General features: G+C 34.1%; 51 protein-coding genes, 1 tRNA gene, 1 other RNA gene, 1 pseudogene and 1 riboswitch (2 of these 55 running past the window's edge). Of the genes and pseudogenes, 34 read left to right on the forward strand and 20 right to left on the reverse strand.

Annotation, left to right across the window (positions count from 1 at the left end; all coding sequences use genetic code 11):
- Positions 1-261: the 5' end (the start) of an outer membrane lipoprotein carrier protein LolA gene (locus RT037_RS03320; RefSeq protein WP_313028142.1), read on the reverse strand. 384 nt of this gene lie to the left of the window's left edge; the window shows 261 of its 645 coding nt (coding positions 1-261); its start codon is at positions 259-261; its stop codon lies beyond the left edge, outside the window.
- A 108-nt stretch (positions 262-369) separates the two neighbouring features.
- Positions 370-1,194, reverse strand: a complete 825-nt coding sequence (locus RT037_RS03325) for a GIN domain-containing protein (RefSeq protein WP_313028143.1) — start codon at positions 1,192-1,194, stop codon at positions 370-372.
- A 134-nt stretch (positions 1,195-1,328) separates the two neighbouring features.
- Here RT037_RS03325 and RT037_RS03330 point away from each other — a divergent pair, with 134 nt between their 5' ends.
- A complete protein-coding gene (locus RT037_RS03330) occupies positions 1,329-3,419 on the forward strand; it encodes an LTA synthase family protein (protein WP_313028144.1) in 2,091 nt (696 codons plus the stop codon).
- 33 nt (positions 3,420-3,452) lie between these two features.
- Entirely contained in the window at positions 3,453-3,941 is a 489-nt protein-coding gene (locus tag RT037_RS03335; protein WP_313028145.1) for a DUF4920 domain-containing protein, read from the forward strand.
- Positions 3,942-4,214: 273 nt separating this feature from the next.
- Here RT037_RS03335 and RT037_RS03340 read toward each other — a convergent pair whose 3' ends face one another.
- Positions 4,215-4,613, reverse strand: coding sequence for a hypothetical protein (locus tag RT037_RS03340; protein WP_312321732.1), 399 nt, complete (start codon positions 4,611-4,613; stop codon positions 4,215-4,217).
- A gap of 166 nt (positions 4,614-4,779) precedes the next feature.
- Between RT037_RS03340 and RT037_RS03345 the strand changes: the two genes are divergently transcribed.
- The 4 genes from RT037_RS03345 to RT037_RS03360 all read left to right on the forward strand — a co-directional run bounded on the left by RT037_RS03345 (position 4,780) and on the right by RT037_RS03360 (position 7,789).
- The gene (locus RT037_RS03345) at positions 4,780-5,616 is read left to right on the forward strand and encodes a 1,4-dihydroxy-2-naphthoyl-CoA synthase (RefSeq protein ID WP_079668032.1); all 837 of its coding nucleotides are present in this window, start codon (positions 4,780-4,782) and stop codon (positions 5,614-5,616) included.
- An 82-nt stretch (positions 5,617-5,698) separates the two neighbouring features.
- Positions 5,699-6,625 carry a 1,4-dihydroxy-2-naphthoate octaprenyltransferase gene (gene menA, locus RT037_RS03350; RefSeq protein WP_313028147.1) on the forward strand — a complete coding sequence of 309 codons (927 nt, stop codon included), beginning with the start codon at positions 5,699-5,701 and terminating at the stop codon, positions 6,623-6,625.
- A 10-nt stretch (positions 6,626-6,635) separates the two neighbouring features.
- Positions 6,636-7,082 carry an SRPBCC family protein gene (locus RT037_RS03355; RefSeq protein ID WP_313028150.1) on the forward strand — a complete coding sequence of 149 codons (447 nt, stop codon included), beginning with the start codon at positions 6,636-6,638 and terminating at the stop codon, positions 7,080-7,082.
- A gap of 26 nt (positions 7,083-7,108) precedes the next feature.
- On the forward strand, positions 7,109-7,789 hold the full coding sequence (locus tag RT037_RS03360) for a metal-dependent hydrolase (protein ID WP_313028151.1): 681 nt from the start codon (positions 7,109-7,111) through the stop codon (positions 7,787-7,789).
- Between the two features lie 141 nt (positions 7,790-7,930).
- Here the strand turns inward: RT037_RS03360 and ffs are convergent.
- Positions 7,931-8,028: signal recognition particle sRNA small type (gene ffs / locus RT037_RS03365), an RNA gene on the reverse strand.
- Positions 8,029-8,235: 207 nt separating this feature from the next.
- Between ffs and RT037_RS03370 the strand changes: the two genes are divergently transcribed.
- The 10 genes and pseudogenes from RT037_RS03370 (at position 8,236) to RT037_RS03415 (ending at position 17,370) form a co-directional block, all read left to right on the forward strand.
- Entirely contained in the window at positions 8,236-8,823 is a 588-nt protein-coding gene (locus RT037_RS03370; protein ID WP_313028154.1) for a DUF4199 domain-containing protein, read from the forward strand.
- A 25-nt stretch (positions 8,824-8,848) separates the two neighbouring features.
- Complete coding sequence (locus RT037_RS03375) at positions 8,849-9,799, forward strand: glycosyltransferase family 2 protein (RefSeq protein WP_313028156.1); 951 nt, start codon at positions 8,849-8,851, stop codon at positions 9,797-9,799.
- Positions 9,800-10,243: 444 nt separating this feature from the next.
- The gene (locus RT037_RS03380) at positions 10,244-11,161 is read left to right on the forward strand and encodes a hypothetical protein (protein WP_313028158.1); all 918 of its coding nucleotides are present in this window, start codon (positions 10,244-10,246) and stop codon (positions 11,159-11,161) included.
- A gap of 135 nt (positions 11,162-11,296) precedes the next feature.
- Entirely contained in the window at positions 11,297-11,998 is a 702-nt protein-coding gene (locus tag RT037_RS03385; protein WP_313028160.1) for a GIN domain-containing protein, read from the forward strand.
- Positions 11,999-12,016: 18 nt separating this feature from the next.
- The gene (locus tag RT037_RS03390) at positions 12,017-13,732 is read left to right on the forward strand and encodes a phospho-sugar mutase (protein WP_313028161.1); all 1,716 of its coding nucleotides are present in this window, start codon (positions 12,017-12,019) and stop codon (positions 13,730-13,732) included.
- A gap of 125 nt (positions 13,733-13,857) precedes the next feature.
- Positions 13,858-15,111 carry an aminotransferase class I/II-fold pyridoxal phosphate-dependent enzyme gene (locus RT037_RS03395; RefSeq protein ID WP_313028162.1) on the forward strand — a complete coding sequence of 418 codons (1,254 nt, stop codon included), beginning with the start codon at positions 13,858-13,860 and terminating at the stop codon, positions 15,109-15,111.
- A gap of 19 nt (positions 15,112-15,130) precedes the next feature.
- A pseudogene (locus RT037_RS03400) lies at positions 15,131-15,493 on the forward strand (four helix bundle protein).
- A 44-nt stretch (positions 15,494-15,537) separates the two neighbouring features.
- Positions 15,538-16,269 carry a 3-deoxy-manno-octulosonate cytidylyltransferase gene (kdsB, locus tag RT037_RS03405; RefSeq protein ID WP_313028163.1) on the forward strand — a complete coding sequence of 244 codons (732 nt, stop codon included), beginning with the start codon at positions 15,538-15,540 and terminating at the stop codon, positions 16,267-16,269.
- 68 nt (positions 16,270-16,337) lie between these two features.
- Complete coding sequence (locus tag RT037_RS03410) at positions 16,338-17,000, forward strand: histidine kinase (protein WP_312322026.1); 663 nt, start codon at positions 16,338-16,340, stop codon at positions 16,998-17,000.
- A 16-nt stretch (positions 17,001-17,016) separates the two neighbouring features.
- A complete protein-coding gene (locus RT037_RS03415; RefSeq protein WP_313028166.1) occupies positions 17,017-17,370 on the forward strand; it encodes an arsenate reductase family protein in 354 nt (117 codons plus the stop codon).
- A gap of 58 nt (positions 17,371-17,428) precedes the next feature.
- On the opposite strand, the gene RT037_RS03420 is transcribed toward RT037_RS03415, so the two are convergent.
- The gene (locus RT037_RS03420; protein ID WP_313028167.1) at positions 17,429-19,921 is read right to left on the reverse strand and encodes a DNA translocase FtsK; all 2,493 of its coding nucleotides are present in this window, start codon (positions 19,919-19,921) and stop codon (positions 17,429-17,431) included.
- Between the two features lie 450 nt (positions 19,922-20,371).
- On the opposite strand from RT037_RS03420, the gene ccsA reads away from it, so the two are divergent.
- The 4 genes from ccsA (at position 20,372) to RT037_RS03440 (ending at position 26,275) form a co-directional block, all read left to right on the forward strand.
- A complete protein-coding gene (ccsA, locus tag RT037_RS03425; protein WP_313028170.1) occupies positions 20,372-23,620 on the forward strand; it encodes a cytochrome c biogenesis protein CcsA in 3,249 nt (1,082 codons plus the stop codon).
- A gap of 83 nt (positions 23,621-23,703) precedes the next feature.
- Positions 23,704-23,891: riboswitch (cobalamin riboswitch) on the forward strand.
- Between the two features lie 96 nt (positions 23,892-23,987).
- On the forward strand, positions 23,988-25,097 hold the full coding sequence (locus RT037_RS03430) for a T9SS type A sorting domain-containing protein (protein WP_313028172.1): 1,110 nt from the start codon (positions 23,988-23,990) through the stop codon (positions 25,095-25,097).
- A gap of 95 nt (positions 25,098-25,192) precedes the next feature.
- Positions 25,193-26,059, forward strand: coding sequence for an SPFH domain-containing protein (locus RT037_RS03435; protein WP_313028173.1), 867 nt, complete (start codon positions 25,193-25,195; stop codon positions 26,057-26,059).
- Positions 26,060-26,095: 36 nt separating this feature from the next.
- The gene (locus RT037_RS03440; protein ID WP_312322019.1) at positions 26,096-26,275 is read left to right on the forward strand and encodes an Arc family DNA binding domain-containing protein; all 180 of its coding nucleotides are present in this window, start codon (positions 26,096-26,098) and stop codon (positions 26,273-26,275) included.
- Between the two features lie 40 nt (positions 26,276-26,315).
- Here the strand turns inward: RT037_RS03440 and RT037_RS03445 are convergent, their stop codons facing one another.
- From RT037_RS03445 to RT037_RS03480, 8 genes are all read right to left on the reverse strand, one after another.
- Positions 26,316-26,684 carry a VOC family protein gene (locus RT037_RS03445; protein ID WP_313028177.1) on the reverse strand — a complete coding sequence of 123 codons (369 nt, stop codon included), beginning with the start codon at positions 26,682-26,684 and terminating at the stop codon, positions 26,316-26,318.
- A gap of 49 nt (positions 26,685-26,733) precedes the next feature.
- Positions 26,734-27,435, reverse strand: coding sequence for a CoA transferase subunit A (locus RT037_RS03450; RefSeq protein ID WP_313028179.1), 702 nt, complete (start codon positions 27,433-27,435; stop codon positions 26,734-26,736).
- A 104-nt stretch (positions 27,436-27,539) separates the two neighbouring features.
- On the reverse strand, positions 27,540-28,859 hold the full coding sequence (mgtE, locus tag RT037_RS03455; RefSeq protein WP_313028181.1) for a magnesium transporter: 1,320 nt from the start codon (positions 28,857-28,859) through the stop codon (positions 27,540-27,542).
- Between the two features lie 75 nt (positions 28,860-28,934).
- Positions 28,935-29,432, reverse strand: a complete 498-nt coding sequence (locus tag RT037_RS03460) for a pyruvate decarboxylase (RefSeq protein ID WP_313028182.1) — start codon at positions 29,430-29,432, stop codon at positions 28,935-28,937.
- Between the two features lie 262 nt (positions 29,433-29,694).
- Positions 29,695-31,443, reverse strand: a complete 1,749-nt coding sequence (locus RT037_RS03465; protein ID WP_312322812.1) for a sensor histidine kinase — start codon at positions 31,441-31,443, stop codon at positions 29,695-29,697.
- Between the two features lie 5 nt (positions 31,444-31,448).
- Positions 31,449-32,096, reverse strand: a complete 648-nt coding sequence (locus RT037_RS03470; protein ID WP_312322814.1) for a response regulator transcription factor — start codon at positions 32,094-32,096, stop codon at positions 31,449-31,451.
- Positions 32,097-32,257: 161 nt separating this feature from the next.
- Complete coding sequence (locus tag RT037_RS03475) at positions 32,258-33,169, reverse strand: T9SS type A sorting domain-containing protein (RefSeq protein ID WP_313028186.1); 912 nt, start codon at positions 33,167-33,169, stop codon at positions 32,258-32,260.
- A gap of 73 nt (positions 33,170-33,242) precedes the next feature.
- Positions 33,243-34,727 (reverse strand): SUMF1/EgtB/PvdO family nonheme iron enzyme, encoded by a 1,485-nt coding sequence (locus tag RT037_RS03480; protein WP_312322816.1) that lies wholly within the window; start codon positions 34,725-34,727, stop codon positions 33,243-33,245.
- 123 nt (positions 34,728-34,850) lie between these two features.
- Here RT037_RS03480 and polA point away from each other — a divergent pair, with 123 nt between their 5' ends.
- The 3 genes from polA (at position 34,851) to RT037_RS03495 (ending at position 39,568) form a co-directional block, all read left to right on the forward strand.
- Positions 34,851-37,664 carry a DNA polymerase I gene (gene polA, locus RT037_RS03485; protein ID WP_313028188.1) on the forward strand — a complete coding sequence of 938 codons (2,814 nt, stop codon included), beginning with the start codon at positions 34,851-34,853 and terminating at the stop codon, positions 37,662-37,664.
- 30 nt (positions 37,665-37,694) lie between these two features.
- Positions 37,695-38,738, forward strand: a complete 1,044-nt coding sequence (locus tag RT037_RS03490) for a M28 family metallopeptidase (RefSeq protein ID WP_313028189.1) — start codon at positions 37,695-37,697, stop codon at positions 38,736-38,738.
- 89 nt (positions 38,739-38,827) lie between these two features.
- The gene (locus tag RT037_RS03495) at positions 38,828-39,568 is read left to right on the forward strand and encodes a dienelactone hydrolase family protein (protein WP_313028191.1); all 741 of its coding nucleotides are present in this window, start codon (positions 38,828-38,830) and stop codon (positions 39,566-39,568) included.
- Positions 39,569-39,599: 31 nt separating this feature from the next.
- Here RT037_RS03495 and RT037_RS03500 read toward each other — a convergent pair whose 3' ends face one another.
- The gene (locus tag RT037_RS03500; RefSeq protein WP_313028193.1) at positions 39,600-40,649 is read right to left on the reverse strand and encodes an alpha/beta hydrolase; all 1,050 of its coding nucleotides are present in this window, start codon (positions 40,647-40,649) and stop codon (positions 39,600-39,602) included.
- Positions 40,650-40,685: 36 nt separating this feature from the next.
- A complete protein-coding gene (locus tag RT037_RS03505; RefSeq protein ID WP_313028196.1) occupies positions 40,686-41,189 on the reverse strand; it encodes a helix-turn-helix transcriptional regulator in 504 nt (167 codons plus the stop codon).
- Between the two features lie 594 nt (positions 41,190-41,783).
- Here RT037_RS03505 and RT037_RS03510 point away from each other — a divergent pair.
- On the forward strand, positions 41,784-42,890 hold the full coding sequence (locus RT037_RS03510; protein ID WP_312324252.1) for a M14 family zinc carboxypeptidase: 1,107 nt from the start codon (positions 41,784-41,786) through the stop codon (positions 42,888-42,890).
- Between the two features lie 97 nt (positions 42,891-42,987).
- Here RT037_RS03510 and RT037_RS03515 read toward each other — a convergent pair whose 3' ends face one another.
- Positions 42,988-43,527, reverse strand: coding sequence for an AraC family transcriptional regulator (locus RT037_RS03515; RefSeq protein ID WP_313028199.1), 540 nt, complete (start codon positions 43,525-43,527; stop codon positions 42,988-42,990).
- Positions 43,528-43,688: 161 nt separating this feature from the next.
- Between RT037_RS03515 and rpsO the strand changes: the two genes are divergently transcribed.
- From rpsO to RT037_RS03540, 5 genes are all read left to right on the forward strand, one after another.
- Positions 43,689-43,958 carry a 30S ribosomal protein S15 gene (gene rpsO / locus RT037_RS03520; protein ID WP_079667866.1) on the forward strand — a complete coding sequence of 90 codons (270 nt, stop codon included), beginning with the start codon at positions 43,689-43,691 and terminating at the stop codon, positions 43,956-43,958.
- Between the two features lie 105 nt (positions 43,959-44,063).
- Positions 44,064-44,663: a DUF1003 domain-containing protein gene (locus RT037_RS03525; RefSeq protein ID WP_313028202.1), complete on the forward strand. Its 600-nt coding sequence runs from the start codon at positions 44,064-44,066 to the stop codon at positions 44,661-44,663.
- A gap of 190 nt (positions 44,664-44,853) precedes the next feature.
- Positions 44,854-47,043 carry a polyribonucleotide nucleotidyltransferase gene (locus RT037_RS03530; protein WP_313028204.1) on the forward strand — a complete coding sequence of 730 codons (2,190 nt, stop codon included), beginning with the start codon at positions 44,854-44,856 and terminating at the stop codon, positions 47,041-47,043.
- A gap of 92 nt (positions 47,044-47,135) precedes the next feature.
- The gene (locus RT037_RS03535) at positions 47,136-47,804 is read left to right on the forward strand and encodes an ankyrin repeat domain-containing protein (RefSeq protein ID WP_313028206.1); all 669 of its coding nucleotides are present in this window, start codon (positions 47,136-47,138) and stop codon (positions 47,802-47,804) included.
- Positions 47,805-47,824: 20 nt separating this feature from the next.
- Positions 47,825-48,169 carry a TfoX/Sxy family protein gene (locus RT037_RS03540; protein WP_312324424.1) on the forward strand — a complete coding sequence of 115 codons (345 nt, stop codon included), beginning with the start codon at positions 47,825-47,827 and terminating at the stop codon, positions 48,167-48,169.
- A 51-nt stretch (positions 48,170-48,220) separates the two neighbouring features.
- Here RT037_RS03540 and RT037_RS03545 read toward each other — a convergent pair whose 3' ends face one another.
- Both RT037_RS03545 and RT037_RS03550 read right to left on the reverse strand, forming a co-directional pair.
- Positions 48,221-49,609, reverse strand: a complete 1,389-nt coding sequence (locus RT037_RS03545) for a TROVE domain-containing protein (protein ID WP_312324421.1) — start codon at positions 49,607-49,609, stop codon at positions 48,221-48,223.
- A 103-nt stretch (positions 49,610-49,712) separates the two neighbouring features.
- A tRNA-OTHER gene (locus RT037_RS03550) sits at positions 49,713-49,842 on the reverse strand.
- A gap of 671 nt (positions 49,843-50,513) precedes the next feature.
- Between RT037_RS03550 and RT037_RS03555 the strand changes: the two genes are divergently transcribed.
- The 3 genes from RT037_RS03555 to RT037_RS03565 all read left to right on the forward strand — a co-directional run bounded on the left by RT037_RS03555 (position 50,514) and on the right by RT037_RS03565 (position 52,604).
- A complete protein-coding gene (locus RT037_RS03555) occupies positions 50,514-50,948 on the forward strand; it encodes a cold shock domain-containing protein (RefSeq protein WP_079667966.1) in 435 nt (144 codons plus the stop codon).
- A 134-nt stretch (positions 50,949-51,082) separates the two neighbouring features.
- A complete protein-coding gene (locus RT037_RS03560; RefSeq protein ID WP_313028208.1) occupies positions 51,083-51,565 on the forward strand; it encodes a hypothetical protein in 483 nt (160 codons plus the stop codon).
- 10 nt (positions 51,566-51,575) lie between these two features.
- Positions 51,576-52,604, forward strand: a complete 1,029-nt coding sequence (locus RT037_RS03565; RefSeq protein ID WP_313028210.1) for a WYL domain-containing protein — start codon at positions 51,576-51,578, stop codon at positions 52,602-52,604.
- 36 nt (positions 52,605-52,640) lie between these two features.
- Here RT037_RS03565 and RT037_RS03570 read toward each other — a convergent pair whose 3' ends face one another.
- The gene (locus RT037_RS03570) at positions 52,641-55,124 is read right to left on the reverse strand and encodes a hypothetical protein (RefSeq protein WP_313028213.1); all 2,484 of its coding nucleotides are present in this window, start codon (positions 55,122-55,124) and stop codon (positions 52,641-52,643) included.
- 25 nt (positions 55,125-55,149) lie between these two features.
- Entirely contained in the window at positions 55,150-55,584 is a 435-nt protein-coding gene (locus RT037_RS03575) for a type I restriction enzyme HsdR N-terminal domain-containing protein (RefSeq protein ID WP_313028214.1), read from the reverse strand.
- An 8-nt stretch (positions 55,585-55,592) separates the two neighbouring features.
- Between RT037_RS03575 and holA the strand changes: the two genes are divergently transcribed.
- Positions 55,593-56,627, forward strand: a complete 1,035-nt coding sequence (gene holA / locus RT037_RS03580; RefSeq protein WP_313028217.1) for a DNA polymerase III subunit delta — start codon at positions 55,593-55,595, stop codon at positions 56,625-56,627.
- 189 nt (positions 56,628-56,816) lie between these two features.
- A protein-coding gene (gene trxB, locus RT037_RS03585) for a thioredoxin-disulfide reductase (RefSeq protein WP_313028219.1) crosses the window boundary here: on the forward strand, positions 56,817-57,671 show its 5' portion. 114 nt of this gene lie beyond the right edge of the window; the window shows 855 of its 969 coding nt (coding positions 1-855); its start codon is at positions 56,817-56,819; its stop codon lies beyond the right edge, outside the window.

The following is a 57,671-nucleotide window of genomic DNA, read 5'->3' on the forward strand; positions in this document are numbered from 1 at the left end:
ATCAAAAATCTGTTCTATTCCCATGATTTTTAACTTGTATTTATCATTGCTAGAATAGAAGATCCCAGTTTCGGCTTTGGTTACTTTTCCAGAACCTGAACCATAAGTGAATTTGAAGTACGTGTTTTTTTTGCTCTTATAATTAGATGTTACAGCATCCAAAATGCTTTGTGATTTTTGGTCAATTTTTTGCGCAAAAGACAATCCAAATGTGAATAATGAAAGCCCCACCAAAGTTGTCTTTTCTAATAATTTTTTCATTTTTATTCTTTTCTAGTTCGTATAGTTTAGATGCTTCTAGTTTTTAGAAGTTAAAGTCTAAACATACAATTGTATGCCAAACGGTACAAATAGGACAAAAAATTAGTTTTATTTAATAGTGACAGAACCCGAGCTGCTTTCTTTTATATTTTTACTTTCTAGATTCCCTCGTTTTAGGACAACAATATCAGCGCTAGAAGATGCACTTCCCGATACCGAATTTCTAACGCCTATTTTTATTCCACCTGATGATGAGGCTTGTAACATGGCCGAATCTGCTGTAAATTCTGCACCTTCCACATCTCCTGATGATGAAGCCTGAGCATTAATACTTTCCGAACGACCTTTTAGGCTTATAGTTCCCGAGGAAGAAACTTGTGCAATAATATCTTTTGACATAATATTTGCCACAATATCTGCGCTGCTATTTGCTTGGATATTGATAGAAGGTGCATCGAAAGTCCCTTTAATAGTTGACGAGCTAGATGCATTTAGGAGAAATCCATTCGATTTAAAATCGTCTGCTACGGTAATTGTCGAACTTGACGAAGCTGATAATTTGTTAAAATCTTTAGCATAGACTTTCACCTTAACGCGATTGGTAGAAACATTTCTAACGCCTCTCGCAATACGAATAACTGCAGCTGAGCCTTGTTGTACAACTTCGATTTGGTCGATAATATCCGATGGTGCGTTAACAACAATTTTTTCGGTGTTAGATTTTACCACTTCAACGTCCAAAGCATTAGAAGATTTTATTTCATCAAAATCAAAAGTATAAGTTTTGTCAGTCAAAGCGCCTTTGCCTTCATTACTTCCCATGTTAAAACCTCCAATTGTAAATTCGGTTTCGCCATTAGATTTTGAGTAACTGCAAGCGCTTAATGTAAGGCTTAAACCTAATAAGATAGCACAGATTTTATTTGTTTTCATAGTGATATAATTTGTAATGTTATAATAGTTAGACAATCGAAACGGCAAGTTTGTTACATTTTAGTTTAAATATTTTTAATAATTTATAAAATCTTAACTTGCGGGCGCAAAAAATAGCAACTATAAACCGAATTATGGACTTCAAAAAACTAAAAGCCTATTTTTATTTAGGCGGCTTTTACTTGCTAATTTCATTTTTGTTGAGATTGGTTTTCTTTTTTCATCCAATAACAACCAGTAGTTTTGGCTTTTTCGAAAGCTTGGGGATTTTGTTAGTTGGCGCAATTAGCGATATTTTTATTTTTAGTATTGCGTCGGTATTTTTGGTGATTTACTTTTTGTTTTTATCCAATTCGAAATACAACAAACCTTGGGGTTACATTATTTTCGGATTGTTATTGGCTTTTGCATTGTATATCGCCTTTGTCCCAAATAATATTTTTAAACAATATGGCGGTTCTGTCGCAGAGATTGCGTTAATTTTTGTTGGTTTAAAAACGAGTCTGTTCGGATTGTTGTTATTTGTTCCGAATCAAAGACAAAGATTTAGAAATATTTTATATTTCATTACGCTGTTTTTATATGTGTTTTTAATCATTCAAAATGCGGTGAGCGAATATTTTTTCTGGAATGAATTTGGGGTTCGTTACAACTTTATCGCGGTTGATTATTTAATCTATACCAACGAAGTTATCGGTAATATTATGGAATCTTATCCAGTTGTTCCGTTGTTTTCGGTGATTATTGCAATTGCAATTGGCGTTACGATTTTCATTTATAAAAAAACAAAATCAGAGCTGCTAACACTTCCAAATTTTATACAAAAAATAATCTTTGTTATAGCTTATGTAGTGTTATTTGGATTGAGTTTGTTTGCGATTGGGCAGCTTAAAAAAATACATTATCAAAATACTTTTTCGGAAGAAATTAAAAGCAATGGTTTGGAGAAATTCTATACTGCATTTAATACCAAAGAGTTGGATTTTGTTAAATTCTATCCAAGCTTAGGAATAGAACAAGCGGAAAAACAATTTTTAAGTCAATATCAACCATCAGAATTGCGTCGTCCAGTTGCGGGTGATTCGGCGGAAATTCGTAAAAATGTGGTTCTAATTTCCATTGAAAGTCTTTCTGCAGATTTCTTAAAACATTACGGAAACGAGCAAAATATCACACCGTTTTTGGATAGTTTAGCAACCAAAAGTATGATGTTTACCAATCTTTATGCAACAGGAAATCGTACTGTTCGCGGTTTGGAAGCTTTAACGCTTTGTATTCCGCCAACTGCTGGAGAAAGTGTTGTTAAACGTGAAGATAACAAGAATAAATTTACGACGGGATCGGTTTTCAAATCGAAAGGTTATCAAGTTAAATACTTGTACGGCGGCGATTCTTATTTTGATAATATGAAAGATTTCTTTGGCGGAAATGGTTATGATATTGTTGACAGAGCAGCTTTTAAACCTGAAGAAATTACTTTTGCTAACATATGGGGCGTTAGTGATGAGGATATGGCGAAAAAAGCGATCGAAACGATGAATGCCGAAGCTAAAACTGGAAAACCCTTCTTTAACCATTGGATGACAGTTAGTAACCATCGACCTTTTACCTATCCAGATGGACGAATCGACATTCCTGGAAATGCAAAATCGCGTGAAGGTGGCGTTAAATACACCGATTACTCGATTAAGAAGTTTTTCGAAATGGCGAAAAAACAAGATTGGTATAAGAATACAATTTTTGTAATCGTGTCCGATCATTGTGCATCGTCTGCTGGTAAAACCGAATTGCCGATGGATAAATACAGAATCCCAGCACTTATTTTTTCCGAAGGTCTTGTACAGCCAAAAGAGGTGAGCACTTTGATGTCGCAGATTGATGTGATGCCGACTTTGTTTGGTTTGATGAATTTCAATTATGAAAGTCAGTTTTTAGGTCAAGATATTTTTAAAACCAATTATCAGCCGCGTGCTTATATTGCGACTTATCAAGATTTAGGTTTAATAAAAGATAATATTTTGACGATTATTTCACCAACAAAAAAGGTGAAACAATATGATCTAAAACCTCAAAAAAATAACATCTCAGCAATCTATAATCCGTATTTTGATGAAGTTCCGAGAACGACAATTGACGAGCAATTAAAGAATGAAACTGTGGCTACATACGAGGCGACGTCTTATTGGTTGAAAAATAAAAAGCTGGATAAGTCTGTTTCAAAATAATTTTTATTACATTTACAAAAATTTAACATTAGCATGAAAAACTTGTTATTTTTATTAGGATTAGGGATTGGTGTTATCACTTTCGCACAATCTGGTCCACCAGCTGGTGAAGCAAAAGTTGGTGAGTATTACGGAAAAGACGTAGAAATGACTGTGGCGAAAAAAGCAATTACAGTTAAAGATTTAAATAAAAAATTAACGAAAGAAGCAAAAGTTGAAAACGTTGCTGTTAAAGGTACAGTTACCGAAGTTTGTCCTAAAAAAGGATGTTGGGTAAAACTAAAAACGGATGATGGTAAAGATTTCTTTGTTAAAATGAAAGATTATGGTTTCTTTGTACCGATGGCTTTAGTTGGGAAAAATGTTGTGCTAGAAGGCAATGCAGAAAGCAAAACAACTTCCGTTAACGAGCTGAAACATTACGCTGAAGATGCTAAAAAACCACAATCGGAGATTGATGCTATCAAAGATCCAAAAACAGAAACACGCTTTTTAGCAAGTGCTATTAAAGTCGTGAAATAATCAACACCGACCAATCACAATTATTATATTGTAAAGCGCCTTTCGACATCTGTTGAAGGCGCTTAATTTTTTTTTGAAAATTTATTCCAACATCTTTTTTATTCGTAAGCTATCTACAGGAAAAGGAATTTCTTTTAACTTCCAACCATTTCTAGGAGAAGGAAACTTAAAATCTGTAATGTTAATTTGTAACAATATTGCAAAGTTCGGATTTAGAGAATCATATACTGCTAGATATTTGTAACCTGTCCAAAAGTTTCTCTTTCTTCATAATTACTTATAATTTTTCACATATTTTTGTATTAATACAGTGTCTATTTTAAATGGAACTTCATTGTACTTCCAGCCATTACTTGCGGGTTCATAATCTTTTTCAATAGGATAGATTAGCAGTAAAGCACAGTTTTTAGGATTTAGAGAATCATAAACAACAAGATATTTTTCTCCAATTTCTACTTTGTTAGAACTAACTGCATTGGTATACTTAATTCCATTAATGCTGTAATTATAATCAAAAGTAGTTAACCTACGTGCTAAATATTCATTAACAAGAATTGCAGTAGTATATTTTGGATGTTTATTAATTTTTCCACTTGTAAAATATGAATTAATAAGACTAAAAATAATCACCAAAACGATTGGCGCTGCGTACAAAATATTTTTCTTTTTCATAAAATTCATTTCGAACTAAAGCAGGATTGGTGTTTTGTTAATCTATATCTCAATAATCCTGATTTTAACTTCTAAAAATAGAAATAAAATTGTTTTCGAGAATTAATAATTTTAAGATTTTAATAATTGTCATTATAGCCTTATCTTTACGCCAAATTTTATTAAAATGATAGACTGGAAAACAGTTAAAGAATACGACGATATCACGTACAAAAAATGTGGTGGCGTTGCGAGAATCGCCTTTAATAGACCAGAAGTTAGAAATGCTTTTCGTCCCAAAACAACTTCAGAATTATATGATGCTTTTTTTGATGCTTCGGAAGATCCATCGATAGGCGTTGTGTTGTTGTCTGGCGAAGGTCCAAGTTCTAAAGATGGCGGTTGGGCATTTTGTAGTGGTGGCGACCAAAAAGCGCGTGGTCAAAAAGGTTATGTTGGGGAAGACGGAAGACATCGTCTTAATATTTTGGAAGTTCAGCGTTTGATTCGTTTTATGCCAAAAGTGGTTATTGCAGTTGTTCCTGGTTGGGCTGTTGGTGGCGGACATTCACTTCATGTGGTTTGTGACTTGACGTTGGCAAGTAAAGAGCACGCGATTTTTAAACAGACGGATGCTGATGTAACAAGTTTTGATGGTGGTTATGGTTCTGCTTATTTAGCAAAAATGGTGGGGCAGAAAAAAGCGCGAGAAATTTTCTTTTTGGGAAGAAATTATTCTGCGCAAGAAGCTTTCGAAATGGGAATGGTTAATGCCGTTATTCCACACGCAGAACTTGAAGATACCGCTTACGAATGGGCGCAAGAGATTCTTGGAAAATCACCAATGTCAATCAGAATGTTGAAGTTCGCTATGAATTTAACAGACGATGGCATGGTAGGACAACAGGTTTTTGCAGGTGAAGCAACGCGTTTGGCTTATATGACCGACGAAGCCATCGAAGGCCGTAATGCTTTCTTAGAAAAGAGAAAACCAAACTTTGGCGACGACCAATGGATTTCGTAAAGTAGAAATTAGAAATCAAAATTTAGAAATAATCTAAACATTAAATCTAAAATTTGAAATCTAAAATCTAAAATCAAAAAGAATGATTGACTGGATACAAGCAGCGCGTCTGCGAACTTTACCACTTTCTTTGAGTGGAATTATCATGGGATCTTTTATTGCTAAATGGCGATTGAAGGAAGATGGTGGTTTTTGGGATTGGAAGATTTTTGCATTGGCGCTTTTGGTGACGTTGCTGTATCAAATTCTTTCTAACTACGCTAACGATTATGGTGATGGCGTAAAAGGAACTGATAAATTGAGAATCAACGAAGCGGAGGCTAGAGCAGTGGCTTCGGGGAAGATAACAGCCAAACAAATGAAAAACGCCGTTATTCTGCTTTCAATTTTGTCATTTGTTGCGACCTTTGCCTTGTTGTATGTGGCATTTATCCCAAATTATATGAATGAATTTTATATTTTCATTGGTTTGGGCGTAGCCTGTATTTTGGCAGCGATTGGTTATACAGTTGGCAAGAAACCTTACGGATACATGGGCTTGGGCGATATCTTCGTGTTTGTCTTTTTCGGTTTGGTGTCGGTTTGCGGAAGTTATTTTTTGTTTGCTAAAACTTTTAGTTGGGATGTTTTGCTTCCTGCTGCGGCCGTTGGTCTTTTGAGTGCAGCGGTGCTTAATCTTAACAACATGCGCGATATGCAAAACGACGAAGCTTCTGGCAAAAAAACTTTGGCTCTGAAACTTGGTTACAAAAATGCTATGATCTACGAAATGGTGTTGTTACAACTTCCTATTTTGTTGGTTTTGACTTTTTTAATGATTAACCAATTACAAGCGCAAGGCAAATATTACGCATTTATTGTAATGATTTTGTTGTTTCCATTTGCTGGACTTCGACGCAAGATTATGCAAATTAAAGAAAACCGCGAGTTGGATCCTTTTCTGAAACAAGTTGGGATTTTAACCTTTATGATGGCGGTTTTAACCGCTGCAGGACTTAATCTTTTTTAAAACAAGATATATGGAACATCCAATTTTTGTACAATGTCAAATGTTAATCAGAAAGCCTATTGCTGAGGTTTTTGAAGCATTTGTAAATCCTGAAATAACAACCAAGTTTTGGTTTACAAAATCGAGTGGAAAGCTGGAAGAAGGGACTACGACAACTTGGACTTGGGAAATGTATAATGTGTCATCAGAAGTACAAACTTTGAAGATTGTTCCAAATCAAAAAATCGAAACTTTGTGGGGAAATCCTGCAACCAATGTCGATTACGAGTTTCAAGAGATGAAAAACGGAACTTTAGTAATCATCAAAAGTTATGATTATCCGCAAACTGGCGATGACTTAGCTAAAGTCGTTAATGATAATACGGGCGGTTTTACAACGGTTTTGGATGGTTGTAAAGCTTGGTTAGAACATGGGATTAAATTAAATCTTATCGAAGATAAATTCCCAGCTGAATAAGTATAATTAAATTTTAAAATTAAAAAATGAAAATAAAATTCTTAGGACAAAATTGCTTTTTGTTCATCCATAACGGAAAAACGATTTTGAGTGATCCTTTTTACAACTTTCAAAAGGATAAAACAGGATTCGATATTACAGCGCAAAAAATTGATTATGTGTTGATTACGCATGCACACGGCGATCATACGGCAGATGTCGCGGAGGTATTGGCAAACTATCCAGATGCGACCGTTATTGGGCAACCAGAAATTTGTGGCTACTTCAAACATGCGAACAATATTGACATCAATTTCGGTGGTTCTGCAAAAATTGACGATCTTAAAATTTCCATGGTGCCAGCAAGCCATACAAGCTCTTTTCCGGACGGAACTTACGGGGGTGAAGCGGCAGGATATATTTTCCGTTTGCCAGGTAAAAATCTTTATTTAGCAGGTGATACGGGCGTTTCTGCAGAGATGGCTATTTTCCCAAAAGTTTTTGGAAAGCTAGATGTTTCGATTCTTCCCATTGGTCGTCATTATACGATGTGTCCTCGCAAAGCAGCTTTTGCGGCGAAAGAATTATTGTTGACGCCAAAAGTTATCGGTTGTCATTTTGATACGTTTGAGCCAATCAAAATTAATCATGATAATGCAAAGAAACATTTTGCAGACGCAGGCATCGAATTCAGTTTACCAGAATTAGGTGAGGAATTTGAATTTTAATTAAAATAAATTGAAGCTTTAAGTTTTGAAAAATTCAGCTAATAGTTTGATTTTAAATAAAGTAAAATTAGAATATTCAGAGATTTTGGAGGATTTAATGCTTCAGTTTTTAAATAAAATTACGAAACATATAGACACAAAAAATGGCAAGCTACCTACATCACACCGCTACAACCGATTACCTTTGCTGCGTTCCCACCCTGGAGGATTCTCAGGAGCTGGTTGTGTAGGACTTGCCAGTGCAAATATAGAAATTATTTATGAATTTGGAAGAGTCTTCTCAAGAAAATGAGAATTTATAGGCGTTAATTAGTCTAATAGCTTGATTTTTAATTTGAAAAAATCTTGAAAATTTTAAAAATTTTGTCATTTAATAAAAAAAATCGGTTTTTAAAATGACAAAAATGAAGTTTGATAGAGATAATCTTCCCACATTTTAGAAAATTATGACGAAAAATCCAGTAGTTATTGGTCTTGGTTTATACGGAGTAACGATGTTGTTATTCTTTGGTGTTTATTATTTTTTTGCTGGTCCTAATTATTGGGATATTAGTATGAAAATCAATGCGTTTGGTTTAACTTTTCTTTACGGTATCGCCGCTTTCTTATCAACATATTGGTTGCGAAAAGGAACTCAAATTACTTATCCTCAAGCTTTTAAGCAATCGTTTTTAACGCTTTTTGTTGGCGGGTTTTTATCGATGGTGACAATGTTCGGATTCCTAAATTATGTGGATAAAAATGCACGTGATTTACTAAATTATCAATACGTACAAACTGAGCTTACTAATCTTGAAGAAGCTTATCAAAAACAAAAAATTGATGCAGCTAACCACAAAGATGCCAATGTCGTTGTTGAGTTAGAAAAGAATTATAAAGAAGCGAAAGAAGCGCGCGAAATAGCTTTAAAGGAAAAACGTAACTATTTCTCTTTCGAATTTTTAGGAAAACTTTTTGCCGGCATTTTATTATTTTATTTACTTTTGTCGATTATTATTGCTGCCTTTTTGAAAAACAAAAAACGCTACGAATAATCTTATTTTTACCTAAATTTAATTAATGAATCTTTCTATAATTATTCCACTTCTCAACGAAGAAGAATCCATCGAAGAGCTTTTTAACCGTATTGATGCTGTGTGTAAGCAACATCAATTAAGTTATGATGTTTGGTTTGTCGATGATGGTAGTACGGATCTTTCTTGGAGCATTATAGAAAATCTAAAAGTGCAACATCCGCAAGTACATGGGATTAAATTTTCCAAAAACTATGGAAAATCTCAAGCTTTGCATGCGGCTTTCGAGAAAGCGCAAGGCGATGTTGTGATAACGATGGATGCGGACTTACAAGATTTTCCAGAAGAAATTCCTGAGTTGTATGACATGGTTACCAAAGAAGATTACGACATCGTATCGGGTTGGAAGAAAAAGCGTTTTGACAACGTTATGACGAAAAATCTTCCATCAAAACTCTTTAATGGTGCGGCTCGTAAGTTGTCTGGTGTTCATCTTCACGATTTTAATTGTGGATTGAAAGCCTATAAAAAACGTGTAGTAAAATCTATTGATGTGTACGGCGATATGCACCGTTATATTCCAGTGTTGGCTGCCAATGCGGGTTTCAAGAGAATTACAGAAAAACCTGTACAACATCAAGCGCGTCCTTACGGAACTTCAAAATTCGGGACCGAAAGATTTATTCGTGGTTTCCTAGATTTAGTAACCTTGTGGTTTGTAAGTCGATTTGGTGGACGTCCAATGCACTTTTTTGGCGCTGCAGGAACTTTAATGTTCATCATCGGATTTTTGTCGGCACTTTGGTTAGGAATCTCCAAATTAATTGATGTTTCCAAAGGTGTATATGGTCATTTGATTGCGTTAAATCCTTGGTTTTACATCGCTTTGACAATGATGATTTTAGGAACTTTATTATTTGTTTCAGGATTTTTGGGCGAGATGATTGTCCGTTCCAAAAGAGACCACAAAAATTATAATGTGGAAGAAGTAATTTAACTCGATTAATAATACAAAAACGGAAGATAAAGTTTTCGGACAAATAGCATTGTACTTTGTTTTACTAGTATTTATTAACGCAGTTAGTTACCAATTTCTTTTCAAATATTTAGAGCTAGGTCGTACATCAGTGTTTTATTTTAACCCGATTATGACCTTGTTCTTTTTCTTGATTTTATGGTTGTTGACGATGAAGTCAGATCTTGTTTACTCCAATTTTTTTAAAAAAGCTTTTAAGTTTTCGGCGATATTTTTCGTGTTTTACTTTTTAGTAACCCAATTTTTAATTGGTTTAGGAAGTGGGAATAAATAAGAATAATGTTTAGGAATCGTGTCAATATAGTCAATCTGGGACTATTTCTAATATTAGTCGGTTTTTGTGTGGCGTTTTTTATTCAATTAAAAAAGGATAAATACTTTGATAAAAAAGTTTGGTATTGATATTTGACAACAGAAGATGCTCATCAACATTACAAAATTATAGAATATCAACTTATTTATGGTGACAACGAATATGATGGAATTTGGCAAGCAGAATATCAAATTCTTAATCCAAAAAATGCTACCAATTTTAATAATTTAGGAGATGTATTTAGTCCAAGTTTATATTCTCGATCATCGACAAAACCATATCCTCATTCTATAAGATTAAAATGGTTTTTTTACGAAGACGAAACTTTTTATGAAGCTGAAAATAAATTACCATCACAAAAAATTAAAGAATTAACTAAAAATCTTAAATCAGATCCTTGCTTCGTAGCTAAAATTCTTCCAAACGGAAAACTAGGATTTGGAATGACAGAATCAGTAGGAAACTTCAAATCCGATAGTCGTTTTGAGAAGGATAGTAAAATAAACACACTTCCTCTCGGTACTTTTCAAGGGAAGAAAATACCCGAAAATCTTAATTTATTAAGGAGTGATGGAGATCGATTCGAGGATGTAAAAATTTTAGAAGATTATATGTTTGTCTATATAACTCAAGCCAATTGGGGAATAATAGTTGACTATGTTAAAAATCTAAATGCTAAGATTGTCTTTGCAACAGATTTTCTACAGAATGATTTTAAGTTTACAGATTTCAAAAATAATACAACAAGCTTAGAAACTAATTTGTTTTCACAAAAACTTCAGTTGCAATATTATGAGGATGAATCAGGTTTTCGCTATGATTTTTTACATGATCGTATGCAGGTGATGGAGTTTTATAACACTTTATTACAAAAATCTAAGTCTAAAGATTTTTATTTTGTTTTTAAATTAAATAAAACCGATAATCTTTTTGATGTTTATCTAGAGAATTCTGGTTCTGAGGTTAAACTTAAGAATGTTGTTTCAATTAATAAAATTCAAGAAAATTAATTTTTTTTCTGTTTTAAATTGAAAATTTCGTAAAAATCGTCGTGATTTTTCTTTGTATTTCTAAATGATATTTTTTTGAAAAAATTTGCCCTTATTTCTAGGAAAAAAGCTAACTTGAAACTTCAAATTTTAAGAATGAAAAACCTAGTTTATTTATTGCTGATAACGACTTTATTTTCTTGTGGAAATATTAGTCCAAAAGGCGATATCGAAGCTAAAGATGTGGAACTTGCAGAGTTTTCAAAACTCGATGCAAAGGGGAAATTTCGACTTTTTTATGTAGAAAGTCCGCATAATTTTGTGGCGGTTGAGACAACACCCAATTTGTTTAATAATTTAGAAATCGGTGTTGAAAATAAAATTTTAACCATTAAAGAAAAAAGACCAACCGAAAAAGCAGGTTTTTATAACTTAACAATATACGGAAAACATCCTTTTGATGATGTTAAATTGGCGGATTCTGTAGAATTAAATATCTCTAGTCAGATGAAAGTCAATGACTTTAAGTTGACGCTTAAAGATCAATCCAAATTTATAGGTGGCATTATTTCTACCAAAACTTGGTTAAATATGACGCAAAAAAGTCGTGCTAATCTTCTAGGGAAAACCGATCAAGCTTATGTTAAAATTTCGGATACTGCGAGTATCATTTCGCCATATTGGTTTATCAACAGTCTAGAATTGGATTCTAAAAACGGAAACTATACCGAGGTCAATGTGGATGAAGAAATTAAAGGAACTATCACCAATACAGGCAAATTAGTCTACTACGGGAATCCTTCAAAGAAGATAAAAGTTGAGGAAAAAGCAACGATGCAGCAAAAGAATTTAAACTAAAAACACACATAACTTTTTATGACAACATTAGAAAAAGCTCAATTGTGGCTTACGGATACATTTGATACTGAAACTAAAGAAAAAGTACAACAACTTATCGACAGCAATTCACCAGATTTAGAAGATTCTTTTTATAGAGAATTGGAGTTCGGGACTGGCGGAATGCGTGGTATAATGGGCGTTGGGACTAATCGTCTTAATAAATATACACTGGGACAAGCTACGCAAGGTTTGGCGAATTATCTTCATCAATCATTTCCAAATCAAGAGATTAAAGTTGCGATTGCGTACGACGTTCGTAACAATTCTAAAGAATTTGGAAAATTGGTTGCTGATGTTTTGACAGCAAACGGAATTAAAGTTTTGTTGTTCAAAAATCACCGTCCAACGCCAGAATTGTCATTTACAGTTCGTGATAAAAAATGTAACGCAGGAATTGTGTTGACAGCATCACACAATCCGCCAGAATATAACGGTTACAAGGTTTATTGGAATGATGGAGCGCAAGTGGTTCCACCAGATGACGAAAATATTATCAAAGAAGTTTATGCAACTAAATTTGATGCTATAAAATTTGATGGAAATGATGATTTAATAGAGTGGATAGGCGAGGAGCAAGATGATGTGTACATCGATGCTTGTATGGAAAACTCTTTGTATCAAAATGTTGGAAGAGATAATTTGAATATTGTTTTCACTTCAATTCACGGTACGACTTACACAACTATTCCTAAAGCTTTGAAAAAAGCGGGTTTCACAAAAGTTGATTTGGTAACAGAACAGATGATTCCGAGCGGGAATTTCCCGACAGTAGAATCTCCGAATCCTGAAGAGCCAGCAGCTTTGGAAATGGCAATGGATTTAGCGAAAATCACCAATGGTGATATCGTTATTGGGACTGATCCAGACGGCGATAGATTAGGAATCGCCGTTCGAAATTTAAATGGAAATATAGAATTGTTAAATGGTAACCAAACCAACACAATTTTAACTTATTATATCCTTGACCAATGGAAAAAACAAGGAAAAATTACGGGTAAAGAATTTATTGGTTCTACGATTGTAACTTCTGATGTTTTCTTTGATGTTGCTGAGAAATTCGGTGTTGATTGCAAAGTTGGATTAACGGGCTTCAAATGGATTGGTAAAATGATTCGCGATTTTGAAGGTCAAGAAAAATTTGTTTGTGGTGGTGAAGAAAGTTTCGGATTTATGACGGGAGATTTCGTTAGAGATAAAGATTCTTGCGGTTCTATCTTGTTGGCGTGCGAAATTGCGGCTTGGTGCAAAGCCAATGGTAAAACGATGTATCAGTACATGATTGACATTTATAAAGAAGTCGGAATGTACTACGAAGGCTTGATAAATGTTGTTAAAAAAGGTCGTGAAGGCGCAGAAGAAATTCAGGAAATGATGAAGAATTTCCGTGAAAATCCACCAAAAGAAATCGCTGGTTCGCCAGTTGCAGAAGTTAAAGATTTTAAAGAGCAAACTTGCTTAATGGTTGCAAGCAACGAGAAAAAAGTAATGGATGATATTCCAAAATCCAATGTCTTGATTTATTACACAGAAGATGGAACTAAAGTTTGCGTGCGTCCATCGGGAACAGAACCAAAAATTAAATTTTATGTTTCTGTGAAAGATAGTATCAATTCGGAAGCTGATTTTGTTGCAAAACTTCCGATTTTAGAAAAGAAAATTGAAGCCATAAAAGAGAGTCTTAATCTCAATTAATATCTAAATTCGGGATGAATAAATCCCGAATTTTTTGTTTAAAAATAAATTTATACGGAAATAAATAGTCTTTTATTTTTCGTTTAATAAAAGAAAAAATCTAAATAAAATCTATAAAAAAGAAAATGAAAGTTTCAAAATTAGCAGCCAATCTTATCGGTTCCGAAATCGTAAAAATCGGAAATGAAGTAAACGATATGAAGGCTAACGGAGCGCAAATTGCCAACCTTACCATCGGTGATTTGAATTCTCATTTGTACCCAATTCCTGCTTTGCTAGAAGAGGAAATCGAAAAAGCATACAAAAATCATCAAACTAATTATCCACCAGCAAACGGAATTTTGTCGTTGAGAAAAGCGGTTTCTGAGGATTTAAAAAGCCGTTGGAATCTGGAGTATTCGCCAGCAGATATTTTGATTACAGCTGGTGCAAGACCTTTGATTTATGCTATTTACAAAACGATCGTGGATGAAGGCGACAAGGTGATTTATCCCGTTCCATCATGGAATAACAACCATTACACCTATTTAACTTCCGCACAAGGAATTGAAGTGGAAACCAAGCCAGAAAACAACTTTTTACCAACTGCAGAAGAAATTGCACCTCATGTTTCGGATGCAGTTCTTATTTCGTTGTGTTCGCCGCTTAACCCAACTGGGACGATGTTTACAAAAGACCAACTTTACGGAATTTGTGAATTAATTTTAGAAGAAAATAAAAAACGTTCGGCAGACCAAAAGCCTTTGTATTTGTTGTACGATCAAATTTATTCTAATTTGACTTTTGGTGAAGAGCATTTTAATCCAGTTTCTTTGTTTCCAGAATTAAAAGAATATACGATTTTCGTTGATGGAATTTCAAAAAGCCTTGCTGCAACTGGCGTTAGAGTAGGTTGGAGTTTCGGACCTTCAGAAATTATCGAAAAAATGAAAGCTCTCAATACGCATATCGGAGCTTGGGCACCAAAACCAGAGCAGGAAGCAACAGCAAATTATTATCAAAATACCGTAGAATTAAATCGTTTTGTAAATCATTTTAAAGGTGAATTGGAAAATAGTTTGAAGGTTTTGCATGATGGAATTCAAGATTTAAAATCAAAAGGATTGAATGTTGACAGCATTCAACCGATGGGTGCGATGTATTTAACCATCAAAATGGATTATATCGGTAAGAAAATGTCAAATGGCGATGTTGTTGAGAAAACTTCGGATTTGGTTTTCTATTTAATTCGTGAAGGAGGCGTTGCATTTGTACCTTTCTCAGCATTTGGATGTTCAGTTACTGACCCTTGGTTCCGTGCTTCAGTTGGCGGGCTTTCAGTTGATGAAATCAAAGAAATGCTTCCAAAATTAGAAAAAGCTTTAAACTTATTAAATTAATAATGATGAATTATGAGTTATGAATGAAAGCATTGTTGTTAAAAAGAGTTTTGATTTTGCAGTCAAGCTTGTAAATTTCTACAAAATATTTTCAACTGAGAAAAAAGAATATGTTTTATCAAAACAATTTTTACGCTCAGAAACCTCGATTGGGGCAAATGTAAGAGAAGCTCAGAATGCACAAAGTAAAATGCATTTCATTCATAAATTGTAAATCTCACAAAAAGAATGTGACGAAACATTATATTGGTTTCAATTATTAAAAGAAACTAATTTTATTAGTTCTGATGAAGCAGATTATTTAATAAATGATGCAACCGAATTGTTGAAAATTATTGGAAGCATTATTGTAACAACAAAAAAGAATCTCAGTTCAAAATAATTCATAACTCATAACTCATAATTTATAACTCATAACTAAAATAAATGAAAATCATTGCAGTTATTCCCGCACGTTATAATTCGACTAGATTTCCCGCGAAATTAATGGAGATTTTGGGTGACAAAACCATTATTACAACCACTTATCAAAACGTTTTGGCGACAGGACTTTTCGATGATGTTTTTGTGGCAACAGATTCCGAAATTATTTTCAAAGAAATCGAAAAAAATGGTGGGAAAGCTGTTATGACAGGAGAACACGAAACGGGAAGCGACAGAATTGCAGAAGCTGTTCAGGGCATCGATTGTGATATTGTTATTAATGTTCAGGGTGACGAACCTTTTCTTAAATTGGAGCCTTTGCAACAGTTGATAGACGTTTTTAAAACCGATAACAATAAAGAAATATCTTTAGCATCTTTAAAGATTGAGCTTAAAGAAAAGTCGGAAATCGAAAATCCCAATAATGTAAAAGTAATTACGGATAACAATGGATTTGCACTGTATTTTAGTCGTTCGGTTATTCCATTTCATCGTGAAATAAGCTTTAATGTTCAGTATTTTAAACATATTGGTGTTTATGCATTTAGAAAAGAAGCTTTGTTGCAGTTTTCAAAATTAGAAATGAAACCTTTAGAAATTTCAGAGAAAATAGAGTGTATTCGCTATTTGGAATATGGCATGAAAATCAAGTTGATAGAAACCCATTTCGTGGGCGTTGGCATCGATACACCTGAAGATTTGGAAAAGGCAAAGTTGATTATTGGTCAGAATTAACATCTTTTATAATTTTTAAAAGAAAAAAGCGTTTTAAAAAACTTATATTTGGAGCTTAATTGCAATTAATGAAGAGATTACTATTAGTATTTGGTGTGGTTCTATCGTGTTTTATTCAAGCACAAACAGCAAAAGAAATTATCGACAAAAATATTGAACTTTCGGGTGGTTTAACCAACTGGAAGCTTCTAAACTCTGTCTTATTACAAGGTCGCGTGACATTGGGAGTTAATGACGAATATCCTTTTAAAATCTATCAAAAACGTCCTAATTTGACAAAAACCGTGATTATGATTAATCAAAAGGAAACGACGGTTGAAGGTTATGATGGTAAAAAAGGCTATGCGATGAATTACGCTCAAAACAAAATTCAAGAATATCCGAGTTATGTCCCTGAAAGTTTTGATAACGATTTTATCGATTGGGAAAATAAAGGTTTTGAAGCCAATTTACTAGGTAAAGAACAAATCGGAAATAATAGTTATTTTAAGGTTGAATTGACCAAAAATGTTAACAAAACGATTTATTATTTCGATGTTAAAACTTATATGTTGTACAGAGAAGTAAAGAAAGATGAGACCTTAACTTATGATGAATACAAGAAAGTTGGAAATCTTGTGATGGCGCATCGCATCGAATCTTCTTCGCCTAAAAAAGATGGAGATTATGTTCTTTCTATTTTTAAAATTGAAGTAAATAAAGAATTCCCTGCAAATACTTTTAAGTTTTAATTAAATATAATTGATTATGAAAAAAGTATTTTATCTTAAAACTTGTGGAACTTGCAAAAAAATAATGGCGGAATTTGATTTGTCAGATTGGGATCTTCGTGAAATAAAATCAGCGCCAATTACAAAAGAAGAGTTGGCGGAAATGTATAATTTGACGAAATCTTATGAAGCTTTGTTTAGTAAAAAGTCAACGCAAATTAAGGCACGAGAAATTGATGTAAAGATCTTGGGAGAAAAAGATTTCAAAGATTTGATTCTCGATCATTACAGTTTTTTGAAACGTCCAGTATTTATCACTGATAAAGAAATTTTTGCTGGTAGTGATAAAAAGAATTTAGAAAATCTACGAGCTTTTTTTGAAGCGAAATAGAAGAAAGTTTTAGTATAAACAAATAAAAACTCGGCATTCAATTCTGAATGCCGAGTTTTTATTTTCTTAAGTTATCTAAAAACTGTTCGAGACTATGTAAATCGGAAATTAAAACTTCTCTTGCTTTGGCGCCATTAAAGCCACCAACAACGCCCGAAGCTTCCAACTGATCCATAATTCTACCAGCGCGATTATAACCTAGTTTTAACTGACGTTGCAACATCGAAGTCGAACCTTGTTGCGTCGAAACGATGATTCTTGCAGCTTCTTCAAACAATTGATCTTTCTCGTTCGGATCAAAACTTCCGACATTAGAAGAAGTCTCTTCACCGCTGTATTCAGGCAAGATATAGGCATCCGAATATCCTTTTTGCTCACCAATAAACTCTGCTAATTTTTCAACTTCTGGCGTATCAACAAAAGCACATTGCAGACGTGTAATTTCATTACCATTAAAGTAAAGCATATCACCTTTTCCAATTAATTGCTCTGCGCCTGGCGAGTCCAAAATCGTACGCGAATCGGTATTTTGAATAACACGGAAAGCCACACGAGCAGGGAAGTTGGCTTTAATCATACCCGTAATAACGTTAACAGATGGACGTTGCGTCGCCACAATCAAGTGGATACCAATCGCTCTGGCAAGCTGTGCAAGACGTGCAATCGGGACTTCAACTTCTTTACCAGCTGTCATAATCAAATCCGCAAATTCGTCCACAACCAAAACAATGTAAGGTAAATAACGATGTCCGTTTTCAGGGTTTAACTTTCGTTCTGTGAATTTTTTATTGTATTCTTTTAAGTTTTTACAGAATGCATTTTTAAGCAATTCGTAACGGTTATCCATCTCTATACAAAGTGAATTAAGTGTGTTAATTACCTTGTTATTGTCCGTGATAATCGCATCTTCCGCATCTGGAAGTTTTGCTAAATAATGTCTTTCAATTTTAGAATAAAGTGACAATTCTACTTTTTTCGGGTCAACCATTACAAACTTAAGTTCACTTGGATGCTTTTTATAGAGTAAGGAAGTCAAGATGGCGTTGATACCAACAGACTTACCTTGACCAGTTGCCCCGGCCATTAGTAAGTGTGGCATTTTTGCTAAATCCGCCATGAAAATTTCGTTGGAAATGGTCTTACCAAATACCACAGGAAGATCCATATCCGAGGTTTGGAATTTATTGGAAGTAATCACCGAGCGCATCGAGACCATCGTAGGATTTTTTCTCGGAACTTCGATTCCTATGGTTCCTTTTCCTGGCATTGGTGCAATAATACGGATTCCTAAAGCCGAAAGATTAAGCGCAATATCGTCTTGTAGTTTTTTAATTTGTGCAACACGGATTCCCGCTTCTGGGACAATTTCGTAAAGTGTAACGGTTGGACCAATCGTTGCTTTAATTTCAGAAATTCCAACATTAAAATTCTTAAGAAGTCCAACAATTTTATTTTTATTTTCTTCTAATTCGTCTTTGTTAATCGTAATTTCTTCGCTTCCGTAATCTTTTAGTAAATCAAAACTAGGCATTTGGAATTTTGCTAAATCCAATCTGTGGTCGTACAAACCGTGTTCTTTCACCAATTCTTGTGATTTTGCTTCATTTGGATCAAGTTGCTCCTCTTTTTTAACTTCGATATTAAAAGCAATATCTTCAGCATTTGATGCGATGTTTTGCTGCGTTGTAATTGGTTTTTCTACAACTGGAGTTTTGCTGAAATCATTATCTAATTTAATAGAAACCGCTTCTAAATCTTTCTGAGGTGTTACAGGTGGCGTTTCAACACTTTCAAAAGTAGTTTTGTTAGGTGTTGCAATCGGTTGGATGTCTTCTGTAACTTTTATTTTTGGAAGTTCCGTTGGGATTTCTTCTTTCTCTATAATATTTTCCTTTTCAAGATCCTCTTTTTGTTCCAGTTCGTCATCAGCTTCGAAGTTTTCCTCCGATTTTGGCATCATTTCTTTTAGTTTTCCAATGGTATTGTCATTAATCTCATTGAATTTATTCCTGATACTACTTGGTCTTAAATTAAATTCTAAAACAAAATAAAGCAATATGCTTACTAATATGATAAGCCACAGTCCAACCGATCCGACATAGGCTTTAAGATAATCCATGATTTGATATCCGTAAACGCCACTCCATACACCATCGCCTTTAGTTACTATCCCAAGAAAAATAGGCAACCAACAAATGAAAAATAAACTGTGCGAAATGGTTTTCCAAGGTTTGAAGTAGTTTTTCTTAAGGATAATAAATCCGAAAACCATCAACAAAAACGGAATAATAAAAGCAGCAACGCCTATACTATCGAAGATGAAAAGATTACCCAGCCAATCGCCTATTTTTCCTAAAACATTAGAAGATTTGATGTGTCTATCGCCCATTGTACCAGCTTGCGACTGGTCTGCTTTCCAGTTCATAAGGTAGGAGACGAAAGCGATGCTCATCATCCCAGCGATACAAAATAGTAAAATACCTGTAACGATGCGGGATTTGGGAAGGATTTTTGTTTGGTCGTTTGTGTTCGTTGTTTTGCTTTTTTCCATTGATAAATTCGGTCAATTCCGTGCAAATTTAATCTTTTTTAAATGAATTTTGAAGTTAAATATAGGGCTTTCTTGTCGATTCTGGTGTAAATAATTGAGGCTTTGATAGATTTAGATTTGAAAATAATTTTGAAGCGTAATGTTATTTAGATTTAATAAAAATTAAAATTTAAAAAATGAATTTATATCTGATTTTTAAGATTGAATAACATAAAAAAGTGAGTAAATATTTAATAACAATTCGGAAAGTGAATTTTAGTCCTAAATTATTACTTTAACTAATCAAATTTTAGCCAATTAATAGTCAAAATCGATTATGAGAATTGTCATTAATGCCTGATTTTATATATTTAATCTAAATAACATCACTATTTTTGCATTCGACTGAATCTAGGCTATTTTTAAGTGTGTTTTTACTGGATTTAGGATCATCGTTTATATAGAATTACTATGAAAAAAATTCAGGATATTCTGATTTCGACGCGTACAATGGCGACTTTGCTACTTTTATACGCTATCGCAATGGCTGTCGCTACTTTTGTAGAAAATGACTACGGAACGCCAACTGCAAAGGCTTTAATCTATGAGGCCAAATGGTTTGAAGCGATTATGTTTTTACTGATTCTTAATTTTATTGGGAATATTGGTAGATATCGACTTCTGAGAAGAGAAAAGTGGCCAGTTCTAATGTTTCACTTGGCATTTATTTTAATTTTTATTGGTGGTGCTATTACGCGATACATCAGTTTCGAAGGGGTGATGCACATCCGCGAAGGTGAAACCAACAACGAGATTGTTACAGATAAAACCTTTCTAAAAGTAAAGGTTGAAGAAAAAGGAGAAGAGCTGCATTATCCTGATATTCCGTATCTTATGTCGCCGCTTCATTACAAAATGAATGCAAAATATAACTTCCACGAAAAACAATTGGAAGTGAAAGCGGTTAACTACATGCAACGCAAAATGGATAGCATGGTCGTTAACCCGAATGGTAAAGAGTATCTACACCTTGTTTCTACCAATGAAAAAGGCGGAAGACAAAATATCTACTTGGCGCCAGGCGATGTTCAAAATATTAATGGGACTTTGGTGAGTTTTAACAGAACTTCTATTGAAGGTGCAGTAGAATTTCGACAAGAAAAAGATTCATTATTTATTAAAACGCCCGTTGATGCGCAGTTTATGACGATGGCAACGCAAGCAACTGGGACAACGACTAAAGATAAATTTCAACCTTTGGTTTTGAGAAGTCTTTACTCTATTAATGATCTAAAATTGGTTGTGCCAGAAGGTCTTAAAAAAGGAAGTTTGAAAGCTTACGAAGGTGATAAACAAAAAGATAAAGATGTACCAGATCAATTAACTGTCGAGGTTAAAGGTCCAAAATCTAAAATGATGGTTGATCTTTCTGTTGAGAAAGGGAACCCTAACGCATACAAACAAATCCAATTGGACGGTATGAATGTGATGATTGGCTTCGGTCCAAAAGTTTATAACACGCCTTTTGCTTTAAAACTTGATAAATTCGTGATGGAAACTTATCCAGGAAGTTCGTCGCCATCAGCGTACGAATCTCATGTACAAATTATTGATGAAGGCAAACAAACACCTTATAAAATCTATATGAACCACGTTCTTAATCATAAAGGTTACAGATTTTTCCAAGCGAGTTTTGACCCAGATAGAAAAGGGAGTATTTTGTCTGTTAACCACGATTATTGGGGGACTTTAATCTCGTATATCGGTTATGGATTTTTGTTCGTAGGGATGTTTGTCACAATGTTCTGGAAAGGTTCTAGATTCTGGAATCTTAACAAAATGCTGAAAGATGTCAGCAAGAAAAAAGCTAAAGTAGCTGGTGCTTTATTATTGTTTTTAAGTTTAGGACTTAATGCACAAAAAATTGAAACCCATTCGACATCGGATGGTAGCAAAGATAATGTGTCAGCGCCTAAAACTAATAATCCTGCGCCAACTTCTAAAATGAATACCATTTCTGCAGATGATTTGGTGAAGAATATTCAAATTGATAAAGAGCACGCGGAGAAGTTTGGGCATATGTTGGTGCAAAGTTATGAAGGTCGTATACAACCTGCTAACACGCAGGCAATCGACATTTTACATAAATTGACTAGTCGCGATCACTTCCAACATTTGGATGCTAACCAATGGTTTTTGGCAGCGACAATCGATCCAATGTTTTGGGCTCAGGTTAATATTATTAAAATCGAAACTCGAGGAAAAGTTGGTAGAGATTTAGCAAAAATTACTAAAGCTAATGATGATAGTTTTACAAGTTTAGTAAAATTATTCCCAGCTGATAAGAACGGAAATCTTCGTTTTGTTTTGGAAGACGAATATAATGCGGCATTCCGTAAAAAGCCTGTTGAAAAGACAAAATTCGATGAAGCAGTTATTAAACTAAACGATAAAGTTCAGGTTCTTAATGCGTTAATGTCTTATCAATATTTCCGTGCAGTTCCGGTTCAGAATGACGCTAACCACACTTGGAATTCGGTGATGACAGCGGATTTCGAAATGGATAAAAACGCCCAAGATGTTCTTGGTCCATATCTGTCAAGTGTTCTTCTTGCAACACAAAACGGAAATTGGAAAAAAGCAGACGAAGAGTTAGCAAAAGTTGAAGCTTATCAACACAAATGGGGAAAACAAGTGATTCCGCCAGATTCAAAAATAGAATTAGAAGTTCTTTTAAATAAATTAGATATCAACTTTAAGTTGTTGATTTTCTATACAATTTTAGGTAGCGTCTTGTTGATTTTTGCTTTTATTGAATTGTTTAGACCAAGCAAGGTTTTAAACAAAATCGTTAAAGGATTAATCTATTTAGGAGCAGTTGGTTACTTCTTCCACTTCTTAGGGTTAATTGCAAGATGGTACATCTCTGGTCATGCCCCTTGGAGTAATGGTTACGAAGCGATTATCTTTATTTCGTGGGTAGGTATTTCGGCTGGTTTTGCCCTGTACCGAAATTCAAATGCATTAATTCCTGCAGCAGGATTCTTGGTTGCGGTTGTTATGATGGGATTTGCGCATGGTGGTGCAGCTTTAGATCCTCAGATTACGCCACTTGTACCAGTTCTTAAATCGTATTGGTTGATTGTACACGTTGCGATTATTGCATCGAGTTATGGTTTCTTCTCCTTATCGATGTTGATTGCCGTAATATCTTTGATTTTCTACATTATTGCATCGACAAGAGTTTTCAAAAAACATAATGATACAACTTTAAAAGAGTTAGCTATCGTTAGCGAAATGTCTTTAAGTATTGGTCTAGTTGCGCTTACAGTTGGTAACTTTATGGGTGGTATTTGGGCTAACGAAAGTTGGGGACGTTATTGGAGCTGGGACCCGAAAGAAACTTGGGCTTTCATCTCAATTATGGTTTATGCCTTTGTATTGCACATGAGATTGGTACCTGGACTTCGTGGAAGACATATTTTCCATGTAATGACAATGATTGCATTCTGTTCTATGGTAATGACTTATTTTGGTGTTAATTACTATCTGACAGGACTTCACTCTTATGCAAAAGGAGATCCAATTCCGGTTCCGCTTTGGGTATATTTAGGATTGTTATTTATGGCGACTTTGTCATTTGTCTCTTACTTTAGATATAAAAGCTTACACAAAAGTCTTTTAATTAAAAAAGAGGAACGTACGCAAGATCAACCTTAATTTTGATTAATAAAATAATAAAGGCATATCGTTAATGATGTGCCTTTTTTTGTTTTAAAACTTCTGAAAAAGCTTTATTTATACTATCTTTGCGGCAATTAGGTTAAGATGTTTTTGTCTTATTAAAAGGGAATTAGGTGTAATACCTAAGCTGTACCCGCAACTGTAAACTACAAAACTTGATGTCAAATAGTTGTCCACTGAAGTCATATTTGGGAAGGACGATGTCAAGATGTGAGCCAGGAGACCTGCCTAATGTTGATACTTTCGGGGACAAAGGTGATGGACATTCTGTCTTTTCATAACCACTCTTTATGAGTATAATCCCCAATAGTTTCGGGAGTTAAACTAATTTAATTTTATACTTATGAAGCGGTTTTTTACCACGTTCAGCCTATTAATTATGGGCGCAAGTGCGGCTAATGCACAAAACATCAACTTTCCAGATGCTAATTTCAAAGCAGCTATTATTAAAGCTTATCCAGCGGTGGATGCTAACAAAGATGGACAAATTTCGGAGACTGAAGCTTTGACTTTGACGGCGATTCGTAATCTTTCCAATTATCCTAATATCTATGATGCAACGGGAATTGAGTATTTTACAAATTTGACAGAGCTTAATTTGGGAGATCTTATTAATCTTAACAAAATTGATGTCTCAAAAAATACGAAAGTTACGACGCTTAATCTTCGTAATAATAAACTAACAGGCGTTTTGGATGTTTCGGCACTTGATAAAATGACGAATATCGAACTTAATAAAAATCAGTTGACTGGTATTATTTTTCCTCAAAACTCGAAGTTAAAAATCGTCTACATCAATGAGAATGCCCTGGCATCGATTGATTTGTCCGAGCTTAAAGATTTGCAACGTTTATTTTTGGTTAACAACAAATTGACGAGTTTGAATGTTTTACAAAATACTAACCTAGAAAGAATTCATATCAACAACAACCAGTTGACGACTTTGGATTTGTCTGGACTTACGAAACTTAATTGGTTTTCGGCTGAATCTAATCAATTAACGAATATTGCATTCAAAAATAATCCGTTGTTAAAAACGATTTTAGCGAAGAATAATCAATTAACTTCTTTTGATTTTATGGACGGAACGCTGAACAATGTGACGCTAATTAACGTTGAAGGAAATTCTAATTTTAATTTGATTAAAAAAGATTGTGAGGATCAAATTGTAAGTGTTCAAAATATAACGGTTGAGACTAATTGCGCTATGTCGGTTGATAATCAAACTGCGAATGGGATTAAAATTTATCCAACTTTAGTGAAAGATTTTATTAATGTTGAAGGAGATTTTAAAAATCCTAGTTTCCAAATTTTCAATATGAGCGGGCAGTTGCTGCAATCGGGAGTTTTAAATGCTTCAAAAATTGATGTTTCTAAACTTTCTAAAGCAACATATATTTTTGTTTTAAAAACCAACGACAAGCTCATTAAACAAAGCTTTATCAAACAATAAAAATTTAAAACGCTTTTTTAGGCGTTTTTTTTATGTTTTGTATTTTAAAAATATATATCTTTATGATATCAAATTAATATCAAAATTTCAAACACATGGAAAAAGTTTTAAAACCAATGTCTGGTTACCTTGCTTTATTAATAAGCGTAATCCTGTTTTTTGCAGGCATAGGATTGTTTATATATTCTATCGATTATAGCGTAGGATTGGCAGTTGTAGCGATTTTGATGGTGTTATTATCATTCTTTTTTATGAAAGGTTTAATGATCATCCAGCCCAATCACTCGCGTGTTCTTAACTTCTTCGGAAAATATGTCGGTTCTGTTAAAGAGAATGGTTTGTTTTTTATCAACCCGTTTTATTCATCACAAAGAATGAGTCTTCGTTCCGAAAACTTACAAGGTCAAACCCTTAAGGTTAATGATAAAATGGGAAATCCCATCGAGATTGGAGCAGTTATTGTTTGGAAAGTTGGCGATACTTACAAAGCAGCTTTCGATGTAGAGCGTTATTTGGAATATGTGAGAACGCAAAGTGAGGCGGCTGTTCGTCACTTGGCGGTTAGTTTTCCTTATGATAATTTGGAGGACGAAAATGCGCCAATTACCTTGAGAGGCGGTGGGGAAGATGTTAACCATATTTTGGAAAGAGAGTTGACAGAACGTCTTGCTCCTGCAGGAATTATCGTACAAGAAGCCAGAATTTCGCACTTAGCGTACGCATCCGAAATTGCAGGTGCAATGTTACAAAGACAACAAGCGACGGCAATAGTTGCGGCAAGAACCAAAATCGTTGAAGGTGCAGTTGGGATGGTAGATTTAGCATTAAAAAAATTATCGGAAGAGAATATTGTAGAATTGGATGACGAGCGCAAAGCAGCGATGGTAAGCAATCTTATGGTAGTGTTATGTGGTGAAAAAGCCGCACAACCAATCCTGAATACAGGAACTCTTTATAATTAATGTAAACGAAGCTTTTGAGCTTTTAAATGAAACGAAATGAGCAAGAAAAGTTTTGTTTTAAGGATTGATGAAGAAACGTATAAATTGATTGAGAAATGGGCAATCGATGAGTTCCGTAGTGTGAATGGGCAAATCGAATTTCTCATTCATCAAAGTCTTACCAATGCTGGTCGAAAGAAAAAGGAAACAAAAGAAAAGGAAACAGATAAATCTTAATAAAAAAGCTCAGAATTTTCTGAGCTTTTTGTTTTTAATATTATTGATGTTGATCAATTAATATCATATTACCATCTGGATCCTGCAGAGTCAAGCTTCCTGGACCAGATTCGTTATCGATTTGTACATTGGCTTTAATGCCATTTTCTTCAAGATGTTTAGCAATTTCGCGGACATCGTTCCAATCTTTCAATGCTTGTGCATTTTGGTCCCATCCAGGGTTAAAAGTCAAGAGATTCCCTTCGAACATTGCTTCAAAAAGACCAATAAGACTGTCGCCATTTTTCATGATTAAATATTTTTGAGCTAATGCGCCAGCAAAAACCTCAAATCCAAGTGTTTCATAAAAATTTTTAGAAACTTCTAAATTTTTGACACTCAAGCTTATAGAAAATGCACCTAATTTCATTTGATAAAATTTAATTTAAAAAAAAGCTCCAAAAATCTGGAGCCTCATATTAGTTAGCCTTACGAACAGTTCTTTGTTCAATTCTTTTTTCGTATTTCTCACCTTGGAAGATCCGTTGCACGTATATTCCCGGTGTGTGGATTTGGTCAGGATTCAATTCACCAACTTCAACCAATTCTTCAACTTCGGCAATTGTTACTTTACCAGCCATCGCCATCAAAGGATTAAAATTTCGTGACGTCGAACGGAAAATCAAATTACCCGCTGTATCGCCTTTCCAAGCTTTTACAATCGCAAAATCTGCATCAAAAGCATATTCTAACAAATAATCTTTCCCGTTGAAATTTCGCGTTTCTTTGCCTTCCGCAACTTCGGTCCCAACACCAGCAGGCGTGTAGATTGCTGGCATACCGTAACCAGCAGCCATACAACGTGTCGCCAAAGTCCCTTGTGGGATTAGGTCAACTTCTAATTCGCCACTTAACAATTGACGTTCAAATTCAGCATTTTCGCCAACATAAGACGAAATCATTTTTTTGATTTGTTTTTGGTGAAGTAATAATCCAAGTCCAAAATCGTCAACACCAGCATTATTAGAAATACAAGTTAAATTTTTGACGTTCTTTTTTACCAATTCGGCAATACTATTTTCTGGAATTCCGCAAAGACCAAAACCGCCTAGCATAATGGTAGCGCCATCTTGGATGTCATGGCAAGCTTCTTCAACGTTTTTTACCGTTTTATTAATCATAATGAGATTCTGTTTCTGTGGTTTAAAAATACTAAAAATTACAGAATTCTACGACCTAATATTGATAAACAAATAAAAAAAAAGTGATTGTCGAGTGGGGAAGTTTACAATAATCTGCCTGTTAAGAATAATCCCGCCACTGTAAAGTAAATAATTAATCCTGTGACATCCACTAAAGTTGCCACAAAAGGAGCAGATGATGTTGCGGGGTCAAGGTTTAATCTCTTTAAAACAAACGGTATCATTGATCCAGAAAGCGTTCCCCAAAGTACAATGGCAATTAAGGATACCGAAACACTTAATCCTACGTAAACCCAATATTCTCCGTAGTTAAAAAGTCCCAACTCTTGCCACATCATAATTCTTAAAAATCCAATGGCACCAAGAATTAAACCAAGCATTATACCCGATACAATTTCTTTTTTCATGACGTACCACCAATCTTTAAGACTAAGCTCTTGTAGCGCCATTGCACGGATAATTAAGGTTGCCGCCTGAGAACCCGAATTACCGCCACTCGAAATAATTAACGGAACAAATAATGCTAAAACAACTGCTTTTTCAATTTCTTTATCAAAATAGCCCATTGCACTGGCAGTCAACATTTCGGACACGAAAAGAATAATAAGCCAAGTAGCTCTTTTCTTAATCATTTCTGTCCAAGGTGTTTGCGTATAAGGCAAATCTAAAGCCTCTAAACCCCCAAATTTCTGAATATCCTCGGTGTTTTGTTGTTCAATTTGGTCAAGGATATCATCAATCGTTACAATCCCAACCAAAACGCCCGCTTCAGTGATAATCGGCATTGCACTTCGGTCATATTTTTCAAAATAAGGGACTGCATCTTCTTTGGAAGTTGTCGTTGTAATCGCTACAAAATGATTGTCACAAAGTTCAGAAACCAATTGATCTTCGTCTGCTAACAACAAAGTACCAATTGTAATATCATCGATTAATCGATTTTTTTCGTCCACCACAAATAGATAATTCATGGTTTCTACTTTAGCACCAACTTTTTTAATCTGTTGAAAACAACGTTTAACAGTCCATTCTTTGCGAATTTGGATATAATAAGGGGTCATCAATCTAGCAATAGAGTCCGAGTGATAACCCAAAAGTTTTAGGGCAACACGACGTTCTTGCGGATTAAGTAGATTGATGGAATATTTAATAAGCTCATCTGGGAAATCCTCAAACAATTGCGTACGGTCATCGGGCGTCATTTCGTTAAGGATGTACGCTACTTCATTACTACCAATACTTCGTATAGTTTCTTCTTGGAAATCGGGATCGAGATGGGCAAAAACTTCCGCTTTATCGGATTTCGGAACTTTCAAAAACGCCAAAAGCCTATCTTTAGCGGGAAGTCCACTTAGAGATTCGGCAATATCAGCTGGGTTCTTTATAAGTTCCGTGTTTTCCAAAGCTTTTTTGTTTAAAGTGCAAAAGTATTAAAAAGTCTATGAATAAAGAAATCTAGCGAAGTCCTTATAAAAATGTTAAGTAGATTTAATAAAGAAAATTTGATTGTTTTGTAATTCTTTATTCATGTTTTGAAGTGCACCTTTTGTTCCGATTTTTACAGAATTGGCAGCGGAACCTAGCATACGACCACCAGCTTTGAAGGTGTCATAACTGGTTTCTAACATAAAGTTACCTTCTGCGTCGAAAAGTTTAAGACTAACTTCGACTTGGTTAGAAAATACATATTTTCCTAATCCAACTTTAAAGTATTTAACACGAGGTACAACAGCAACGTCCGCATCGTTGTTTTTACAAAACTCTCGAAGCATATCAACATTAACGCTGTCATATTCTACAGGAATATCAATTCTTAAATAATCGCGAGTACCAAGAGACATCATTTTGTCGCTGGCAGCTGTAAAAAATACGTCGTAGGTTGGTTGTTTTATTTCCTCAATATCAGGAATAACTTCAGGTATGAAATAAAGAATCCTTTTGATATCATTTTTCTTTGCTAATTGCGCAACAGCCATTTGGCTTTTTCCAGCAGTGGAACAGCTTATTACAAGTAAAAAAACGGCAAAAATGCCAATGCCAAAAAGTAGTTTTTTATTCATCGCGATTACAATGCAAAAATACTACCATTTTTTTTCTTAAATGACTTTTTTTTAAGAAAATTTAACAAATATTTGTTTTTGAATAATATTTCTCGTTAACAAATAAGTATTTAGTATAGTTATGATGTTTTTGTTGGATATTATTAAGACTTAAAATAATGTATTTACAATTTAATATTTACAATTTTTTAATTGAGAAATTGATTGTTGTTCCTGAACCTTTTTCAGAATAAATATCGAAATTTTCAGCAATATCTTTGGCTCTCCTTTCCATATTTCTCAAACCATTTCCAAAGTTGATTTCATTAGGGTTAAATCCTTTGCCATCATCGTTTATTGAGAAAATAATTTGATTCTTAGAAGTTGTTATCGAGATATCTATATTTTTTGCATTGCTATGTTTAACGGCGTTATTTATGGCTTCTTGTATTATTCTAAAAATGTTTAATCCTTCATTTGAGCTAAGTTTTCTCGATTGAAGTTGTTCTTCAATATTAAATGTAAAATTGATGTTTTCATAAGAGTATTGTGCTTTGCTAATAAAATTTAAAACTCTTAAATGGATTTCTTCAAAATTAACGTTATCATAATTCATAGCCCAAATCGTGTCTCTAAGCTCTGTAATTGTTTCTCGAGTGAAGTTACTAATTGATGAAAGTTTTTTGCTTAAAATAGTTTGGTCTATTTTGGGGATATTCTTAAGGTTATCAATAGATGAAATTATAAGGGTTAATTGTGACCCAATGTTATCATGCAAATCTCTAGATATGGACTGTCGTTGCTCGCTTAGTTTATTTTGTGATTCAATTTTTTCAAATGCAGTTTTCAGTTCAAATTCTTTTTTTTGATTTAGATTTCTAAGATTTAATTGTCGATTGATTAAGAATGCTGTTAGTAAAAGGAAAGCTATTATTATGATTAAAATTTTTATCGTATTGTTTCTTTTTTTCTCAATGGCTTGCTGTTGTAATATTTGGTTTTCTTTGGAGAATGTATCAAATTTAATTTGCAACTCGGACATTTTATCATAAGTTTCCTTATTAATAATACTATCTTTAATTGTTTGACTTTTTTTATAATATGACAAAGCATTTTGATAGTCATTTTGTGCTTCATAGGCTTGTGAAATCATATTAAGATTATGTCGAATTAAATTTGTTATTTCATAATTTGTCGCAATATTTAATGATTTTTTATAGTTATCAATTGCATGGTTATATTTCTTCATTTCAAAGTACATATCGCCATAATAAGCATATGTGTCAGAAATCCCGTAATGATCTTTGAGTGCAATTCTGTAGCTCATGGCTCTGTCAAAATATTTTTTGGCCAATCCAAATTTTTTACTTTTCGTATATGAGTAGCCAATATTAACTAAACTGTAGGGGATACCAACACTATCATTAACTTTTTCTTTAATTGAAAGTCCCTTTTTATAGTAAATCATTGCACTATCTTCTTGTTTTTTTAAGGATTTGACTTCACCATATTGATTATAAATACTTAATAATGGCGTTGAAAAATTTTTATTTTCTGCAATTTTCATTGCTTTTAGAAGATATTTTTCGGAATCCACTATATTGGTAGCCTTTAGGCGGTAGCCCAATTCGCTATATTCTTTTGATACATTTTCCCAATCTCCAATTTTTTCGAATAAGTTAATAGCTTTAGTTAAGTAAAAAATATTTTGATCATAATCACCATGAAAATACATTGCTAATGCTAATAGTGCATAGGTTTTTGCTTCAGCTTTTGTATTGCCGATTTTGTTTGCATCATCTGCATTTCTTTCAAGTATAGGTATTGCTGTTTTTAGATTTGCTTGCAAATAGGTTAAAGGCATATTGCTTACTGAGTCTACTTTTTTTGAATTTTGCGCAAAACAAAAACTAATGCTGGTGATAAAAAATAAAAGGAAAGATTTCATAACTATCAGATTAACCTTTCTTTTTTTGCTTTCTCAATAGCTTCAATCTTTGAGCAGACATGCAACTTCTTATAGATATTCTCTATATGTTTGCGAATAGTGAATGGAGAAAGGATAAGATTGGTAGCAATTTTATTATAGCTAAGCCCCTTACTTAACTGTTGTAAAACTTCAATTTCGCGCTTACTAAGTTTGATATCTTCAGTTTTTTCGATAGAGTCTATATATAGAAAATTTTGCAAAAATTTTAATGTTCTTAATGCTATTGCTGGCGTCATTGCCGCACCACCTTCTAAGGTATCCATAATGCTTTTATATAAATTCTCTGATGTAACTTCTTTTAGTAAATAGCCATCAGCACCTGCTTTTATTGCGTTGTAGATATTTTCATCATTATCCATCACAGTCAAAATTAAAATCTTAATTTGAGGATATTTTTTTTTGATATATTCGGTCGCTTGGATGCCATTCATTATTGGCATTTCAATGTCCATCAAGATAAGATTGATTTGTGAATTCTCTTCCATCTTTTTGAGCAACTCTGCGCCGTTTTCTGCGGTGAATTTTATTTTTATATTATCATAAAATTCGATTTTCTCTTGTATTGCTTTAGATAAAAGAAAATTATCTTCCACAATGGCGATACGTATCATGTATAATTAGTTTAGGTTAGAGTTTTTAGCTATGTTTTTGATAAAGTTAATTTTTTTTTTATGTAATTACTTGATTTATAATTTTTTTTTAATATAGTGAAAGTTGTAATAAAAAAAACCGCTCCAGTAGAGCGATTTTTTATAAAGTAAATGTTTTGTTATTAATCTTTTTTGATGACCTTTACTGTTTCTACACCTGAAATAGATTTTATTTTTAGGATGTAAACACCTGCATTAAGTTTTTCAAGATTAATTTGAACTTGCTTGTTATTTGGTACAATGGAAGTTACTTTCTTACCACTCATGTCGTACACATCAATAGTTTTAATCTCGCTTTGAGATTTTAGGTTAAGAATTCCTCTTGTAGGATTTGGATAAATTTCAATATTTTTCTTACTGATATTGCCTAATCCTAAACTACTACAATCTTCCACAACGTTGATGTAATCAACTTTTATCTTGGTGTCTGTGCCATTGTAATTTGCAGCCACCAATTTAACTTGATATAATCCAGGAGTATTGTATGTAACTGTCACCGTTTTGGTAGTAGCAGTGCTAGGTTGTCCACCTTCAAAAGTCCAATTCCAACCAGTTGGCATATTCGTCGATGTATCAGTAAATTGTACTGATTGCATTGTACAAACATCTGTTTTATCTGCAATAAAATCGGCCACTGGTGGATTAATAGGGCAAACATTAGTAGTACTGTTCGAGCCATAACCATCGGCTTCACCACCAAAGTACGCGTACTGATGATATGGCGTTGCACATGATGAGCTTTCAATAGTCATAGTTGTGGCGCCATCGGCTTCTCCTCCAAAATATGCGTAATGATGAAATGGAGTTGAACAAGATGCATTTTCTAATGTCATTAGTGCCGATCCGTCTCCTTCTCCTCCAAAATAAGCATAATGATGGATTGGAGTCGCGCAAGTATTGTTGACGATTGTCTCTGTTGTGAAACCATCTGCAATACCACCACGATATGCATATACTTCATCTTGAGCAAATACCTTCAGATGGAATAGCAAGATGAGACAGACCACCGAAATTTTGGTAATATAAGTTTTCATCTTCTAATTTGATTTATTTGTTAGTTATTGTTTATTTATTAGAGTGTTTTCCACTCAGTCAAATTAGAAGTAATTATCTTACACCGCGACCACCATAACCTTGATAACGTGTAGTACCTACTGCACCTCCATTTCTGTCGGATGTACGAACAAGGGAAGCACCATTGTAATTCCAAGTTTCGCTACCTCCTAGGCTGCCTCCTCTCATAATTGTACCAGTTGTATCAGGCCATTCTGTAATATCTGCATCTCCTGCTGTTGCTGCAAGTTCTGATAGGTTACCATCACCTGTTTTGTTGATAAAATTGGCTGCAGTTGCTTTAGCTGTAATTGTCATCTCAGTGACATTTCCTCCCATTTCCATAACACCATAGTATGATGCTGATGCAGAAGCTCTACCAGATGAGTTAGTTGCTGTAAAGCCAACTTTTGTAGGTTTTGTGTATGAGGTTGGGTAAACACCATAATTTGCTCTACCATCTGCAACAGAATTGTATCCTTCATTTCCCGTTCCTGCATTAATGACACCACTTGCAATAACATTATTAATTGTTGTTGTTCCCCATACATATTCTCCAGCAACAGGATCTAGTGGTCCTCGACATATTTTTTCAAATTCTATTTCGGTCATTGGTCGTAAGGCAGACCAGTCTAGATAGGCTTTTACATCTTCCCAGTTTAACCAATTCATGGCATTGTTTTGTCCATCATTTAAATCATCAAAGTCTCCCGTCACAAGGTCGCAACCATATACGGCTGGGATAGATGCATTATTACCAGGTGTTTTTATTTTCACACCATTACCATAAGTACTATTAAATGCAAAAGTATTAGCTGCAGAATCTGGACTAGCAATTGATCGTCTCGCTTGTTGCTTATATGTTAATGTGTTTAAAAATTCTACATATTGCTCTTGAGTAATTTCGTATTTCATAGAATAAAAACTCTTATAACCTTTCGGAAAATTACTTCCGGCTGTATTACCTGTTCCGATAGAGCCTGCTGCTAGATTAGAATTTTCACTTGTCACTTGGTAGGTGTATGCAGGAGTACTGCTGCTTACACCAAATCCAATATTTGTAGTGTCACCTATCCAAAATGAACCTTGAGGAATATTCACCATTTCAATTCCCGAAACCTTAAAGTTATAATTTTCATAGTTGGCTGAAGCAACATTCATTTTTAAGGTAATACTTGTTGATGGTATATTACCACCACCATTTGCATTTCTGTAGATGAATACACCTTTACCATCGGTTACCGCATCTATTTTTAATAAAGATGTGGTCGAATGATCTGATGACGTTGAACTTAGGTTAGCATGTTTCCAAAGTTTATCAGAACAATCTTGATACTTAATGAATACCCAAACAGCGTCGTAATTACTTGGTGCTATATTAGTTTTCCAACTGTTGTCCCATTGTATATTAAAGGTAACAGTTCCTGCACTGGAATCAATTGTTGTTCCTGTGATTTTCAAATTGTTTGCATAAGATGATGAAGCAAACAAACTCATTGCAACAAATGCAATTTTTCTAAAGTAAATTTTTGTTTTCATGTAAATTAATTTTGTATTATTTATTAGCAAATCTATTTTAAACATGATTATTGTGAAATAAGACATTTGCCGTATTTTTAATAATCGTTGTTTGAATTTTCAATTTTCATTACTTTTGTTGCTATGACAACAGACAAAAGACTTTTCTTAATCGATGCTTATGCGATGATTTTTCGTGGTTATTATGCATTTATAAAGAATCCGAGACTTTCCACAAAAGGTTTGGATACATCAGCTATTTTCGGATTTACCAACTCTTTGATAGAGCTTATTAAAAGAGAGCGTCCTAGCCATCTAGCGGTGGTTTTTGACGTTGGAAGAACTAATGTTCGACACGATGATTATAGCGATTACAAAGCCAACAGAGCCGAAACACCAGAAGCGATTATTCTTGCAAAACCTTATATTCATCAGATTCTTGAAGCGATGCACATTCCGATTTTGGGAGTGGAAGGTTATGAAGCGGATGATGTGATCGGGACTTTGTCGTGTAAAGCTTCGGACAAAGGTTATAATGTTTTTATGGTAACACCAGATAAGGATTTTGCGCAGTTGGTGACGGATAAGGTTAAAATTTATAAACCAGGATTAAAAGGTGGCGATGTTGAGATTTTAGGTGTTGAAGAAGTTAAAACTAAATATGAAGTTGACGATCCCAAACAGATTATAGATTATCTTGGGATGATGGGCGATGCCGTTGATAATATTCCTGGCTTGGAAGGTGTTGGCGAAAAGACCGCTAAGAAATTCATTAAAGAATATGGTTCTATGGAGAATCTTTTGGCGCACACCAACGAGTTAAAAGGTAAATTAAAAGAAAAAGTTGAAGCTAGTGCCGAGCGAGGCTTGTTGTCAAAAAAGCTTGCGACGATTCTTTGTGATGCCCCGATTGATTTTAAAGAAGAAGATTACGACCTCGAAACACCTGATTTTGAGAAGGTTAAAGAGATTTTTGAAGAATTAGAATTCCGTCGCTTGTACGAGAATCTTTACAGAAGTTTCTCAACAGAAACTGTTGCTCCTGCAGAAGTTTCTGAGGTTAAAACTTCGACTTCAGCAAAACCCCAAACTACACAACTTGATCTTTTCGCCAATTTTGAAGAGTTAAATGAAGCCACGTCTTCCAAATCGAATATTAAAGAAAAAGATCATCTTTATCAATTTGTAGATCAGCCGAAAGCGATGCGAATTTTGCTTAACAATTTGTTAGCGCAGTCTGCGGTTTGTTTTGATACAGAAGCAACGTCGCTTAACGAGTTAGAGGCGCAACTTATTGGGATAAGTTTCTCATACAAAGCTGGATTGGCGTATTATATTCCGATTCCTGAAGATCAAGAAAAAGCACAAGAAATTGTTGAAATTTTCCGACCATTTTTTGAAGATGAAAAAGTTCTAAAAATTGCTCATAATCTTAAATACGATTTTAAAGTATTAAAAAATTACAATATCGAAGTCAAAGGTCCGATGTACGATACGATGATTGCGCATTATTTGCTGAATCCTGATGGTCGACATGGTATGGATTATTTATCCGAAATGTACCTTAATTATACACCAATTCCGATCGAAATTTTAATTGGTAAAAAAGGTAAAAATCAGTTGACTTTACGAGGTGTTAGTTTGGAGGAACAAACCGCCTACGCTGCGGAAGATGCCGATATTACTTTCCAATTGTATCAACTTTTTGCTCCGCAATTAATTAAAGAAAACTTAGAAGAGGTTTTTAATAATATTGAAATGCCTTTGATGTTGGTTCTTGCAAAAATGGAATTAATTGGTGTTAAACTCGATTCTGAATGGCTTAAAAAAGAAAGTGGCGATCTAGAAAACGACCTTCGAAATCTGGAAACCAAAATCTTTGAATTGTCTGAGGAAGAATTTAATATGAATTCTCCTAAACAATTGGGAGAGATTTTATTTGAAAAATTAAAACTTGATCCAAAAGCTAAAAAAACTAAGACTGGACAATACGCAACATCGGAAGATGTGTTACAAAAGTTGGCTTCAAAACACGAAATTATTGCTTTAATCCTCGATTATCGTCAGCTTCAAAAACTGAAGTCAACGTATGTAGACGCACTTCCTAACCAGATTGATCCAATTGACGATCGTGTGCATACGACTTACGCACAAACGGTGGCAGCGACTGGACGTTTGGCGAGTGTTAATCCTAACTTACAGAATATTCCGATTCGTACGCTTCGTGGACAGCAAATTCGTGGGGCTTTTGTGGCAGATGAAGGTTGCAAAATTATTTCTGCCGATTATTCGCAAATAGAATTGCGCCTTATTGCAGAGATTTCGGAAGAGCTTAATATGATTGAAGCGTTCCAAAATGGAGAAGATATTCACGCGGCAACAGCTGCAAAATTGTTTAAAATTTCGATTGAAGAAGTTAGCAAAACGCAACGTTCTCAAGCGAAAAGTGTCAACTTCGGAATTATATATGGTCAAGGTGCGTTTGGACTTGCCGAGCAAACAGGAATGTCGAGATCAGACGCTAAAGCAATGATTGATGCCTATTTCCAAACTTATCCGAGACTTAAAGAATATATGTCCGAACAAGTCGAAAATGCAAGAAAAAACGGTTACGTTGTAACAATGTTGGGAAGAAAACGACATCTTAAAGACATTAATTCTAGTAATTTTGTAGTGAAAGGTCATGCGGAACGTAATGCCGTTAACGCACCAATCCAAGGAAGTGCAGCTGATATTATTAAATTAGCAATGATTAAAATTGATAACATTTTGACCGAAAAACAATTGAAAACCAAGATGTTACTTCAGGTCCATGACGAATTAATTTTCGAAGCGCCATTGGATGAGGTTGATGAGGTTTCGACAATTATTAAAGATGCGATGGAGTCGGCTTATTCAACAAAAGTACCTTTGACAGTGGAGGTTGGTGTTGGTGACAATTGGCTAGAAGCGCATTAAAAAATTTTAAAAAAGCAAAAAATAAACTATATGAAGAATTTAAAGTATTTAGGACTTGTCGCAGTTGCTGCTTTTGTGCAAAGTTGTGGCACAAGTTCTAATGTCACTGGTAGCAAGAATTACGCGGTGAATGGTGATGGATTCAAAAAAGCCTATAACAGCATCACGGTTGAGGATCTTAAAAAGAATCTTTACATCATTGCATCGGACGAGATGGAAGGTCGTGACACGGGAACTAAAGGTCAAAAGAAAGCTGGCGAATACATGATTAGCCAATACAAAAGTTATGGCGTTTCGTTTCCAAAAGCTTTAGGTTCTTATTATCAAACAGTGCCGTCGGAGTTTATGAAAACGCGTAACGGTCAACTTCCAGAGTCAGAAAATATTCTTGCTTATATTGAAGGTAGCGAAAAACCAGAGGAGCTTATCGTGATCTCTGCACATTACGATCATATCGGTACTAAAAACGGTGTTGTATACAATGGCGCAGATGATGACGGTAGCGGAACGGTAGCTGTTATGGAAATTGCAGAGGCTTTTCAAAAAGCTAAAAAAGCGGGTTACGGTCCAAAACGTTCTATTTTGTTTTTACACGTAACAGGTGAGGAGCACGGACTTTGGGGTTCTGATTTTTATTCTAAAAACCCAGTTTTCCCATTAGAAAATACTGTTGCTAACCTTAATATTGATATGATTGGTCGCGATGATGCCGAAAATAGAGGTAAGCAATATGTGTACGTTATCGGTTCTGAAATGTTAAGTACAGAATTAAAAAAAATTAACGAACAAGCTAACAAAGACACTCATAACTTAATCCTGAATTATAAATACGATGATCCTAACGATCCGGACAGATTGTATTACAGGTCAGATCATTATAATTTTGCAAAGCATAATGTGCCAATTGCATTTTTCTTTGATGGCATCCACGAGGATTATCACAAACCAACAGATACGCCGGACAGAATCGACTATCCGTTGTTGCATAAGAGAACACAATTGGTTTTCACAACGGCTTGGGAGTTGGCGAATCGTCCAGAACGAATCAAAGTTGACGGAAAAAATACAAGATAAATTATTAAAACAGTTTCAGATTTGGAATTGTTTTTTTTGTTTAATTATTTTAAAAATGATTAATTTTAAAAACACCTAAAATTTTGAATATGAAAAAGATAATTGCAATTTTGAGTTTAGTTATGATGACAAATATTTCTGCACAAACACTCAAAAATGTTGCTTATAAAGATGGCTCACAAAAGTTAAATGCTTTGGTAACGGATAATACCAACCAAAAACGTCCAGCAGTTCTTATTTTACCTGCTTGGAAAGGTATTGATAACGAAGCAAAACAAGCGGCGCTTGATCTTCAAAAAGAAGGTTACATTGCTTTAATCGCCGACATTTATGGAGAAGGTTACATCCCGAAGACCAACGAAGAAGCGTCAAAAATCGCAACGTCGTATAAAACGGATTACAAAGCTTACCAAAATCGCATCAATTTGGCGTTAGAAGCCTTAATCAAACAAAATGCTGATCCTAAAAAGATTGCTGTTATTGGCTATTGTTTTGGTGGAACTGGTGCTTTAGAACTGGCGAGAGCTGGCTTTCCTGTTGAAGGTGTTGTGAGTATTCACGGTGATTTGGCGAAAGATAAATCGCGTCCAAATTCTTTGATTAAAACAAAAATTCTAGTCGAAAATCCTGCTGATGATAAAAGTGTGACTAAAGATGATTATGATAATTTAATTAAAGAAATGAATGAAGGAAAAGCGGATTGGCAAATTATTACTTATGCAAATTCTGGGCACACATTTACAAATCCAGAATCGCCTGACTATAACGAAATTATGGCAAAACGTGCTTGGAAACATACTTTGATTTTTTTAGCGGAAATTCTTAAATAACAAAAAAGCCTTGAAAATCTCAAGGCTTTTTTTATTTCGCAATATTGAATTCTTTTAAAATAACTTTGAACTTCGGATTCCGAATATAAACATCAAAATTATGTGATTTTTGACCGCTAAAATCCGTTTTCTCTAAGAAGTCATAATGTTCCTTCAAAGCATCAAAAGCGTCTGATTTATAGCCCAAATCGGTCGGTTTTAGTTTGTCCGATAAAAAGCCTAAAAACTTCTTCAAAGTAGGATCTGTATTATTAATTGTAATATGCACTTTTTTCAGTTGCGGACTGAATTCGCGGTAGCTGTCCTCGCCCGATTTTAGATCTTCCGATTTGAAATCTTTTGTCCCAATCGCTGGCGCCAACATGATACAATAGATACTGTTGTTTTTCTCTTGCAATATTTTGGAATCGTTGTCGATATCAACATTGTGGTCGTCTTTTCGATCCTCGATTTCACGTTTACTAAAAGGTGGATTGCTTAAAGAACTAAGAACAACCGATGCACCACGACTGTGCGAAATAATATAAATGTCTTTGTTTTGATAAGAATTAAGAAGTCGTCTAAGTCCAAATTCTCCAGCCATTTGACTGTTGTTAGTGGCGTTAAACCAAATTTTACCTGCCCCAAACATCGACTGCGCCACCAATCCGTCCCAGTAGAAATTGATAATTTGATCTTTGTTTGTTGTATTAAGTTGCGATTTTATCGCTCTATAACTCTTCGTAACTTCCTCCGAACTTGCATTAAAACCATGAACAAAAACGAAAATTCGATTCTTGTTTTTTCCACTATTGGCGACTTGTGCGATTTTGGTTTTTTCAGAAGCCGAAAGTTCTATTTCTTTGCCTTTTTCACTCGCTAATTTTTTTAAAGAAAACTCTTTGCTTTTCGCATTTTTAGGAGGTTTTCCATATTGCGAACTCCAATTATCTGGATAGAAATTTCCGTTTTGATCCACGAAGGAATAAGCCATGCTAGAGCTTTCGATTTTATTGGGCGTTTGCGATTTTGGAGTATTATGTATAGCGCCACACGAGCTTAGTGCGAAGAGGATAATGAGAAAATAAAATGAGTTTTTCATGACATTCTCTTTTTCAAAATTCATGCCTAACAAAAATTAATTTTCAAAAGCTTCAAAAGTTCCGTCTTCAAAAAAAAGAATAACGCGCTTTACTTTTTTTGTTGTTTTTCCTTGCGGAATTGGAAAATTCTCTAATGGCTGAGAATCGATTATTTTTTTTTCTTCTTTAATAGGAGCAGAAACAATCGGTTCTGAACGATTAGTCTTTTTGAGCAATTTGTTTTCGGAATTTTCTTGACCAAAACTTTCATCTTCTATAATAGAGAAGAGGTCGGGTAGGGGAAGCTTCTTGGCTTCGGGTTTTTCCTCAACAATTTCGATTTTTGGTTTTATCATAGGTCCATTACTATTGATCAACCAATCCCATTCTATGTCTGGGAAGGCGTTTTTGACTTTAGTGATAAATTCCAAAGATGGTTTGTTACGTCCCGAAGTGATGTGCGAAATGCTCGAACGTTGCACATCGACTTTTTCTGCAAACTCCGAAGGTGTTATATTAAAATGCTCCATAATGATGGAGATTCTCTCATTTATTTCCATGTTACAAATGTAATAAATGTTTTAGAACTGTAAAAGCGTTCAAATTAACAAAAGTATATCGCAAAAATGTACAAATGTAAATTAATGTTAATAATATTGTTAATCAGTTATTTATAATGTTAGTAAGCTCTTTTTGTGAATTATATGTTATGAAAATTTCAGTTTACATTATTAAATTATAATATTAGATAATATCTAGAAACTATTACAGATTAAATTAAATAGTTTATTGATATATAGTTATGGCTATTTTAAAGTCAACTTATGACATTTCCATTAAAATTCTAGTAGTTTACTAATGTATATTTATTTAATTAACAATACATTATCCACATTGTCATTGTTTGGTAAATTCTTCCTTAATTGGGGATAAATCTAAATTTAAATACTTAAAGTAGGTTTATAATTTAACTTTATATAAATGTTATTACAATGTGATTTTGAAATAATTATGATTATATATTATAATAAATGTAATCAACATTAAAATTAACAGACAAAATGGCATGTGTAAATGTTTAATGAAATTACATTTGTAAACAGGTAAGTTTTCATTTGAAATCATTATTTTTGACAAACTTAAATTGTTAATAAATGGCTGGAGTCTTTCAATACGTTAAAAACCAAAATTTCTCAGAACGATATGTTTCCCCTGAAAAATTATTTTCTTACCTACAGGACAATCTCAGCGATTACATTTCTGAAATCGGAAAATCATCTTTAGGGAAACCAATTTATAAACTGAGTTTAGGAAATGGACCTGTAAAGGTTGCTGCTTGGTCGCAAATGCATGGTAACGAATCAACTGCTACATTGGCGATGTTGGATCTTTTAGAATTCTTTAAAGAGAATGATCAGGTTAAGCAAAAGTTGTTTTCGGCTTTAACTTTAGATTTTATCTTCATGCTAAATCCTGATGGTTCCGAAATCTGGACGCGTCGCAATGCATTTGATATCGATATCAATCGTGATTTTTTGAAAGAATCGAGTATAGAGCTTCGTCTTCTTAAAGACTTTATCAAGGCTAAGAAGTATGATTATGCGCTTAATCTTCATGATCAACGCACCATATTTTCGGCAAGTGATGATATGCCTGCCACCTTATCTTTCCTTGCGCCATCAGAAGATATTGACAGAAGTTTGACAGAGAATCGTAAAAAAAGTATGGCAATTATTGCTGGAATATTTATCCAAATGCAAAACTTTTTGCCTAAACAAATAGCGCGTTATAATGATGAGTTTTATCCAACATCCGCGGGAGATAATCTTATGAAATCAGGCATTCCGACTATTTTATTTGAAGGTGGATTTTATCCAGACGATTATGGTCGCGAAAAAACACGAAAATTCTATACCTATGCTTTGTTTTACGCTCTAAAAGCGATGGCAGTTTTGCGAGGCGATTCTATTGGTTATGAAACTTATTTTAGCATTCCTGAGAATAAAGAAAGTCATTTTGACATTATTTATCGCAATGTAAAGCTTAATACCAATTTTGACTGCGTGTTAGATGTTGCGGTACAATATAAAGAAATTTTCGATGAAGAAATCAAAAATATAAAGCTTGTGCCTTATGTTGTTGAAATCGGAGATTTGGGTCGTAAAAAAGGTTGGAAAGAAATAGATTGTACTGGGAAAAATTTCGTTTCGGACTATAAATTTCCAAAGTTAGATGCAGAGATTAATTTTAGGATGGAATAAACGAATAATTTGATGAAATTTTTGGAGAATAAAATCAATAGTAAATTTAGTTTTTTACGAACCCAATTGGTGTTTGAAATCTAATACCAGTAATTGATTATAATTCATCCAACGCTATACGATTATGGTCTTTGGCTTTTTTAAGCTCGGTTGGTGTGAAACCTGTATTGTTTTTAAACTGTGTCGAAAGATGTTGAACACTTTTGTAACCTAGCTTTCCTGCGATTTCCGTTAATGTTAATTCGTTGTAGAGGAGGAGTTCTTTTACTTTTTCAATTTTTTGAAGGATAAAATATTGTTCTAAAGTAAAATTTTCATTTTGAGAAAAATTCTTAGAAAGTGCAGAATAATCTTTATGTAAATTATTGCTTAAAAATTCAGAAAGGACAAAGTTTTCGCTAATATCCAAATCCGATATTTTTTGAATTATAAAAGTCTTTATTTTATCGTTCAATTGATGTGCAGAATCTCTAATTCTTTCAAACCCAAGATCTTTTAAATTGGTTTCCAAAAGTGATAATTCCTCATCCGAAATAGAATTTTTCGTATTTACTTCACCTAATTTAATATCATCTATGGAAATTTCTAATTGATTAAAAATTCCTTCAACCGCCGATATACAGCGATTACAAACCATATTTTTGATGAAGACTTGCATGAGCTTTCTTATATTATTGTGATGGTAAAGTTAGTCAATAGAATCTTATTTTTTAAATAAATTAAAACTAATGTCGTCAAAACTAAAATAAGTTGTATATTTGCACCCGAATTACATAATAATCATTAAACAATATTGGAATGTATTTAACAGCAGAAAAAAAAGCGGAAATTTTCGCAAAGCATGGTAAGTCAGCTACAGATACTGGTAGCGCAGAAGGACAAATTGCATTGTTCACTTACAGAATTAATCATTTATCTCAACACCTTAAAGCTAATCACAAAGATTACAACACAGAGCGTTCTCTAGTGATGTTGGTAGGTAAGAGAAAAAGATTATTAGATTATCTTAAGAAAGTTGAGATCGCAAGATATAGAGCGATTATCGCTGAACTTGGAATTAGAAAATAATTTCTTGCTAAGAAAAAACATAAAGCAACTCCCAAAGAGTTGCTTTTTTGTTGATACATAGTTTTAATAAGAATCTTTAAATTTGCAAATAGAAAAATAAGAAGCATGAAATTAACGGATGAAAATCAAGAAAAACTAAGCGCTTTAGAGAAGATTGCTAATGGCATTATGTGGTGGATTGGATCGATACCATCTTTGGTTGTGCATACTATTTTCTTTATTGTATGTTTCGCATTACCGATAATTGGTCTTGTAGATTGGGATCACATGTTGTTGGTATTAACAACTTTATTGTCTTTAGAAGCGATTTATTTAGCGATTTTTATTCAGATGTCTGTTAATAAAAGTAGTGAACATATTGAGGTTCTGAGAGAAGATGTTGAAGAAATTCAGGAAGATATCGACGAAATCCAAGAAGATATTGAAGAGATTAGTGAAGATATCGAGGAAATTAGCGAAGATATAGAAGATATCAGTGAAGACATCGAGGAGATTAATGAAGATATCGACGAAATCCAAGAAGATATTGAGGAAATTAATGAAGATGAAGAAGATGAAGATCACGGCGAACGTGCTAGAACTGTCATGTTAAAAAGCAAAGTCTCATCTAATCGTTACGAAATAAAACAATTAAGAGATAAAATTTCGGAACTTGAAAGTCTCATCGACAGAATTAAAGAAAAGGAAAAAGAAGAAGGCAAGTAGGTCTTCTTTTTTTGTTTTGACTTAAAATTTAAACTTTCAAATTCAATTTTTACATTTCATTATTATTAAAAGGACACTCCATCAACCAAAACCAACCAACTTCCGCTCAAATTCCGTATCTTTGCCCACGAAAATTTAAAAAGTTTAAATAATTTAACGTACTCAATACGGAGTACAAAAGACATTTTTTATGAGTGCACCACAAGCAATCACTGAGCTGATTACTCTAGCTGACGGCAGAGAAATTACTCTAGAAACAGGTAAGTTGGCAAAACAAGCCGACGGATCTGTTGTAGTAAAATTAGGAGGAACAATGCTTATGGCTACCGTTGTAGCAAATAAAGAAGCAAATCCTGGCGTTGACTTTTTGCCTTTAACAGTAGATTATAGAGAAAAATTCTACGCAGGTGGAAAAATCCCTGGAAACTTCTTCCGTAGAGAAGCAAGACCATCTGATCAAGAAATCTTGACGATGCGTTTGGTTGACAGAGTTTTGAGACCTTTATTCCCTGAAGATTTCCACGCGGAAGTTCAGGTGATGATTTCCCTAATTTCTTACGATGGACAAACAATTCCTGATGATTTAGCTGGTTTAGCGGCTTCCACAGCTATCGCGATTACAGATATTCCTTTCAACGGTCCAATGTCTGAAGTTAGAGTGGTAAAAATCGACGGAAAATTAGCTATCAACCCTAAATATGAAGATTTAGAAAAATCTGAATTGGACATTATGGTTGGAGCTACAAAATCTTCTATCGTAATGGTAGAGGGAGAAATGAAAGAAATTTCTGAGCAAGAAATGTTGGAAGCTATCCAATTCGCGCACAAAGAAATCATTAATCAAATTGAGGCTCAAGAAAGATTGGCACAAAAAGTTGGTAAAGCTTTCCCAAAAAGAGAATACAACCACGAAACTCACGATGAAGAAATTCGTGAAAAAGTATGGAAAGAAACATACGATAAAGTATACGAAGTTGCAAAAACTCCTTCTGCAAAAGAAGAAAGAGGTGAAGCTTTCAAAGCTGTTTTAGCTGATTTCTTAGCTCAGTACACAGATGAAGAAGAGCTAGAAAGAGTAACACCTTTCGCAAAAGTATATTACCACGATGTGGAAAAAGAAGCGATGCGCCAAATGATTTTGAACGAAAAAGTTCGTCTTGATGGTCGTGATCCTCAAACGATTCGTCCAATTTGGTCAGAAATCGATTATTTGCCTGGAGCGCACGGTTCTGCAATCTTCACAAGAGGTGAAACGCAATCTTTAACAGCAGTAACTTTAGGTTCGATTAAAGATGCAAATATGGTAGACAGCGTTGTTACCAACCACGACGAAAAATTCTTCTTGCATTATAATTTCCCACCATTTTCAACAGGTGAAGCGCGACCATTAAGAGGAACTTCAAGAAGAGAAGTTGGACACGGAAACTTGGCTCAAAGAGCTTTAGCAAACATGATTCCTGAAGAAAATCCGTACACGATTCGTGTAGTTTCTGATATTTTAGAATCTAACGGTTCATCTTCAATGGCAACAGTTTGCGCTGGAACATTGGCTTTGATGGATGCGGGAGTTCAAATTAAAAAACCAGTTTCTGGTATCGCAATGGGATTGATTACTGATGAAAAATCAGGAAAATTCACCGTTCTTTCTGATATCTTAGGAGACGAAGATCACTTAGGTGATATGGACTTCAAAGTAACAGGAACTGAGGACGGAATAACGGCTTGTCAAATGGATATCAAAATCCAAGGTCTTTCTATGGACATCATGGAGCAAGCTTTAATGCAAGCAAAAGACGGAAGATTACATATTTTAGGAAAAATCAAAGAAACAATTGCTGAGCCAAGAGAAGACGTGAAGCCTCACGCTCCGAAAATGGTGATGATGGAAATTCCTAAAGACTTTATTGGTGCGGTAATCGGACCTGGAGGAAAAATCATTCAGCAAATGCAAAAAGATACGGATACCGTTATCGCAATTGAAGAAATTGGTGAAATCGGACGTATCGAAATTTCTGGTGTTGATAGAGAGAAAATCAACGCGGCGGTTGCAAAAATCAACGAAATTACTTTCGTACCAGTTGTAGGCGAAGTTTACAAAGGAAAAGTAGTGAAAGTAATGGATTTTGGCGCTTTCGTAGCGATTGCAAAAGGGACAGAAGGTCTATTACATATTTCAGAAATCGAGTGGAAGCGTTTGGATAAAGTTCCTTATGCTGAAGGCGACGAAGTTGAAGTGAAATTCATGGGTTACGATGATCGTAAGAAAATGAAACTTTCAAGAAAAGTTCTTCTTCCAAGACCTCCAAAGCCAGAACAAAAGCCAAGGACTGAAGGCGACGCTCCAAAACCAGAAGGAGACAAACCAGCAGAACAAGCTTAATTTAGCTTAATATAAATACGAAACCACCTCAAATTGAGGTGGTTTTTTGGTTTTCCTTATCTTCGGAGTAATTTAGATTTAAAACAGAGTCTATGAAAACCTTACTTTTTCTTCTCTCTTTCGCAAATGTCAATGCTTGTTCATCAGATTTTAAAAATTCTCAAACAGAAAATGTTATGCAACAAAGCGATATCGTAAATTTAGTTCAAAATAATAAAATTGAAGCCGTAAAATCTGCTTTGGAAAAAGGCGCAAATGTAAATACCCACAACAAAAACGGACAGTCGTTATTGTTAATTGCGACGCTTAATCAACAAACTGAAATGGCGAAATTATTGGTTTCTAACAAAGCAGATGTCAATTTACAAGCGGAAAATTTGGATAGCGCTTTTCTTTACGCTGGAGCGAGCGGACAAACCGAATTGGTGAAATTATTCCTAGCAAATGGAGCAAAATTCGATGTTTTTAATCGAATCAATGGAACGGCTTTAATTCTAGCATGTGAACGCGGTCATGTAGAAACGGTAAAAGTATTAGCGACGACAAAAGATTTTCCAATCAATCATGTAAATCGACTGGGTTGGACAGCATTAATGGAAGCGGTTGTTCTCGGAAACGGAAGTAAAAAATATCAAGAAATCATTCAGATTTTAAAAGATAATAAAGCGGATTTATCAATTCCAGATAAAGATGGAATTACCGCTCTACAACATGCAAAAGAGATGGGCTTCAAAGAGATTGTTGCTATTTTGGGATCGTAAACTACTTTAATAAAAATCTTATGGCGTACAATATTGAGCTTGCAGACCGCATACGTGAATATCTCGCGAAAATCCCAAATCTAAATATTGCAGAAAAGAAGATGTTTGGCGGTTTGGCTTTTCTGGTTGACGATAAAATGTGCGTCAATGTGAGTGGCGAAAATTTAATGCTGCGTTATAATCCGGATTTAGAAGAGCAAGTTTCCAGAAAAGTTGGCTTCCTTCCAATGATTATGAAGGGAAAACAAATGGATGGATTTTGTTATGTTGAGCCAGAAGGTTTTAGAAAAGCCAAAGATTTTAATTATTGGATGAAAATTAGTTTAGATTTCAACAAAATAGCTGCAAAATCAAAAATGAAATAAAAAAAAATCCACCTCAAATCGAGGTGGATTCATATTAAATTCTTGAATTTATTATGAATTCAAATCCTTTTCCAACGCGCGAATGTATTGAAAAACTTTATCACTCCAACCGTTGATTTCCGCGATCCAATGATTGGTTTTTATTCCATGTGTGTGCGACGAAATATCAATAATATATGACGATTTATACGGTTTTGTGTCAGGGATTTTTGCCGAACCGTAATGTGCGTCGATATCTTGGCTATCAGAAATAACCACTAATCGATCCGCATCTTTTGCATAACCTTCGTCTTTCAGCCATTCGCAAAGTTGGTAAGTGAAAATTCCACCGCCGCCTAAACTCCCATAAATATCATTAAAATGATCGAAAAGTCCAAGCCCATAACCGTTTTTCCAAACGAGATGCGCACCTTTACGTTCTGCATCGCTACCTGCTGTGAAAACCAAGATTAAAACTTCAAAAACATAAGTTCCAACAGCTGCCATCGCAAAAGCCAAATCCATTCTCGAAAATTTTAAATTAGAACTTGTAATTCCGCCCATACTTCCCGAAACATCGATGGCAAGAATGGTTGTTCCTGAGATTTTCTCTTGAGAAAAACAGTTTCTCATCGCTTTGTCAATATCCGAAGTAAATTCTGGTGCATTTCTTTGCGCAGCCAAAAAGTTCAAAGGCGTCAACCAACCGCTGTTCACTTGAGAAATCGCATTTTGAATATCTTTTCGAGAAAGATTCGTTTCAATCATATTCCTAAGATTTCGCAAAATCGCTAAGGAACCCAAACTTTTTTCAGAAATCATTCTTTCGAAGGTTTCTTTTTTGTCAGAACCTTGTGATAAAGCAACTTCCCACGTGTTTGCAGGTTTCAATTCGTCATTAATTAAAGCTTTTAAAGCCGCTTCATTTTTTGCCGTTGGTTTTGGGTGAACCAAATTCACAACATCAACTAAAGATAAGTCTAAATTGTTTTTTTTGTATTTTGAAATTTGATATTCATCATAATTATCAAAAGCTCTAGCCAAGCCTTTTTTCACGGATTTCGACATTTTGTAAGAACCATTTCTCACCTTCAACATTTGCAAAAGATCCATGGTCATATCCGGTCGATTCGAAATTTTCGCAATTGCGTCTTTCACAGGCGTATCGTGAATTTCATTGGCTAAAATCAGTAACCAAAGCGGTGTGTGTCGCAATTTTTGTTCAAAACGACATTCCAAAGCCAATTCTACAATTTGCTCACCCGAAACTTTTGAACACAAATTTTCAATCTGCGTCATAATTTCGTCGGCAGGTTGATAGTAATTGGATTCAAATAAAAGATTGGCAAGCGTTACACGTCTTAACAACTCGTAATCTGTATATTTTCCAGCTTTTGCGGTGGTTGCACCTGCAATTTTTCCCGTTCCGAAAATTGATTTTTTTAAGTTGAATTTTGACATTTTTTTCTTTTTTAAAATTAAAAATAAGAAGCGGTTAAATCTGAATATGGTGTTTTTTTCCATTGAACGAAGTAACCAGTATCCTCACACCGCTTCCAATTTGGGAGATTGGCTGGACTCGAACCTGCGACACACGGATTAATAATCGAAGTAACTTTACTATCACACCTATTTGAAAAGGTTCAAACTTAATAAAGCGTTTTACGTTGCTCTACCAACTGAACTACAATCTCCTTGTTTGATGATGCAAAGTAATTGCCTTAGTGCGCAATCTATTTGCGTAGTAAAAAATATTTTAAAATATTTCAAAATGATTCTAATTTATTGTTGAGGTTAAAATTTTTGGGTGTCATTAATTCGACCTCGGAAATGGAAGCGTCAAGAAATTTTGAAGAATTTCCGTAAAAAAATCTCCACGGTTTGAAGGGGGGAAATTTATCTTGATATGTCAAATCTTTTCTTCTGCCCGAGTTTTGGAGATTTTAGGAAAATATTCAGAATTTTAGCGGGAATTTCCAAGTCTTGAATTTTTAGTTCTTTTGTTTCAAGACAAAAGAATAAGGACTAAAAACATTTAATCAATATATAATTCTAACCATGGAAACTATCATCAGATTTTAGAAATAGGAGTTATAGACTATATTAATTTCTTTTATCGTATCTTTGTACCGCATTAGTAAAGAAAGCACTTGTTTTTCGTAAACTTAGAAGAGTTTATTATATTCATTACTTTCAGTTTTTCGCTGCTTTCACCAGCAACTTAAATACAAACTACGACAAACAGAAGAGAAATCTCTCGGGATTCTCAAAAAATGAAGAGGTCAATTAAAGTAGGTTTTTACCGAAAATTGAACTCAATATAACGTGTAATTTAGTAACAATAAAATAAAATTTAAAAATATTTATGGCAGATTCTTTCTCAAAAAAAGAAAACTTTAAAAAGAAACAACAGAAACAAAAAGAAAAAGCGGCACGCCGTGAAGAGCGCAAATCTGATAACAACAAAGGTAAAGCGCTTGACGAAATGTTTATGTACGTGGACGAGTTTGGTCAATTGACAAGCACGCCACCAGACCAACGTGAAAAAATTGAAATTGACCTAGACGATATTCAGTTAGGTGCAGCTCCAATTGAGGTGGACGATACAGAAATCACAGGAATTATTACATTCTTGAGTGATAAAGGCTATGGTTTTATCACAGAAAATGGATCGAAAGAAAACATCTTTTTCCACATCAACAACTCGGAAGAAGAATTGAAAAAAGGTCACAAAGTAACTTACGAGAAAGAAAAATCTCCAAAAGGTTTTTCAGCAGTCAATATTAAAATAGTGAAGTAATCTTTACTTCTCTATAATATCTAAGCTTGTTTCGAAAAGAGACAAGCTTTTTTTGTACTCGGAAATTTATTGCGCATTGATGTTGCGTAGATATTTTAATTTTGTATTTTTATAATGTTAAGTATAAATTTTCCATGACATTTTATCTTTTCATTGTTTTAATTCTAATAGTATTAAGTGTTTTTTTCTTTCATGAAAGGTCAAAAGCTTTTCATAATTCCATTGAAGTTATAAACGAGCTATCAAGAACTCAGGAACTGAAGAAAATTATTGGTACTCAATGCACGACTCTTGTTTTTGGAAGTAGAAATACGAATTACCTTTTTAATAGAGCCGATTTATATATTTTTGATGGTGCTTTTTTAATTTGCGGCTACTACAAGCTCTTTAATTTGAAAATTTGTAAAACAGTCTTTGTTGTTTCTAAGAATAAAATAGAACATAAAAAGTTATTTCCTAAAGCAGAATTTCCAATAGTAAGAACAATCCATAATTATATTGATCGAGATCTACTTATCAAATTAAGCGATGAGAATTTTCCCTCAATGACTTTGGAAATAAGATTTAAGGGACTTACAAAAGAACAAAAAGAACTACTTAATATCTCCAACCACTAATACTAATTAAATGTCTTCTAATAAAAACGCCTTAATTCGGTACAAAACCCTCGATAAATGCTTGAAGAATATGTATAAAAAGTATTCGCTTGACGATTTAATCGATGAGTGTTCCGAAGCTTTGTTCGAGTTTGAAGGCAAAGAATCTTTTGTTAGCAAACGAACTATACAAATGGATTTGCAGAATATGCGCAGCGAAAAATTTGGTTATGAAGCGCCTATCGAAGTTTACGAGCGAAAATACTATCGTTATAGCGACCCAGAATACAGTATTCATAATATTTCGGTTACAGAAAGCGATTTGAAAGCAATGACTGACGCTGTTCAAATTTTGAAGCAGTTTAAAGATTTTTCGATGTTCAAGGAAATGAATGGGATAATCCAGAAATTGGAAGATTCTATACAAGTTACGCAACAAAAATCGATTATTCATCTTGATAAAAATGAGCGCTTAAAAGGTTTAGAGTATATTGATGTTTTGTATCAAGCGATTCTCAATAAGCAAGTTATACGAATTTTGTATCAAAGTTTTACAGCTCGAGAAGTGCAAAAAATGACTGTTCATCCACAATTGTTGAAAGAATATAACAATCGTTGGTTTTTGATTTGTCTGCACAAAGGGAAGCTTTACAATTTGGCTTTGGACAGAATGCAGGAAATTGCGGTCGATGAAAACTCAACTTACATCGATTACAATTTGGATGCTGATCGTTATTTTGGAGAAGTCATTGGGGCAACAGTTTCCGAAACGCAGAGTCCACGAAATGTAGATTTTTTTGTTTCCAAAAAACAGGCGCCTTATGTCAAAACAAAGCCTTTCCATCACAGTCAACAGATTTTGAATGAAGATGAAAACGGAACAACTTTTAGAATCTGTGTTCAGCTTAATTTTGAGCTAGAAAGAATGATCCTCGGGATGGGAGAGTTCTTAACCGTTCTAAAACCGTTGAAATTGCGTGAAAGAATGGAAAAAACTTTAAGACTTGCAGCAAAAAACTACACATTTTATAATAAAACTAACAATGCTGAGAATCCTTAATTTACAAGAAAATATATCAAATTTCTAGTTGTAAATTTAAATTTTCTCTGAGATTAAAGTTTTCTTTAATCCTTCCATAATACCTTTCCACAGCATGTTGAAGAACGAACGATCGGCATCTCTTTCTTTTTGGATTTGTACATTTTTACCACCTCCCTTTGCGTCGCTTTTCACTAGAATATTGACAGCTTTGCTCAAGAATTTGCGTTTTTCTCCTTTTTTGTTGAGGAAGTTAACTTTAATATTGTGATGATTTAGGAAGAAATCACCTTTAATGACATTTTTGTTTCCGAAATAATTGAATTTCAAATAATTGATTTCACCGTCCAAAGTTAGATTAAGATAAGGTCTAACAAAAAGATTGACTTCGTTGGCAGAAAGATCTTCAATTTTCCCATTGATCTTAAAATTGTCCATTTTATTTAACACATCAAAAGTCCAATTAACCTTTGTAGGAGCAGTCCCAAAAAACTTAAAACCTGCATCAACAGCCACGACACTTGACGTACCTTTTACTTTTCCGTTCCCAACATTTTTGATAGTAGCATTAAAAGCATCCATGAATAATTTGCCAGGTTTGTTATTATTAACCGCATCTTCTTCGTAAGAAATATAAGAATTACGAAGCTCAACATTGTTAACAAACAAAGGCACCTTAATATTTCTCAGCTTTTCATTAAACATTGTTCTGGCAGTTTTGTCTTCTGGTGGCGCCAAATCATGAAAAATACTACATTTAACACCATCTAGTACAACTTTGTTTAAAAGAATCTGGTCATGATTTTCGAATAGTGACACGCGATCAAAAATCTGAATGCTATTTGCTGTAACATCGTATAAGTCTTCTTGTTTCGAAATAATCCTAGAAAACTCTTTACGATTATATTTAGATTTAAATGCTAGATTTTTGATGCTACTAATTTTATCACTATTTTCAAGATTTTTAATGCGCAGCGTATAATATTTACCAGCATCGACAAAGATTTCTCCCGTTTTGATATTATGATTAGCAATCGTAAATGCGGTCTTGGATTTTAAAGTGGTTTCATTGATTTTAAAATTATTGAAAATCGCATTAATACTTGCAACTGTAGCTTTCTGCTGCCCACTACTTGTTAGTTGTTGAAAGTTGGCATTATTCAGTTTTATAGCTCCAATATTTAAGTTTAAATCTGAATTTTTTCGGTCTGGTTTTTTTGCAGCTTTATGGGTTTTAGAAATCATGGCAACTCTTGCATCATCAACCGTCATTGCATTCAAATTTAAATTAATTTTTTGACCCTCAAATTTTGGCTTAATATTCTGAATATTGACTTTTTTAATAAAACCTGACCAAAGATTTTGATTCAAATTTGTACCTAATTTCGCTAGCTGAATGCTGTCTACTGCAAGATTAGCATCTTTCGTGAAAACATGACCAATACGCACTTCTTGGTTATTGTTTACTCGGAAATAGATTTTAGAAACATCAATATTATGCTGATCAAATTTGAAAGGGATTTTTTCTTTAACTGTGTTTTTATCAAATACAATTTTTGTAATATTAATATTGAATTTATCAGCAGAAGCGCTCTTCGTTTTATCGGATTTTTGCACCAATAATTTCCCGTTTTTGAGATTGATATCCTTTAACGCAATTTTGAGATTCATTTCTTTAGGATTGTCTTTTACAATCTTTTTGTTGGTCGAAGTTATCGTCAAATTTGGCTCGTCAATTAAAGTGCTTTCAGCGATTAGCGAGTCACGGTTAATGTTGAGATTAGACGCTGTAAAATTTTTAGCTTTAAAATCGAAAACACTTTTCGCATTGTAGTCTGATGGCAATTGCGTTGGGTTAAGATGCAGATTTTGGATGGCTATTTCCTTATCAAATGTGTTAACTTTATCAGCCAGAATTTGATAATAATCGTTAACTGTGACAATAAGATTTTCTGTATGAATGCTCAATTTTTTAAAACCAATCGGCAGACGCGTATTGTCATCATTATTGAGATCAATATCTTGAAGATCAACATTAATTTTGTTACCATTAAAAACCGATTTACCTTCATGATTGACAGCTTTTAGCTCACCATTTTCGATTAGCAATTCGCTGAGGAAAATGTCTGGTTTTTCGTTATTTTTTGCAGCATCTTTTTTCTTTTTTGCAAACCGAATATCCAAGTTTGGGTTTTTAATTTTAACAAGTTTCGCTTTATAAGTTTTAGAAAACAGCGCTTTGAAAACACCAAAATCAGCAACCTGTAATTCGCCAATTGTTCCAGATAATTGTGTAACGGCGGTATCTTTAGGATTTTTAGTTTTTATTTTAACATCGTTAATAAGGAGATTTCCCGAAATTAAATCAAAATTAAATTGAGCCATATCAACATGATAAGGTGTTTTTTCGTTGACTAAATCCGGAAGTTTGCTTTTCAGATAAATGTTGAGCAGAAAAGGAAAAGCTACCAAAAGTAACAATAGAACAGAAATACTTGTTACAATTATTTTCTTTCTTTTTGATGTCTTTTTAGTTTCCATCTATTGCGTTTTTGTTCAAAGATAATTAAAATTCAAAAGCTTCAAATCGATATTGTCCATCCAGATATTTTGCATAAATGTGATGTAAGCCGTTGGACAAGATGATTTCTGGTGCTTGGATAACAGAATTGTACCGTGCAATTTGCTCAAATTGCTTTTCGGTCAAGTTGATATTTGGCGCTTTCAATTCCACTAAAATTTGTGCTTTTGTACGATGCGTAATCAGCATATCTAGGCGCTTGGTCGTAGAATTGAGTTCCAATTTTTGTTCCAAAATAAGAGATGACGCATTTTTCTTCTTAATTTTCAGAAAATAAGCAACCCAATGTTGTCGCACCCATTCTTCCGGCGTCAATACCAACCACATCTTACGCACCGAATCATAAATAAATAATGTATCTTTGTCTTGCTTGATTTTCAAGTCAAATTCGGTATTGAAGTTTAGTTTAGGTAGTTGCATAAAGTCTTATGAAAGATATAGAAATTGTCCTCAAAAGTATTAAAAATAAAGAGTTTTTACCAATATATTTCTTACATGGCGAAGAACCTTATTATATTGATGTAGCGACCAAACATTTCGAAAATGATGTTTTGGAAGAAGATGAAAAGGCTTTTAACCAAACCGTTGTCTACGGAAAAGACACTAATTATGGCGAGATTTTGTCCTTGGCAAGGCAATATCCGATGATGGGCGACAAGCAATTAATCATTGTTAAAGAAGCGCAAGATCTCAAATTGGAAGAGTCAGAATCCGACGCTTTTTTGGCTTATCTCAATGCGCCGGTTGAATCGACAATTCTCGTTTTTGCCCACAAACACAAGAAGCTGGACTCTCGTAAAAAAGTTAGTAAAGAACTGACAACAAAGAAATTTTTATTTTTAAGTGATAAAATAAAAGACTCACAATTAGCCACTTGGATACAATCCGAAATTGAAAGATTTGGTTACAAAGCGGCGCCCAATGTTAGTTTCCTTTTAGCTGAATATCTTGGTAGCGACCTTTCTCGTATTGCGAACGAGCTTAATAAACTTAAACTAGTTTTAAAAGAAGGTGATGTTCTCGATAACAAAATTGTTGAAGAACATATCGGGATTAGCAAAGACTACAACATCTTCGAACTTCAAAAAGCTATAGCAACAAAAAATAAAGAACGTGCCTTTAAAATTGCTTATTATATGGGCAAAAATAAAAAGTCAAATCCCATCCAAATGTCGATTGGCGCTTTGTATAAATTCTTCTCGGATCTGGTGATGTACCATACTTTAATTGGGCAATCGCCATCGGTTATCGCAAAAGAAATTGGCGTAAATCCTTATGCTATTCAGAATTTTGCAGAAGCAGCACGTTTTTATCCACTTAAATTAGCGACCAGAATTATCTCTGTCATTCGCGAAATGGATTTAAAATCAAAAGGTCTAGGCGTACGTCAAATGGAAGATGATGAAATCTATGTCGAAATGACTTTTAAAATTTTAAACATCGACCAAATCAAGATGAATTAATTTAACTATTTAATTATAAAGACTTTAAGTTGTTTAAAACTTTTAAAAAATGGTTTAAAACAAAAAAGCTTCATAAATAGATAAGATTATATAAATATCAAAATCGAAAAAATTAATTAGTCAAAATTAGCTTGAACTAAAATTAATTACGATTTTTGAAACTTTAATTTTAAAAGAGAGAAAAAAGATATGGAAAACATTTTAGATTGTGTTATCGTTGGGTCAGGACCTGCAGGTTACACAGCGGCAATTTACGCTGCAAGAGCTAACCTAAAACCAGAATTATTCACAGGACTTGAGCCAGGCGGACAGTTGACAACGACGACAGAAGTCGAAAACTTCCCAGGTTATCCTGATGGCGTTACTGGTCCAGAAATGATGATGCAATTGCAAAAGCAAGCAGAACGATTTGAGACCAAAGTACATTACGAAATGATTTCGAAAGTAGACTTCGCTAAGGAAAGAGGTGGTGTACACAAGATTTCTACTGGAAGTCGCGATATCTTAGCAAAAACGGTAATCATCTCAACTGGTGCTGCTGCTAAATATCTTGGGCTTGATGATGAGAAAAAGTACGCTGGTGGCGGGGTTTCGGCTTGTGCAACTTGCGACGGATTTTTCTATAGAGGAAAAGATGTTATCGTTGTAGGTGCTGGTGACACGGCTGCTGAGGAAGCGACTTATCTATCTAAAATCTGTAATAAAGTGACAATGTTGGTTCGTAAAGATCATTTCCGTGCTTCAAAAGTAATGGTAGATCGTGTGATGTCAACACCAAATATTGAAGTTAAATTCAATCATGAATTAATTGCTATCGAAGGTGAAAATTCTATGGTAGAAAGAGCTGTAGCGATTAATAACCAAACACAAGAACAATCAAAAATTGATGTTCATGGTATTTTTATCGCGATTGGACACAAACCAAATACAGATGTTTTCAAAGGACAAATTAACTTGGACGAGCATGGTTACATCATCACAGAAGGGAAATCTACTGTAACCAATTTGCCAGGCGTTTTTGCTGCGGGTGATGTACAAGATTCG

This window comes from Soonwooa sp. (assembly GCF_032062245.1).
Taxonomy (GTDB): Bacteria; Bacteroidota; Bacteroidia; order Flavobacteriales; family Weeksellaceae; genus Soonwooa.

Bases quoted from the DNA above. Each gene is read 5' to 3' on its own strand.
- ccsA (WP_313028170.1), top strand. From the start codon at position 20,372: ATGAAAAAAATTCAGGATATTCTGATTTCGACGCGTACAATGGCGACT.
- RT037_RS03480 (WP_312322816.1), bottom strand. From the start codon at position 34,727: ATGAAAACAAAAATTTACTTTAGAAAAATTGCATTTGTTGCAATGAGT.
- RT037_RS03465 (WP_312322812.1), bottom strand. From the start codon at position 31,443: ATGAAATCTTTCCTTTTATTTTTTATCACCAGCATTAGTTTTTGTTTT.
- RT037_RS03330 (WP_313028144.1), top strand. From the start codon at position 1,329: ATGGACTTCAAAAAACTAAAAGCCTATTTTTATTTAGGCGGCTTTTAC.
- RT037_RS03565 (WP_313028210.1), top strand. From the start codon at position 51,576: ATGTCTTCTAATAAAAACGCCTTAATTCGGTACAAAACCCTCGATAAA.
- RT037_RS03385 (WP_313028160.1), top strand. From the start codon at position 11,297: ATGAAAAACCTAGTTTATTTATTGCTGATAACGACTTTATTTTCTTGT.
- RT037_RS03410 (WP_312322026.1), top strand. From the start codon at position 16,338: ATGAAGAGATTACTATTAGTATTTGGTGTGGTTCTATCGTGTTTTATT.
- RT037_RS03495 (WP_313028191.1), top strand. From the start codon at position 38,828: ATGAAAAAGATAATTGCAATTTTGAGTTTAGTTATGATGACAAATATT.
- RT037_RS03340 (WP_312321732.1), bottom strand. From the start codon at position 4,613: ATGAAAAAGAAAAATATTTTGTACGCAGCGCCAATCGTTTTGGTGATT.
- RT037_RS03430 (WP_313028172.1), top strand. From the start codon at position 23,988: ATGAAGCGGTTTTTTACCACGTTCAGCCTATTAATTATGGGCGCAAGT.
- rpsO (WP_079667866.1), top strand. From the start codon at position 43,689: ATGTATTTAACAGCAGAAAAAAAAGCGGAAATTTTCGCAAAGCATGGT.
- RT037_RS03435 (WP_313028173.1), top strand. From the start codon at position 25,193: ATGGAAAAAGTTTTAAAACCAATGTCTGGTTACCTTGCTTTATTAATA.
- RT037_RS03500 (WP_313028193.1), bottom strand. From the start codon at position 40,649: ATGAAAAACTCATTTTATTTTCTCATTATCCTCTTCGCACTAAGCTCG.
- RT037_RS03415 (WP_313028166.1), top strand. From the start codon at position 17,017: ATGAAAAAAGTATTTTATCTTAAAACTTGTGGAACTTGCAAAAAAATA.
- RT037_RS03575 (WP_313028214.1), bottom strand. From the start codon at position 55,584: ATGCAACTACCTAAACTAAACTTCAATACCGAATTTGACTTGAAAATC.
- RT037_RS03420 (WP_313028167.1), bottom strand. From the start codon at position 19,921: ATGGAAAAAAGCAAAACAACGAACACAAACGACCAAACAAAAATCCTT.
- RT037_RS03490 (WP_313028189.1), top strand. From the start codon at position 37,695: ATGAAGAATTTAAAGTATTTAGGACTTGTCGCAGTTGCTGCTTTTGTG.
- RT037_RS03445 (WP_313028177.1), bottom strand. From the start codon at position 26,684: ATGAAATTAGGTGCATTTTCTATAAGCTTGAGTGTCAAAAATTTAGAA.
- RT037_RS03530 (WP_313028204.1), top strand. From the start codon at position 44,854: ATGAGTGCACCACAAGCAATCACTGAGCTGATTACTCTAGCTGACGGC.
- RT037_RS03555 (WP_079667966.1), top strand. From the start codon at position 50,514: ATGGCAGATTCTTTCTCAAAAAAAGAAAACTTTAAAAAGAAACAACAG.
- RT037_RS03440 (WP_312322019.1), top strand. From the start codon at position 26,096: ATGAGCAAGAAAAGTTTTGTTTTAAGGATTGATGAAGAAACGTATAAA.
- RT037_RS03325 (WP_313028143.1), bottom strand. From the start codon at position 1,194: ATGAAAACAAATAAAATCTGTGCTATCTTATTAGGTTTAAGCCTTACA.
- RT037_RS03470 (WP_312322814.1), bottom strand. From the start codon at position 32,096: ATGATACGTATCGCCATTGTGGAAGATAATTTTCTTTTATCTAAAGCA.
- menA (WP_313028147.1), top strand. From the start codon at position 5,699: ATGATTGACTGGATACAAGCAGCGCGTCTGCGAACTTTACCACTTTCT.
- RT037_RS03535 (WP_313028206.1), top strand. From the start codon at position 47,136: ATGAAAACCTTACTTTTTCTTCTCTCTTTCGCAAATGTCAATGCTTGT.
- RT037_RS03355 (WP_313028150.1), top strand. From the start codon at position 6,636: ATGGAACATCCAATTTTTGTACAATGTCAAATGTTAATCAGAAAGCCT.
- RT037_RS03545 (WP_312324421.1), bottom strand. From the start codon at position 49,609: ATGTCAAAATTCAACTTAAAAAAATCAATTTTCGGAACGGGAAAAATT.
- RT037_RS03360 (WP_313028151.1), top strand. From the start codon at position 7,109: ATGAAAATAAAATTCTTAGGACAAAATTGCTTTTTGTTCATCCATAAC.
- RT037_RS03525 (WP_313028202.1), top strand. From the start codon at position 44,064: ATGAAATTAACGGATGAAAATCAAGAAAAACTAAGCGCTTTAGAGAAG.
- RT037_RS03505 (WP_313028196.1), bottom strand. From the start codon at position 41,189: ATGGAAATAAATGAGAGAATCTCCATCATTATGGAGCATTTTAATATA.
- holA (WP_313028217.1), top strand. From the start codon at position 55,593: ATGAAAGATATAGAAATTGTCCTCAAAAGTATTAAAAATAAAGAGTTT.
- RT037_RS03390 (WP_313028161.1), top strand. From the start codon at position 12,017: ATGACAACATTAGAAAAAGCTCAATTGTGGCTTACGGATACATTTGAT.
- RT037_RS03335 (WP_313028145.1), top strand. From the start codon at position 3,453: ATGAAAAACTTGTTATTTTTATTAGGATTAGGGATTGGTGTTATCACT.
- RT037_RS03515 (WP_313028199.1), bottom strand. From the start codon at position 43,527: ATGGTTTGTAATCGCTGTATATCGGCGGTTGAAGGAATTTTTAATCAA.
- RT037_RS03560 (WP_313028208.1), top strand. From the start codon at position 51,083: ATGACATTTTATCTTTTCATTGTTTTAATTCTAATAGTATTAAGTGTT.
- RT037_RS03345 (WP_079668032.1), top strand. From the start codon at position 4,780: ATGATAGACTGGAAAACAGTTAAAGAATACGACGATATCACGTACAAA.
- RT037_RS03395 (WP_313028162.1), top strand. From the start codon at position 13,858: ATGAAAGTTTCAAAATTAGCAGCCAATCTTATCGGTTCCGAAATCGTA.
- RT037_RS03375 (WP_313028156.1), top strand. From the start codon at position 8,849: ATGAATCTTTCTATAATTATTCCACTTCTCAACGAAGAAGAATCCATC.
- polA (WP_313028188.1), top strand. From the start codon at position 34,851: ATGACAACAGACAAAAGACTTTTCTTAATCGATGCTTATGCGATGATT.
- RT037_RS03540 (WP_312324424.1), top strand. From the start codon at position 47,825: ATGGCGTACAATATTGAGCTTGCAGACCGCATACGTGAATATCTCGCG.
- RT037_RS03570 (WP_313028213.1), bottom strand. From the start codon at position 55,124: ATGGAAACTAAAAAGACATCAAAAAGAAAGAAAATAATTGTAACAAGT.
- RT037_RS03475 (WP_313028186.1), bottom strand. From the start codon at position 33,169: ATGAAAACTTATATTACCAAAATTTCGGTGGTCTGTCTCATCTTGCTA.
- RT037_RS03450 (WP_313028179.1), bottom strand. From the start codon at position 27,435: ATGATTAATAAAACGGTAAAAAACGTTGAAGAAGCTTGCCATGACATC.
- kdsB (WP_313028163.1), top strand. From the start codon at position 15,538: ATGAAAATCATTGCAGTTATTCCCGCACGTTATAATTCGACTAGATTT.
- RT037_RS03370 (WP_313028154.1), top strand. From the start codon at position 8,236: ATGACGAAAAATCCAGTAGTTATTGGTCTTGGTTTATACGGAGTAACG.
- RT037_RS03460 (WP_313028182.1), bottom strand. From the start codon at position 29,432: ATGGCTGTTGCGCAATTAGCAAAGAAAAATGATATCAAAAGGATTCTT.
- RT037_RS03510 (WP_312324252.1), top strand. From the start codon at position 41,784: ATGGCTGGAGTCTTTCAATACGTTAAAAACCAAAATTTCTCAGAACGA.